We start from the raw sequence: 54759 nt of genomic DNA, 5'->3' as shown, positions 1-54759 counted from the left end.
CCGTCAGGTTCCGGCGTTCCGGCGCGGCCTCGGGTGCGGTGTCCGGTGCGCTCGCCGTCACGCGGCCGCCCGCGCGAACGGCGACACGGCCACCCCCGCGGCATCCAGCCGCGCCTTCACCTCGCGCGCCATCGCCTCCGCGCCCGGGCTGTCGCCGTGCACGCAGATCGAGTCGGCCTCGAGGCGGATGACGCTGCCGTCGATCGCGGTGAGCTCGCCCGTCTCGACGAGGCGCAGCATCCGCTCCGCCACCTCCCCCGCGTCGTGGAGCACGCTGCCGGGCTCGCGCCGCGAGACCAGCCGCCCCTCGGGCGTGTAGGCGCGGTCGGCGAAGGCCTCGCGCGCGGTCGGGAGGCCGGCCCGCTCCGCGAGGCGGAGCACGGTGCTGTCGGGGAGGCCGAGCAGCACGAGCGAGGGATCGACCTCCTTCACGGCCCGCACGACATCCGCCGCCTGGCGCTCGTCGTGGGCGATCCGGTTGTAGAGGGCGCCGTGCGGCTTGACGTAGCCCACCCGCCCGCCGACGCTCGCGGCGAGCGCCTGGAGTGCGCCGATCTGGTAGATCACCTCGGGCACCAGGTCCTCGCTCGCGACGTCCATGTCCCGCCGGCCGAAGCCCGCGAGGTCGCGGTAGGCGACGTGCGCGCCGATCGCGACGCCGTTCGCAGCCGCCGTCGAGGCGGTCGCGAGGATCGCGCGCGGGTCGCCCGCGTGGAAGCCGCAGGCGATGTTCGCGCTCGAGACGAGGCCGAGCATGGCCTCGTCGTCGCCGAGGCTCCAGCGCCCGAAGCCCTCGCCGATGTCGCTGTTGAGGTCGATCGTCGTCATGTCCGCTCCATCCTGTCGCACGGCCGCCGTCAGGCGACCCGGTAGTCCTCGTCGCGCGCGTCCGTCACGAGCATGTAGCCGGGCGCGTGCGTGATCGCGAAGGCGGGGCGCGAGGCCATGACGGCCGCCTGCGGCGTCACCCCGCACGCCCAGAACACGGGCACGTCGCCCGGCTCGAGCACGGGGGCGTCGCCGTGCTCGGGCGCGTGGAGGTCGCGGATCCCGATCGCGGCCGGGTCGCCCACGTGCACGGGCGCCCCGTGCACGGCCGGGTACCGCCCGCTCACCTCGATCGCCGCCTCCACCTGGTCCTCGGGGATGCCGCGCATCGAGACGACGAGCCGCCCCGAGAACCGGCCGGCCGGCTCGCAGTCGATGCCCGTGACGTACATCGGCACATTGCGCCCGGCGGCCATGTGGCGGATGGGGATGCCGGCGTCGAGCAGCGGGAACTCGAAGGTGAAGCTGCAGCCGATGAGGAACGCGACCAGGTCGTCGTGCTCGGCCCAGGCCTCCACCGCATCCGCTCGCTCCTCCACCAGCTCGCCGTGCCGCCAGACGCGGTAGCGCGGGATGTCGGTGCGGAGGTCGCCACCGGCCGTGAGGCGGCTCGTGACCGCACCCGGCGAGGTCTCGTCGAGGATCGGGCAGGGCTTCGGGTTGAGCTCCGCGAAGCGCCGGAAGTCGGCCGCGTCCTCCGCGGGCAGGGCGATGAGGTTCGCCTGCGCGTGGCCGGAGGCGACGCCCGTCGTCGGGGCGAGGAGCCCCGAGCGGTAGGCGGCGCGCGCCTCGGCCGGCGTCGAGGCCGCGGTGGGGAGGGATGCGGCGGCGGTCACGATCCGGACACCAGCGCGAAGATCGGGCCGATCGAGACGGCCGCCATGTAGAAGCTCAGCAGCGTCGCGAGCGTGCCCGCGATGAGGAGCCACATCGGGTACGTGTAGCCGCCCAGGAGATCCTTCCGGAACCAGCCGATGATCATGAAGATCGAGAGGCCGATCGGGAGGATCAGGCCGTTGAAGCCGCCGACGAAGACGAGGATGTTCGCCGGCGCGGCGCCCCAGAGCAGGAACAGGCAGAGCGAGACGACGATGAAGCCGATCGTGATGAGGTTGCGCGCCCGGAGGCTGAGGTCCTGCTTGAACGCGACGAAGAAGGAGCTCGAGGTGTAGGCGGCGCCGATGACGCTCGAGATCGCGGCCGCCCAGAACACCACGCCGAAGACCTTGAAGCCGATCTCGCCGGCCGCCGCCTGGAAGGCCTGCGCGCCGGGGTTGGCCGCGACATCCAGCACGACGCCGCTCGCGACGACGCCGAGCACCGCGAGGAAGAGCACGTAGCGCATGATCCCGGTGACGAGGATGCCGTTCACCGCCGCGCGGTTGACCTCCCTGATGTTCTCGACGGTCGCGGTGCCGGAGTCGAGGAGCTTGTGGGCGCCCGAGTAGGTGATGTACCCGCCGACGGTGCCGCCGACGATCGTCGTGATGGCGGCGAAGTTGAGCTCGTCGGGGACGATCGTCTGGCGCAGCGCGTCGCCGACGGGCGGTCCGGAGACGATCGCGACGTAGAGCGTCAGCGCGATCATGACGAGGCCGAGGACGATGAGCAGCCGGTCGACGATGAGGCCGGCCTTCCGCGAGAGGAAGATCGCGATCGCGATGGCCGCGCTGATGGCGCCGCCGATCTTCGGGTCGAGGCCGAACAGCACCTGCAGGCCGAGGCCGGCGCCCGCGATGTTGCCGATGTTGAAGGCGAGCCCGCCGATGATGATGAGGACCGCGAGCACGTAGCCGGCGCCCGGGATCGCGAGGTTCGCGAGCGTCGGCGCGTACTTGCCGGTCACCGTGATCATGCGCCAGACGTTGAGCTGGATCGCGAAGTCGATGAGGACCGAGAGCAGGATGCCGAAGGCGAAGGCGGCGCCGAGCTGCTGCGTGAAGGTCGCGGTCTGGGTGATGAAGCCGGGGCCGATGGCGCTCGTGGCCATCATGAAGATCGCGCCGATGAGGGAGGTGCGGCGCTTGCGCGCGTAGTCCTTCGTCTGCTCGGCGAGGCTCGCGCCGTTCGTGGTGCCGTCTGGTGCGTCGGATCGGGGGGTGTCTCGCTCGGCCACGGTCGGCTCCTTCTGCATCGTCGCGCCCGCGGCCACTCTGCCGGCGGGTTGCCGGACAGCCTACGGGTCGTTCAACGATTCACGCTAGATCGTTCATGTATCCGGCATGTTTCGTCCACTCGACGATCCCGGGTCGTCTGTCGATCCGGGCCCCGCCGACCTAGGATGAGGCCATGCCCGCCGCCTCGAGCGCGGACCTGGTCGAGCGCACCGCCGCGACCCTCCGCAGCCAGCTCATCGAGGGGCGGCTCCTGCCCGGGCAGCAGCTCATCGAGCCGGCGCTCACCGCCGAGCTCGCCGTCTCGCGCAACACCCTCCGCGAGTCCTTCCGCATCCTCATGCACGAGGGGCTGCTCGTCCGGCACCCCAATCGCGGCGTCTTCGTCCTCGAGCCGGGCGTCGCCGACATCCTCGACATCTACCGGGTGCGCCGCGTCATCGAGGGGCAGGCCGTCCGGCTGGCGGTGCCCCGGCATCCCGCCATCCGCAGCGCCGCCGAGGCGGTGGATGCCGCCGAGCGCGCGCGGGACGAGGACGACTGGCAGCTCGTCGGCACCATGAACATGGCCTTCCACGCGGCCCTCGTCGAGCTCGCCGACAGCGAGCGGCTCACCGAGACCTTCGCGCGGCTCCAGGCCGAGCTGCGGCTCGCCTTCACGACGCTCGCGAGCCCCGAGTTCCTCCACGCGCCCTTCATCGACGAGAACCGGGTCGTCGTCCGGCACCTCCAGGCGGGCGACATGGCGGCGGCCGCCGATGCGCTCGACGCCTACTTCACCCGCAGCGAGCGGACGGTGCTCGCCGCGATCGGCCGCCGAGCCTGACCCGCCGCCCCGGCTCAGGCGGGGGCGGGAATTCGGCAGCGGGAACGCGGCAGCTCAGGGATGCGGCAGCGGCGGCTCGAGCGGCAGCGCCGAGACCGGCGCGAGGCGGGTCAGCGTCGCGAAGCCGCGCGCGAGGAGGTCGGCGTCGCTGTCCGCGACGGAGCGGCCGGTCGCCGAGGCGAGGGCGAGGCGCACCGAGTCCTCGTCGTCGTCCTCGGTCGTCGTCGTGTGGACGATGCCGGCCGGGTCGAGCGGCGCCTCCACGAGCTCGGCCGGCTCGGCGCGGTTCGGCACGTTGAGGTTGAGCACCGCGCCGGCCGGCTGGGCCGCCGCGAGCTCGAGGAGGCCGGCCGCCGTCCGCGCCGCGGCATTCCAGTGATATCCGGTGGGCACGAGGCCGACGTCGAGCGAGACGGCGAGACCGCGGATGCCGTTCGCGCCCGCGGTGAGCGCCGCCCCGACCGTGCCGGAGTGGAGCACGACCCGGCCCGCGTTCGCCCCGTGGTTCGGGCCGGAGACGACGAGCTCGGGCCGCGCGCCGAAGCGGCCGTGGATCGCGAGCAGCACGCACATCGCCGGCGCGGCGCCGACCGCCCGCGCCTCGAGTCCGTCGATGCCGAGATCGTGTGGGCGCACCTCGACCTGCGGCGAGTCGTTGTCGATGAGGATCGAGGCGCTCGCGCCCGAGAGCTGCCGGGCGGGCGCCGCGACGACGAGATCGTGGCCCAGCTCGAGGATCGCGACCGCGAGCTCGCGGAATCCCGGCGCCTCGATGCCGTCGTCGTTGGTGAGGAGGATGCGCATCGTGGTGTCTCCCTTAGTTCCGCTCGATCTGCTCGACCGCGACCAGCTCCTCGAGGGCGCGGATCGCCTCCGCATCCGCGGACCCGAGGCCGTGACGCGTGACGTTCGCCGCCCCCGCCGCGGCACCCCGCCGGAGCGCGGCCTCGAAGGTGCCGCCCGTGATGAGCGTCGCCGTCACCGCCGCCGTCAGCGAGTCGCCCGAGCCTCGGGTGTCGACCACCTGCAGCTCGGGGCCGCGGACGCGCCAGGCGGCCTCCGCATCCACGGCGATCGCGCCGAGCTGATGGGTGATGATGACCCGCTCGGCGCCCGCGCGCTGGAGCTCGAGCGCCGCCGCGAGCAGCGAGTCGTCGTCGTCCCCGTCGGCCCGGCCGTCCTGCTCGAGCTCCTCGTCGCTCACCTTGAGCACGCCGACGCCGCCCTCGAGCACGTGGTCGAGGCGGGCGCCCGCGAGATCCGCGATGACGAGCCGGCCCGCGTGCCCGAGGTCGGCCGCGAGCCGCGCGTAGATGTCGTCGGGGACGACGCCGTCGCCGGCCGGACCGCTGAGGATGACCGCGTCCGCGTCGAGCCCGGCGCGCAGCGTCAGGCCGTAGAGGTCGTCGAGCTCGTGCCGCCCGAGCGCGTCGCCCGCCGTGTCCATGACCTCGACCCGCTCGCCGCCGCGACGATCGTGGACGTAGGCGGCGGCGCGGCCGTCGCGCTCGATCGCCATGAGGTCGATGCCCTCGACGTCGCGCAGCAGGTGCCCGAGCAGCGCGCCCGATTCGCCGAGCAGCGCCGCGCAGAGCGTCGCCTCGACGCCGAGCGACTCGAGCAGCCGGGCCTGCCAGAGCCCCTGCCCGCCGGCGTGGACGTGGAGGTCGGGTCCGCCGCCGTGATCCTCGATCGTGACGGTGAGCACGGGCGAGGGCGCGAAGATCGCGACGCGGGGCGACATGCCTCCGACGGTATGCGCCCGCGGGCGCCGCTGCCGAAGGGTTCCAGCGGACGTCCAGGGCTTCCCCGGCGGAGGCCCACCCGCCCGCCCGGGACGGCGGCCTCGGCCCGTGGCACGATGGAGGCGAGGAGGCGGCATGCCGCAGACGCGCGACCCGGCACGGCCTCATCCGGTGCGCGCCGCTGATCGCGACGACACCGCTCCTCGCCGCGTTGCGAGCCGCACCCGACGAGTTCTCGAGCTCCTCCGCATCGGCCGCCGACACGGCGTGCTCCCCTGGAGCCGCCTCGACTTCTCGACCGATCCGGCGCGCGCCGGGCTCCGACTCCGGCAGGCGGCGGGGATGCGGCGGGCGCTCGAGGAGGCGGGCGGCGGCTTCGTGAAGGCCGGCCAGATGCTCTCGACCCGGACCGACATCCTGCCCGAGGAGTGGGCGCTCGAGCTCTCGCACCTGCAGCGCGACGTGACCCCGGCGCCGTGGGGTGAGGTCGAGGCGATGCTCGTGCGGGAGCTCGGCGGCCCGCTCGACTCGGTGTTCCGCGAGTTCGACCGCGAGCCCATGGCGGCGGCCTCCATCGCCCAGGTGCACCGCGCTGTGCTGCGCTCGGGGCGGGAGGTCGCGGTGAAGATCCAGCGGCCCGGGATCGCGCCGCGCATAAAGCGCGACATCTCGATCGTGCTCCGGACCGTGCGAGCCGTCGAGCGGACCTCGCCGCGGGCGCGCGAGCTGCGGATCGCCGAGGCCGCCGAGCAGTACATGGCGGACCTAGGGCGCCAGCTCGACTTCCGGCTCGAGGCCTCCAACCTCCAGGCGCTGCGGACGATGCACGAGCGCGGGCCGCGCACCGGCGAGCTGCGGCTGCCCGAGCTGCTCGGCGAGCTCTCCGGCGACCGCGTCGTCGTGATGGAGCTGCTGGAGGGGCGGACGCTCAGCGAGGTGGTGGCCGCGCGACGCGCGGGCGCCGTCGACGGTGGCGGCGAGGGCGACGGCGCGGCCGACGATGTCGACCTCGACGACCTCCTCCGCCGGGTGCTGCGCGCCTTCGTCCGCCAGGTCGTCATCGACGGCGTCTACCACTCCGACCTGCACCCCGGGAACATCCTCGTGCTCCCCGACGGCCGCCCCGCGCTCGTCGACTTCGGCTCGGTCGGCCGCCTCGACCTCCAGCTGCGCGAGGCTGCGCAGGACCTGCTCATCGCCTACCTGCAGTCTGACTCGCAGCGGCTCGCCGACGGCGTGCTCGAGCTCTCGCCGCTCCGCGAGGGGTCGGATGAGGCGGCGTTCCGCCGCGAGCTCGCGAGCTTCGTCAGCTACCGGCTCGGCCCCGGGTCGCACGTGGACGTCGTGACCGTCGACGAGCTCGTCGCGATCTTCCTCAGGTACGGGATGGCGGTGCCGGCCGACATCGTCGCCGCCGTCCGCGGCGCCGCGATCCTCGAGGGCACGCTCCGGACGGTGCTGCCCGCCTTCGACCTCATCGCGGAGGCCCGCGGCATCGCCCGCGAGCAGATCGGCGACCAGCTGCGGCCCTCGGCGATCCGCGAGCTCCTCACGAGCGAGGTGCTGGGCGCCCTGCCGAGCGTCCGGCGGCTCCCCCGCCGCATCGACCGCATCGGCGCCGCACTCGAGCAGGGACGGCTGTCGGTGAACGTGCGCCTGCTCGCCGATGCGCGCGACCGGCGTTTCATCGCCCGGCTCGTGCGGCGCACCGCGCTCGGCATCGGCGCGGGGAGCGCGGCGGCCATGTCGATCGTGCTGCTCACCGTGCCGCCGCCCGCCGAGGGCGGGGTGCTCAGCACGACGGCGGCCGGGGTCATCTCGGGGGTCTCGGCGCTCGGGCTCGCGGTCGCGGCGGCGGTGCGGGGGCGCTGAGCGCGCGCCCCCGCTCCGCCGGCCGGCGAGTTTCGCCCATCCGCCGCCCCGTGCGCTGCGCGATGTCGGAGATCTCGGCACCTTGCCGCCGTACTCGTGCAAGAACGGCCAGATCTCCGACGCGGCATCGCGCGCTCGCGGAGTCGGCAACCCGGCTGCGCCTCTCGAGATTGCCGTCCTGCGTGACGGCGGCGCCACGCTCTTCCGCTCAGTGCTGAAGGCTGTCTCGATCGAGGTCACTCAGCGGGTCCGCTTGCCAACCCGCCACCCAGCCATGCTCTGAGTTCGATGATCTCGTCATCGTCGAACTCCATCCGAGCCCCGCGGCACAGCGACTCGGCCTGACTCACCCACCGGGCCGCGAGCTCCCGGACACCGATCTCTGCGGTCATCGCACCGCCCCCGTATCGAACGCCGTGCGTGACGAAACTGATCGCACTCCGGGCGATCGGCTCGCCGGCTTCGTTGCAGGCGTCCCGCACGCGCTTCGTCGTCGGGCTCATCTCGAATGGGTGCCGGCCGAGGTCCGCTGCCAAGAGCGTGATGACGAGCGCGAACTGCGCCTTCGTGAGTCGCGGGATGTTCGTCACCCGCCGCACCCGATCGTGAAGCGGGACGGAGTCAAGTTCTGCGTCGGCGCTGACCTCGCGCTGGTGATCCGACGCTGGCAGTGCTGCCGCGGCGTCCAGGGCGGGCTTCGCCGTCGTGAGGCCGCGCAGCTCCTCGGCGTCGACCACACGATCGGCCATCGCCGTGTACGCGCGTGCGACGGCGCCGGCGACGATCACGGTCGTCTGACGGTCGGCGGCCCGGATGCGCTGCACGAGCGAGGTGAAGTCGGCGTCGGCGGAGGCGATGAAGAACTCATCCATCCGGACCTCGCCCGCGAGCACGTCGACGGCGTCGAGCACGAGGTTGATATCGGTGCTGCTCTTCCCCTGCTGCGTGAGCGACGGGCAGTCGACGACGCGGAAGCCGGCGCGGGTCCAATAGGCGCGGTATCGCGAGAAGGTCGAGGGATTGAGGTAGCAGTTGCGGATCAGGAAGCGGCGCGAGCCGCCGCGGCCGTCCCCGTCGGCGATCGCCGCGATCCAGGTCGCCGGGTCGGTCGCGAATGCCTCGGCAGCGGCCGGATCGACCGATTGGAGCCCGAGGTAGACGTTGTCGAAGTCGACGAAGAGGGCGGCGCGGGACGCCGTGGGCGCGGTCATGGGGTCATCGAGCTCTCGATGATCGCCGGGATGGCGACGTTCGTGAACCACCACAGGCCGCCCATGACGACCCCGATCTCGACGAGGCCGATGATCAGTTTCTCGAGGCGGGTCTGCTTGGGCCTTCTGGTCCGTCCTCTGCTGGATCGGGTCGTCGCTCGCGTGGCGCGCGGCAGGCGCGGAGCGCGCTCGGGACGAGCCTGCGGGAAGGCGGCCGCCGCGGGAGCGGGCGCCCGGGTCGATGCCGTCGGCGGCGCCACGGTCCCCAGCTCGCGTTGCAGCCGCTCGAACCGCTGCATCACGCGCGACGTGTCGGCCGCGTGCGGGTCGATGTGCCAGGTGGTCGGCTGTTCGGCCGCGAGCCGGATGAGGCCCAGTGACGCCTGATCGACGACCCGTGGCTGCGAGCGCAGCCAGCCGACGAGGCCCGAGGTCGGGACGATGTGGACGTCGCCCGGCAGGATGGTGTTGCCGGTGAGCTTTCGAGCGTCGTGGATCGCGACCACCGAGTTCACGCGGACCGGCACCCCGGCCTCCGCCGCGAGCCGCCGGGTCACATCGACCGCATCCCGCCGAGCGGACTCGAGGTGTCGGCGATTCTCGCCGTTCACGAGGATCGCGCGATCGCCGACCCAGACGTCCGCTCCCCGGTGATGCTTCGTGTTGATGACGAAGACGCCGCCGGGGCCGATGACCAGGTGGTCGATGTCCTTTGTGCCGGCGCCGATGGGCACCGCGTGCCGGACGAACCATTCCGGGCCCAGCTGCGCCAGCATCCCGCCGACCGCGATCTCGCCGAGGGCGCCCTGGTACCAGGACCACGCGTCGGGGTGGAGGCGGAGCCGGCCCGCGACGCGGAGGGTCGGGTCGGCACGCTCGGCCTCGGCCTGCACCTCGAGGCATTTCTGCGCCACCGAGTAGCCGGGGCTCCGCGAGAGCAGCGCGGCGATCCCGGCGAAGGTCGCGCGTGCCTCGCCGGCGCCGCCCGCGCCCTGTGCCAGGGGTCGGTCGAGGTCGTCGGCGATGCTCACCCTCCGACGCTAGAGCGGAGTCGTGCTCGCGTTCTCGCCCCAGTGCTGGGGGCTCAGTCGAACTCCACCGCCGTGTCGCGCGGCGACACGCCGCCGGCGAGCGTCACGAGCTGCGCATGTGCGTACTCGCAGACGAGCGCGTGCCGGTAGACCATGCGCGGCACGTCGACGTTGGAGTCCATCCAGAGGCTGAGGCCGCCGATCTTCCAGTGACGGAAGGTGTCGTCGCGGGTGATGAGGGTGAGGATCTCGAGGAAGGAGTCGTCGAAGCGGATCGAGTGGACGGCGCGGCGGTACTCCTCGACGGTGAGCGCCATCGAGAAGGGGATGTTCATGAAGCAGAGCGCCGTCTGGATGTCGAGGCGCAGCAGCCGCCGCCGGCCGCGCTCGGCGTCGAGCGGCGGGATGTCGAGCTGCTGCCAGTCGAGGGGGCCGGCGGGCGGCTGGAGCGGGGTGCCGTCGAGGGCGATGAGCACGTCGTAGACGTTGACGTCGTGCTCGACGACCGCGTGATCCCCGAGCCCGCTCAGCGCGGTCGGGCGCAGCGTGACCGGCTCGATGGGGGCGTTCGTGTTGCGGATGATGAAGTTCACCAGGTTCGTCTCGACGACGAAGTGCCGGATCAGCAGCTCGACCGCGTCGGGCGAGACGAAGCGCCGGAGGAACCAGACGCACAGGACGTCCATCATCGTCAGCGGCATCCACCGGAACGGCAGCACCCGCTTCACGACCGAGATGATGCCGACGAGGATGCGCGACACGACCCGCGCGATCGGGTACAGCCAGCGGCGCGAGAGACGGCGCTGATCGTCGATGATCTGCCGCACGACCGCGCGATCGAGCGGCACCGACGGGTCGGCGTACACCGCCTCCCACATGCTCGGGTCGGAGCGGACGAACTCCGACATCCTCAGACGTCCAGCTCTTCCAGCTGCAGCGCGTAGAGGCGGGCGACGACCTGCGCGCAGCGGACGATCTCGTCCGCGCTGTCGGCGTCGATGATGCCGGAGGTCAGGATCGCCTCCATGTCGCCGGTGTGCTGGCCGTCCGCCTCCTGGTGGTAGCGCATGAAGTGCACCTGGTTGTCGGCGAGGCCGAGCACCTCCTGGAAGCGCCCCGCCCACTCGGCGGCCCGGCGCGCGCCGAGGCCCTCGATGATGAACATGGCACCGAGGAGGCCGGCCGGGTTCGGGCGGTCGGCGTAGTGGAAGAGGTAGCCCGAGAGCCCCTCCGAGCCGACGTTCTTGCGCCCGGCGCGCAGCTCGGCGAGGTCGCCGCCGACGGCGACGTAGTCGCGCTCGAGCATGAGGTGGTCGCGGTGCTCCTCCTCCGCGTGGCGGATCGCGGCGGAGCGCAGCTCGAAGTGCTCGACATCGAAGTTGGAGGCGGCGCGCGCGATCCAGGGCGAGCCGTCGATGACCTGCTGGCGGAGGTTGAAGAGCAGCCGCTGGTAGTCGTGGATGGTGACGGTGCCGTCGGCGAGGCGCTGCAGGATCGGGACGCGCTCAAGCCGGGCCTCGAGCTCCGTCCAGACTTCCGCCAGGCGGTCGAAGAGCTCGGTGCTGTCGGCGGCCGCGTCGTCGGCGCCCGTCGTGCTCGTGGTCTCGGTGGCGGTCATGCGGCGGCTCCTTGCGTTGCGGGTGCGGCGGGTGCTCCGGGTGGGGCGACGACGGTGAGGTGGGCGAAGGCGAACGAGAAGCGGCCGGATTCCGGCACGGCGAGCAGAATGGTCTCCCCCACCTGAAAGCGCCCGGTGCGCCAGGCCTCCTCGAGGGCGATGAAGATGCTCGCCGAGCCGGTGTTGCCGCGCGTCTCGAGGTTCGAGAACCAGCGATCGGTGTCGAGCGTGGGGATGCGGCGGCGCAGCGCCTCGAAGGCGACGTCGCGGAAGACGTTGGTGCTGTAGTGGCAGACGACGTGGTCGAGGTGCTTGACGTCGACGAGCCCGGTGTCGACGAGCTCCTCGAACTGCCGGATGCCGCACTGCGCGAGCTCGTCGAGCATGCCGACGTCCTGCCGCAGCAGGAACATGCCGGCGGCGTCGGCCTCCGCGATGCCGAGATCCTGCCAGGTGCCGCCGACCTCGGCGGCCGGCCCCGTCATCCCGGCGCGCATGCAGACCTCGTGCTCGTGCGCGAGCGACACGTGCCGCACCCAGTCGACGCGGAGCGAGGGCCGGTCGGGATGCGGCTGGAACTCGACGACAACGGCGCCCGCCCCGTCGGAGAGCATCCAGCGCAGGAAGTGCGCGTCCATGCCGGCGCGGATGCCCTCGTAGCGCCGCTGCCGGAGGCTGCGGCTCGGAAGCTCCGAGCCGACGACCGCCGCCCGCGGGTGGTCGCCGAGCCGGATCTTGCTGACCGCCGCGTCGAGCGCCTGAAGACTCGAGGCGCACACGCCGGATGCCGTGAGCAGCTGCATGGGACCGCCCCCGAGCCGCCCGTGGACCATGGAGGCGAAGCCCGGCACGAGCACGTCGCCCATGGTCGTCGCGCAGGCGAGCATGCGCAGATCCTTCGCCGCGATCCCCCGGTCGTCGAGCGCGTTCGTCAGGGCCTTGACCGCGAGCTCCTCGTTGAGCTCGGTCGGCTCGCCCCGCTCGTCGAGCGCGTAGTGCCGCTGCCGGATGCCGTTCTGCTCGAGGATGCGACGCCGGATCCGCTCCGTCACCGCATCCTCGCCGCCCAGCCGCGCCGCGATCCCGTCGTTGTCGAACGGCTCGCCCGGCAGGTAGCTGCCGAAGCCGGTGAGGTACGCGGAGGCGGTGCCGGTCATGGGGTCGAGGCTAGGCGAGATCGGGTGAGGGCGCGAGGATTGTTCACAGGGTCGCGATGACTACGGTGGTACGGACGAGGCCCGTGGCATCCGCTCGCGCAGGTACTCGCGCAGCCCAGGATCGCAGGCGTAGACGAAGGTGCCTCGGATGCCTCGCGTCAGCAGCACCGCGTAGATGTTGGTGATGTAGCGGAGCAGGTCGTCGTCGCTGTAGGTCCGTCCGAGGACCGGGTTGTTCTCCTTGCCCTTCTTGTCGAAGTAGGAGTCGCGATCGATGAACAGCCGTCCCGCGACCCGGTCGTATCGCAGATCGCGGCCGATGATGACCCCCGCGTAGTTGAGGTCATAGCCCTGGACCGTGTGGATCGAGCCGACCTCGTCGAGTGAGCCCTTCGAGGCGATCCAGTCCGTCTGCGTGCTGTTCCAGCGCAGGCTGACCCCGTCGACCTCGATGTCGAAGGCGCTCTTGTCGAGCTTCGTGAGCCATGGCCACGCATAGCCGGCGACGAGGCGAGCGAGCCCGAATCGCGCGTCTCGTTCGCGGATCGCATCCTGCATCTCGCCGAGGTCGTCGAAGAGCGCGAACTCGTAGTCGCTCAAGTCGGGAGCCTCCCGCCGCTCGGCGGAGACGGGGTCGCCGAGCAGAGCACGCACGAAGCCGATGTATCCGGGACCGGCGTTGACCCGCAGCTGCGATACGAGGGGGTAGTGACGGTGCTCACTTCGCGCCCGATCCACGATGGCCTGGATCTGCTCGAGCGGGAGATCAGCGGGTCGCACGCTCTGCGCGGCATCGAGCATGAGGATCTGGTGTCGGCTCTTCGCCACGATCCAGTCGAGCTGGGTCTTCGACGTGTCATCCTCGCCGAAGAGCGCGACGTTGATGTCCCGGAACTTCCGATTCTGGACGCCGGACGCCTGATTGGCGCGCTGGTTCAGCCGGTGCGCCTCGTCGACGATCAGGAGGTCGAACTCTTCCGGCGATTCCCCGACCTGGAACGGCGTGAGCACCATCGTCGCCGACAGCCCCGGGGTCCGGCGGAAGACCTTCTTGATCGAGTCGCGAAGGGACTGCTGGGGCACGACGATTCCGACTCGGGCGCCCGCGAGCAGGTCTCGGTTCTCGCTGACGAAGAACTCCGAGAACAGGGAGTCCGCGTCGGGCTCATCGCCCTCTCGCATCGCGGCGATGTCTGCGAGCATCTTGAGCAGGTAGATGGCGATCACCGTCTTGCCGGTGCCCGGCTCGCCCTGCACGACCATCGTGGTCGAGCCGCCATCCCGGAGGTCGTCGATCACCCCCTCGACGATGTCCTCGACCGCGATCGCCTGGTCCTGTGTCAGCGCCTTGAACGGCGACAGCTTGAAGAGATCGCTGTTCTCGATCTCCGGAACGGAGCGGGTGAAGATCCCGTCGTGCCTCAACTCCTCGAACACGTCGAGGAACGTCTGACGGTAGGTCTCCCGATCGTAGTAGTCGGAGTCGGTGATCCCGTCGTTCCGGTTGAGGACCCGGAACGCACCGTCTCCCGACAGCATCCGGATCAGGAAGGACTCGAGGTCCAGGCAGACGGACTTGTTGAAGCGGTCATCCAGGATCACGCGCATCGTGGTGAGGGTCTGCTTCGACGGGGAATCGAGATGCTGACGCATGCGGCCGGCGGCATTGAGCGACTCTCCGACGTAGATGTCCGTCAGCTCCCCGGCCCGAGCCGGGCGCTCGCCGTCGAGCACGTAGACCACCGGCCAGTTGACTCGGCGACGATCCCCGGCCGCCCACACCTTGACTGCGTCGGCTTCAAACGGAAGCCGCTGCACCTCAAAGCCGGTCATACTTCGCGCTGCTTCCGCGCGCCTTCTCGACGGGGTACTTCGCCCGCGTGGCCTCGAGCTTCTCGAGCACGATGCGATCCGGATCGACGCCGAGCCGGTCGGCGAGGAGGAGACAGTACGTCAGCACGTCGGCGAGCTCGTCTCGGACCGCGCTGTCGTCCGGCGCGGCACCCCACTGGAAGCACTCGAGCAACTCTGCAGCCTCGATCGAGATGCTCTTGGCGAGGTTCTCCGGAGTGTGGAACTGGGCCCAGTCACGCTCGGCGACGAACTCCGCGAGCGCGTCCCGGACCGACTCGTCTGCCATGTCGTCAAGCTATCAGCCGACCGGGCGGCGGTGCCCCTGGAGGGACTCGAACCCCCAACCCTTTCCTTAGGACGGAACTGCTCTTCCATTGAGCTACAGAGGCTGACTGCCTGAGTCTATCGAGGCACGGCCATCGAGGAGGCGTCGACACAAGGGCCGCCGGAGACGCCGCGAGGGGTCCCGATCGACCGAGATCCATCACCTGGACCGGTCATTCGGGACCCCTCGCGAAGCGAAAGAGCGAGCAGCCAGCGCCTAGCCCGGTGGCGCGTACAGGTACAGCGGCACCTCGCTCGGCGAGACCACGCGCTGGTGGTACGCGTGCGACTGCTGCCAGTTGTACTCCTCGAGCATGACCTGGCCGTCGCCGGTGATGCCGGAGACGTAGGCGACGTGGTTGTAGTTGAACCAGGCGACGGCGCCGACGCGGGGCTCCTTGCCGGTGGGCCAGCCCTTCGACTGCCAGGCGGAGGCCCAGGCGCTCGCGTTGCCGCCGCCGGGGGTGAGCGTCGACCAGTCCCACTTCCAGGGAGCCTTGGTCACGCCGGCGTCGCGGTTGAGGCGCCAGGCGACGAAGTCGACGCACTCGCGGTAGTAGTAGCGCAGCGGCGAGAGCCCGCCGCCCTGGCCGCTCGTGAGCTCGCCCGGCCAGGGGTAGTCGTCGCCCATCGCGCGGGCGCCGGAGGCCGCGTAGGCGGCGAGGTTCTGGTCGCGGGCGGCCGTCGAGTAGACCTGGCGCATGTCGGCGGCCGACTTGGTCTTGTAGCCGTCGCGGGTGATCTTCGCGGTCGCGACCTCGGCATCCACCTCGAGGCCCTGCACGGCGGCCGTGCCGACGCGCTGGGCGGTCTCGGCGTCGGCGTCGCGCTCCGCGTAGGCGGGGAGGGCGAGCGAGGCGAAGAGGCCCCCGACGAGCAGCATGACGCCGCCCGCGGTGAGGCGCTGGCGGATGCCGCCGCGCGAGCGGACACGAGCGGACGGCGCGGCGGCTCCGGCGACGGCGCTGCGGCGCTCGCGCTTGGCACGGCTCTGACGCTTCGCGCGACCTCGGCCGCCAGCGGCGAGCTCCTCCTCGATCTCGTGCGCGGTCACACCGGCCACATGGAGGGCGGCGCTCGGCGCGACGGGGACGGCGGGAGCCAGCGGCGCGGCGGAGGCGGCGGTCGGCTCGGCGGCGCTCGGCGCCGACGCGGCGGAGGCGCGCATGGACCGGCGCGACGGGAGCGCCGGCTCGGTGGTCGCGGGCGCGGCGTCAGGGGTCGACGATGCGGCGCGGTGCTCGTGTCCGGCGTTCTGGGCGGTGCTGTCGGCAGCTCCGCGACCGGAGAGAAGCCCCTGAAAATCAGGCGTCTCTGGTTGCGTCAAGATGAAAGCCTCCGGGTTGGCGACCTTTCGAGGGTACGCGAGGACTCCCGGATTGTCACGCTCGGGTAACGGACCCGGCCGGGCACTACGCCGCCGGCGCCAGATACGTGTCCCACTCCGGCGTCGGCCGCTCCACCCCGCGCACCAGCCACATCGTCCCGCGCGGCGGACGCGGCGGCACCCGCAGCGTCCACCCCATCTCCTGCGGCGTGCGGTCGCCCTTCACGTTGTTGCAGCGCAGGCAGCAGGCGACGAGGTTCTCCCAGGTGTCCTGTCCGCCCCGCGAGCGCGGCTGGATGTGGTCGATCGTCGACGCCGCCGAGCCGCAGTACCCGCAGCGCTGCGCATCCCGCCGCAGCACCCCGCGACGTGAGACGGGCACGGCGCGCCCCCTCGGCAATCGCACGTAGCGGGTCAGCAGGATCACGCTCGGGCGATCCCACGCGGCGTGGGCGGCGAGCACGGGATGCTCGTCGTCCCGCTCCAGGATCGTCGCCTTGCCGGTCATGACGAGCACGAGGGCTCGCTTGAAGCTGATGACCGCGAGCGGCTCGTAGCCGGCGTTCAGTACCAGGGTGCGCATGTCGTCCTCTCGGGCCGGCCTGCTGGCTTGCAGGCGCTCGAACTGCTGTCCCGGAGTCGGAGCTGGGCGAGCGGGGGCCGGAAGACGAGAAAAGGCGCCGTCGTGAACGACAGCGCCTTACAACGTCACCCGAGCGAGACAGTGCACGCTGGGCCGACCGCAGTGCCGTATGCGGAACACGGCACGGGCATCCACGGTTTGGATGCGGTGCGTCCCCGGCATTCGGCTCTCCCTCTCGTCCTGATTCGGCTTCGAGGAGGCCAGGATACGGCGGATGCCGGAAAAGCGCCCGCAGTGGCGCGCCGCGTCATGCGGCGTTCACCTGGGCGAGGGCGCGCTACGCGGAGACGTAGATGTGCTGCGCGACCTCGGCCGGCAGCTCGAGGCCCTCGCCGTCGACGCGGACCACGACGTACGAGCCCTCCGAGCCGAGCTCGACGGTCGCGCCGGGCACGACGCCCGCGGCCTGCAGCTGCTGCAGCAGCTCCGGCTCGAACTGCACGGGCTCGCCCAGGCGGCGCACGGTGCCGGAGACGACCCCGGCCTCCCCCCTGACGCGGTCGACGATGCTGACGACGCCGTCCATGAAGCGGCCGGCCGGCGCATCCCCCAGCTCGTCCAGCGCGGGGATGGGGTTGCCGTAGGGCGACTCCGTGGGGTGGTCGAGGATCTCGAGGAGGCGGCGCTCGACCTGCTCGCTCATGACGTGCTCCCAGCGGCACGCCTCGTCGTGGACGTACGCCCAGTCGAGGCCGATGACGTCGGCGAGGAGGCGCTCCGCGAGGCGGTGCTTGCGCATGACGTGGAGGGCGCGCGAGCGGCCCTCGGGGGTGAGCTCGAGGTGGCGGTCGCCCTCGACGGTGACGAGGCCGTCGCGCTCCATGCGGCCGATCGTCTGCGAGACGGTGGGGCCGGAGTGGCCGAGGCGCTCCGAGATGCGGGCGCGGAGCGGCACGATGTGCTCTTCCTCGAGGTCGAGGATCGTGCGGAGATACATCTCCGTCGTGTCGACGAGATCGGACATCGTGTTCCTCCCAGGGGCGCCAGAGCGGCCTGCTCAGCCTAGTCTGCGCACAGGCTCCGCCGCCGAGCGGGTCGCGCCGCCGCGCGCCCCTAGACTGCTCGCATGCCGATCGAGATCCCCGGTGACCTCCTGCCCGCCGACGGCCGCTTCGGCTGCGGACCGTCCAAGGTCCGCCCCGAGCAGCTCGACCATCTCGTCGCGAACGCGGCGATCCTCGGCACCTCGCACCGCCAGGCGCCCGTGAAGGACCTCGTCGGCCGCGTGCGCGCCGGCGTCGCCGAGCTCTTCCGGGCTCCGGACGGCTACGAGGTGCTCCTCGGCAACGGCGGCTCGACCGCCTTCTGGGATGCCGCGGCCTTCTCGCTCATCGAGCGCCGCAGCGCGCACCTCTCCTTCGGCGAGTTCGGCTCCAAGTTCGTGAAGTCGGCCTCCGCGCCCTTCCTCGAGACCCCCTGGGTCGCGGAGGCGCCGGGCGGGCAGCGCAGCGTCTTCGAGTCGGACATCGACGCCGACGTCTTCGCCTACCCGCACAACGAGACCTCGACGGGCGTCATGGCGCCGGTGGTCCGCGGCGCGGGCGCCGTCGAGGGCGCGCTCACGGTCGTGGATGCGACGAGCGCGGCCGGCGGGATCGCCGTCGACCTCGCGGAGACGGACGTCTACTACTTCGCCCCCCAGAAGAACCTCGCGAGCGACGGCGGGCTCTGGTTCGCGGTCGTCTCGCCCACGGCGATCGAGCGGATCGAGCGGATCGCCGCATCCGGCCGCTGGATCCCGGAGTTCCTGAGCCTGAAGAACGCGGTCGACAACTCGCGCCTCAACCAGACGCTCAACACCCCGGCGCTCGCCTCCCTCCTCCTCATGGAGGGCCAGCTCGACTGGCTGAACGAGCACGGCGGCCTCGCCTTCGCCGACGCCCGCACGCGCGAGTCCTCCGGCCTCCTCTACGACTGGGCCGAGCGCACCGCCTCCACGAGCCCCTTCGTGGCGGATCCGGCCGACCGCTCGCAGGTCGTCGCGACGATCGACTTCGACGACACGGTGGATGCGGCGGCGCTCGCGAAGGAGCTCCGCGCGAACGGCGTGGTCGACACCGAGCCGTACCGCAAGCTCGGCCGCAACCAGCTCCGCGTCGCGACCTTCGCGGCGATCGAGCCCGACGACGTGCGCCGCCTGATCGCCTCGATCGAGCACGTCCTCGAGGCGAGCGCCTAGGCTTCCCGCATGCGCCTGTGGGTCAAGGAGTCCGAGCGCCGGCCGAGCCCGGCGCCCGTGAAGACGGACGACCGCAAGGTGCTGCTCGTCGGCATCGCGCTGTGGATCGCGGCGCTCGCGGTCATGCTCGTGCTGCTCACCCCGATCCTGGAGGCCGGGCAGATCTGGATGCTGTGGACCTGCGTCGCGGGCCTCGCACTCGGCGTGGTCGGCCTGCTCTCGCTGCTGCTCCGGACCTCGAAGGACTGAAGGCCCGAGCCCTCAGCGGGCGGACTCGTCGTCCGCCTCCGCCGCGGCGTCGTCCGCGTCCTCGTCGGCGTGCTCGATGTCGATGCCGTCGTAGACGTCGTCGCCGTGATCGTGGAGCTCGCCGTCTTCGTCGTCCGAGTCGTCGTCATCCGAGTCCGTATCGTCCGCGTCGTCGTCCTCGTCCGGGGCCTCGTCGTCCGATTCGCCGTCGTCGTCCGCATCCTCATCGCCCTCCGCCGCCGCGGCCTGCGCCGCACGGTACTCCTCGAGGCGCTCCGACCACGGCACCCAGTCGGGCGCGAGCAGCGCGCCGTCGCCGGGGACGAGCTCGGCCTCGAGCACGGTGGGCGCCTCGCCCGAGAGCTCCGCGACGCTGACCGTCCAGCGCCAGCCCGGGTAGCCGAGCATGGTCGACGCGAAGCGCAGGGTGAGCACGCGCTCGTCCTCGCGCTCCTCGCCGAGGAAGTCGCCGATGGTCGACGCGGGCGTGATCTCGAGCAGCGCCGCGCGGGCGACGTCCTCCCGCGATCCGGCGTCGGACACGGGCTCAGGCATCGAGGTCGTCGGCGACGCGCCGCAGCACGGCCGCGATCTTCGCGCCGTGCGCGCGGTCGGGGTAGCGTCCGCGGCGGAGGCCGGAGCCGATCCCGTCGAGGAGCTTCACGAGGTCCTCGATGACGACGGCCATGTCGTCGGCGCTGCGGCGGTTGATCTTCGAGAGCGGGGTCGGGGCGTCGAGCACGCGCACGGAGAGCGCCTGCGCGCCGCGCTTGCCGTCGGCGATGCCGAACTCGAGGCGGCTGCCGCTGCGCACGGTGGCGCCGGCGGGGAGCGCCGAGGCGTGGAGGAAGACCTCCGAGCCGTCGTCGGAGGCGATGAAGCCGAAGCCCTTCTCCTCGTCGTAGAACTTGACCTTGCCGGTCGGCATGGGCGGAACCTCTCCTCGTCGGGCCTGTCGGCCGCGACATCCTCGCCCCCCGAAGGGGCCGTATCCTTGACGGGTGGCAGATGACACCCCGGTGAGCGCCAATCGTATCGAACGAGTGCTGGCGTACATGATCGTGTCGGTCGTGGCGATCTCGCTGGCCTGCTTCGTCGCGACCATGGTCGGCACCTTCACGGATGCGGAGTTCGGCGAGGGCATCTGGCCCGCCGTCTTCATCCTCCCCGGCATCGGCCTGCCGATCGCCTTCGTCCTCATCATCGTCCTGCTCGTCGTCAGCATCGTGCGGCGCCGCCGGGAAGCCGGGGATGCCGAGCGGTAGCAGCTCGGCGCTCGCGCTCGCGGCCCGGCTGCGCGCGCTCGACGACGACGCCCTCCGCGCGCTCATCGAGTCGCGGCGGCTGCGCTCGGCCGGCATCCGCGACTGGTTCGACCTCGCGGAGGCGCTGCTCGAGCGCGCGGGCGTGCAGTCGGCGCTCGAGCGCCTCGATCGCCGCACGCTCGCGGTGCTCGGGGCCGCGGCCGAGCACTCCTCGGGCCGCGGCGGCGCGGCGACCGCCCGCGAGCTCGCCGAGCGCGTCGGCAGCGACGACCTCGCCGCGGTGCGCGCGGCGGCGCGGGTCGCGGTGGATGCCGCCCTCCTCGGCGAGGAGTCGGGCCGCTTCGCCCCGTGGGATGCGGTGATCGAGCAGCTCGCCGCCTGGCCCTCCTTCGGCCTCCCCGCCCTCGACGAGCTGCTCTGGCGCCCGCCGCCGGCGATGCTCGACGCGGTCGCGGAGCCCGACGAGCGCGCCGAGCGCGGTGCCGGCGAGCGGGCCTTCCACACGGCGAGCGCCGCGACGGATCTCGTGCTCGAGCTGCGCCGTGAGCCCGGCCGCCGCCTCGCGAAGGGCGGGCTCGCCCTCCCGGATGCCCGCCGCATCGCCGCGGCCGCCGCGATCGAGGCGGACGACGTGCCGGTCCTGCTCGAGCTCGCGGCGCGTGCGGGTATCGCGAGCGGCGCCCCCGAGGCCTGGGTCGCGGGCGCCGAGGCGGACGCCTGGCTCGACGGGGACGCCGTGGCCCGCTGGGCGAGGCTGGCCGAGGCCTGGCTCGAGCGCCTCCCCGACGACGTGCGCGAGCTCCTCTCCGCGCGCCGCCACAGCCGCTGGGGCGACACGCTCCGCGAGTGGATCGACTGGTCCTACCCGGCGGGCGGCGCGTGGATGCAGGAGCGCGTCGAGACGGCGACGCGCGAGGCCGAGCTGCTGGGCCTCGTCGCCGAGGGGCTGCCCTCCGGGGTGGCGCGCGTGCTGCTCGAGGAGGGCGCGGCGGCGGCCGGCGAGGCGATCCGCCCGCGCTTCCCCGCCGAGGTCGACCGGGTCTACCTCCAGCACGACCTCACCGTGATCTCCCCCGGCCCCCTCCAGGCGCGGCTGGATGCGCGGCTCCGCCAGATCGCGGACGCCGAGGGGCGGGGCCTCGCCTCGAGCTACCGCGTCACCGCCGCGAGCCTCTCGCGCGCGCTCGCCGAGGGCTGGACGGCAGAGGGCATCCGCGCCTTCATGGAGGAGCTCTCGCTCACGGGCGTCCCGCAGCCGCTCGACTACCTGCTGCGCGACACCGCCGGGCGCTTCGGCAGCCTCCGGGTCAGCGCGCTCCCCCTCGACTCGGCCGAGCGGGAGGGCGGGATGCGGACGGCCGTCCGCGCCGAGGAGCCGGCGCTCATCGACCAGCTCGCGGTCGACCAGGCGCTCGGGCCGATCGGGCTGCGCCGGACGGGACCGCACCGGCTGCTGAGCCGCGTCGATCCCGCCGTCGTGTTCTGGAGCCTCGTGGATGCGCGCTACCCGGCGATCGCGGAGGACGAGGAGGGCCGCATCGTGCAGCTGCGCCGCGACCGCCGCCGCGCGGAGGAGCCGGCGCCGGCGCCCTCGGCCGCGGAGGTCCTCGTCGCGCGGCTGCGCGAGTCGACGGGCGCCGAGTCGGGCGATCAGACGAGCGGCGAGGCCTGGATCGCGCGGCAGCTGGAGCTCGCGGCGAAGAGCCGCACGATCGTCGCGGTGACGGTGCGGATGCCGGACGGCGGCGAGGTGGAGCTGCGGCTCGAGCCGTCGAGCGTCGCGGGCGGGCGCCTGCGCGGCCGGGATGCGCGCGCGGACCTCGAGCGGACCCTGCCGCTCTCCTCGATCACCGCGGTCGCCACGCTCGACTGACGGCCTCCCGTCCAGCGGTCTCGCCTCCAGCGCCCCCACCGTGCCCGAACAGCCGCGAGTGCGCGCGAACTTCTGACCGCGCTCGCGGCTGTTCGGGCACCTTCGGCGTCGGGACGAGACCGGCGAGACGCGCCCCCAGCGCCCGCACACCCGCCCCGCCTAGGCTTGTGCGGTTCCCCACCCGGAAGGACACCCGTGAACGGACCGCTGATCGTCCAGAGCGACCGCACCGTGCTGCTCGAGGTCGCGCACCCGCAGGCGGAGGAGGCGCGACACGAGCTCGCCGTCTTCGCCGAGCTCGAGCGGGCGCCCGAGCACGTGCACACCTACCGGATCACGCGCCTGGGGCTCTGGAACGCCCGCGCGGCCGGCCACACGGCCGAGCAGATGCTCCGCACGCTCGACGACTACGCGAAGTTCCCGGTCCCGCAGACGGTCTCGGTCGACATCGAGGAGACGGTGGCCCGCTACGGTCGCCTCGTCATCAGCCGCGAGGCGGGCGAGGGCGACGAGCCCGGCGAGCTGCTCATCAGCTCGACCGACCCGGCGGTGCTCGCCGAGATCACCCGCAGCTCGAAGCTGGGGCCGCTCCTCGGCATCCGCCGCTCCTCGACCGAGTGGACGCTGCAGCCGTGGGCGCGCGGCCAGGTCAAGCAGGAGCTCCTGAAGCTCGGCTGGCCCGCGGAGGACACGGCCGGCTACACGCCCGGCACCGCCCACCCGATCGACCTCGAGGAGGAGGGCTGGTCGCTGCGGCCGTACCAGCAGGCCGCGGTCGAGAACTTCTTCGCGCACGGCTCGGGCGTCGTCGTGCTCCCCTGCGGCGCGGGCAAGACGATCGTCGGCGCGGGCGCCATGGCCGAGGCCTCGACGAACACCCTCATCCTCGTGACGAACGCGGTGAGCGCGCGCCAGTGGCGGGCCGAGCTCCTCAAGCGCACGACGCTCACCGAGGATGAGATCGGCGAGTACTCGGGTCAGGTGAAGGAGATCAGGCCGGTCACGATCGCGACCTACCAGATCCTCACCTCGCGCCGGAAGGGCGAGTACACGCACCTCGCGCTGCTCGACGCCCTCGACTGGGGCCTCATCGTCTACGACGAGGTCCATCTGCTGCCGGCGCCCGTCTTCAAGCTGACGGCCGACCTCCAGGCCCGCCGCCGGCTCGGCCTCACGGCGACGCTCGTGCGCGAGGACGGCCGCGAGTCGGACGTCTTCTCCCTGATCGGCCCGAAGCGCTTCGATGCGCCGTGGAAGGAGATCGAGGCGCAGGGCTACATCTCGCCCGCCGCCTGCTACGAGGTGCGGATCGACCTGCCCGCGAGCGAGCGGCTCGAGTACGCGGCGAGCGCCGACGACGAGCGCTACCGCCTCGCCGCGACCGCGCCCGCGAAGCTCGGCGTCGTGCGGGATCTCGTCTCCAGGCACGAGGGCGAGCGCATCCTCGTGATCGGCCAGTACCTCGACCAGATCGAGGAGCTGGCCGAGGCCCTGGATGCGCCCCAGCTGACCGGCGCGACGCCGGTCGACGAGCGCGAGCGGCTGTACCAGTCGTTCCGCGAGGGCGAGACGAAGGTGCTCGTCGTCTCCAAGGTGGCGAACTTCTCGGTCGACCTGCCGGAGGCGACGGTCGCCATCCAGGTCTCGGGCTCCTTCGGCTCCCGGCAGGAGGAGGCGCAGCGTCTCGGGCGCCTGCTCCGCCCGAAGGAGTCGGGGCTCCCGGCGAGCTTCTACACGCTCGTGGCGCGCGACACCGTCGACCAGGACTTCGCGCAGAACCGTCAGCGCTTCCTCGCCGAGCAGGGCTACGCCTACACGATCCTCGACGCGCACGACCTCGCCGCCTGAGCGGCATCCTCGACGCGCGGGCCCGACGGGGCTAGCGTGACCCGCATGTCCCCGGTGTACGCGACGATGTCCCTCTCGCTCGACGGCTACGGCGCGGGGCCCGGGCAGACCGAGGAGTCGCCCATGGGCGACATCCCGGGCATGGCCCTCCACCGCTGGATGTTCGAGACACCCGAGGAGAACACCGAGGAGCAGGCGCGCATCCTCGCGGGCGGCGCCTACATCATGGGCTGGAACATGTTCGGGCCGGTGCGCGGCGCGTGGTCGGGCGACTGGCAGGGCTGGTGGGGCCCCGAGCCGCCGTACCACGCGCCCGTGTTCGTCCTCACGCATCACGAGCGCGAGCCGCTCGCGCTCGGCGACACGACCTTCCACTTCGTCACGGACGGCATCCACGCGGCGCTCGAGCGGGCGCGGGATGCGGCGGGCGAGCGCCCGGTGCACATCGCCGGCGGCCCCGCGACGACGAACCAGTATCTGCGCGCGGGGCTCGTCGACGAGCTGCACCTGCAGATCGCGCCGTACCTGCTCGGCTCGGGCGAGCGGCTCTTCGAGGGCGTCGAGCCGCAGCAGCTCGAGCTGATCGACATCCGCCCGGTCTCGCTGACGACGCACGTCCGCTACCGGGTCGTGCGCTGAGGGCTGTCCGACCGCCGCCCCACCGCCGTCCCACGGCATCCGCACGGCTCCCAGGAAAGCTCCAGCGAACCTGCAGATACTGGGTCCATGACCGACGGACCCAAGATCCTCATCGTCGACGACGAGCCCAACATCCGCGACCTGCTCACCACGAGCCTCCGCTTCGCCGGCTTCGCCGTCCGCGCGGTCTCGAACGGCGCCCAGGCCATCTCGGCGGTCCTCGAGGAGGAGCCGGACCTCATCATCCTCGACGTCATGCTCCCCGACATGAACGGCTTCGGCGTCACGAAGCGCCTCCGCGCCTCCGGCTACACCGCGCCCATCCTCTTCCTCACCGCGAAGGACGACACCGAGGACAAGATCACGGGCCTCACCGTCGGCGGCGACGACTACGTCACGAAGCCCTTCTCGCTCGACGAGATCGTCGCGCGCATCAAGGCGATCCTCCGCCGCACCATGCACGACGAGGAGGACGCGGTCATCCGGGTCGGCGAGCTCACCATGGATCAGGACACGCACGAGGTCACCGTCGGCGACATCGCCGTCGAGCTCTCCCCCACCGAGTTCAAGCTGCTGCGCTACCTCATGCTCAACCCGAACCGCGTGCTCTCGAAGGCCCAGATCCTCGACCACGTCTGGGAGTACGACTTCAACGGCGACGCCGGCATCGTCGAGTCCTACATCTCGTATCTGCGACGCAAGCTCGACACCCACTCGGCCGAGCCCATGATCCAGACCAAGCGCGGTTTCGGCTACATGCTCAAGGCGGCCAAGGCGTAGCTCTTGGCCACCATGCACTCGTCGTTCGACCGCTGGTGGAACGGCATCTCCCTCCGCACCAAGATCACCGGGGTCACGGTCCTCCTCCTGACCTTCGGGCTCACGGTGGCGGGCGTCGGCACGATGAACGTGCTGCGGGCCTATCTGCTGAGCCAGAAGGACGAGGAGATCAAGAGCACCTATCAGGAGCTCGCGGAGCGCTACGGCGACGGCCAGCAGCTCGATCTCGGCGGCACGAACACCTTCGGCGACGAGGAGCGATCCTCGAGCCTCAACCCGTACTACCTCGCCGCGATCGGCAGCGACGGGGTCCGCGAGAACGACAACCTCCCGCGCGGGCAGGAGAGCCTCGCGCCCGACATCCGCCGACTCGACGTGGAGGGCGTCCTCGGCCGCCCGGGCGGCTTCACGCTGCTCTCGGAGGACCGCTCGATCGAGTGGCGGCTCATGGCCTACCCGCTCAAGATCACCGACTCGACGACGGGATCGGCCGAGGTCGGCGTCCTGCTGGTCGGGGCGTCGCTGCGGGGCACCGAGAACACGATCGGCAACTTCGCGATCATCTTCTTCGGCTTCGCGCTCGCGGTCGTGGTGCTCGGCGCGGCCATGACGCAGCTGCTCGTGACGAGCACCTTCTCGCCCCTGCGCGATGTCGAGCGCACGGCGGCGCGCTTCGCGGCGGGCGACTACAGCCAGCGCCTCGGCGGCGCGACGCCCAACACCGAGGTCGGACGGCTCAACCGCTCGCTCAACACCATGCTCGCGCGCATCGACCGCGCCTTCGCGGATCGCGCGCGCTCGATCGACCAGATGCGCCGCTTCATCGGCGACGCGAGCCACGAGCTCCGCACCCCCCTCGTGTCGCTCCGCGGCTACGCCGAGCTGTACCGGATGGGCGCCATCCAGAAGCCCGAGGACGTCGCGCAGGCGATGGACCGCATCGAGCGCGAGGCGATCCGCATGGGCGGGCTCGTCGAGGACCTGCTCGAGCTCGCCCGGCTCGACGAGGCGAAGGAGCCGGATCTCGCGCCCGTCGACCTCCTCCCGATCGCACAGGACGCGGCACTGGATGCGAGCGCCTCGAACAAGGACCGCGTCATCACGGTGGTGGTCCCCCGCGACGAGCTGCGGCTCGAGTCGGAGGTCATCACGATCTCGGACGGCGAGCCCAACCCGATCGATCTGCCGCTGCCGGAGAACGCGACCGCGGCGACCGGCGCGACCGCGGCCACGGGAGCCGCAGGGGCGACCGGCGCCGCGCGCGCCTTCGCCGGGGCGACCTGGGCCCGTCTGCGCGGCCGTCGCCGTCCGCGCGCCTCCTCGGCCTCGGGCGGCGAGATGCTGCCGAGCTCGCCGCGGACGCGCCTGCCCGACGCCGGGCCGGTCGTCCTCGCCGACGAGAACAAGATCCGCCAGGTCGTGACGAACCTCATCACGAACGCCACCCGGTACACGGCACCCGGGACGCCCATCGAGCTGGAGGTCGACGTCGACACCGAGGCGGGCTTCGGCGCGATCTCGATCGTCGACCACGGCGAGGGGATCCCGCCCCAGCTGCGCGAGAAGATCTTCCAGCGCTTCTGGCGGGCCGACACCTCGCGCACCCGCGACACGGGCGGCTCGGGTCTCGGGCTCGCGATCGTGGCGGGCATCGTGCAGAACCACCACGGTCACGTCGAGGTGCTCGAGACGCCGGGCGGCGGTGCCACCTTCCGGGTCAGCCTGCCTCTCGTCCCCAGCGCCGATCCGCCGGATCCCTCCACGGATGCGGACGACTCGGCCCCCGAGGAGGCCCCGCGTCCCTAGCGTGTCCGGCATGACCAGATACCAGGTGGACAGTGAGGCGGTCGTCCAGGCGACCGCGACGGCCCAGGCCACGATCGGCCGCATCCAGCAGGAGGTGGGCGGCCTGCACGGCCAGCTCAGCGATCTCCAGTCGTCATGGACGGGGGATGCCTCCGCGGCGTTCCAGGCGATCCTCGCCGACTGGACGGCGACGCAGCGGCGCGTGGAGGAGTCGCTCTCGGGGATCGCGACCGCGCTCGGCAGCGCCGGGCGTCAGTACGCGGAGGTCGAGCAGCACAACGCTCGGCTCTTCCTCGCCTGACCGCGGCGCGGCGCGGGCGCCTGGAGAGGGGCGCCCGCGCCGTCCGTCGCCCCTACTCGGCCGGGATCGGGTCCTTCGGCATCCAGTACAGCCCGTCGAGCTGCTCCTGCACGAGCCCGAACTCGATCTCCGTGAACATCTCGTTGCCGGCCAGGATCCAGTTCGGCCCGACGAGGAACGGCCGCCCCCCGGCACCCGACTTCGCCTCCTCGAGCACGCTGTTGCGCTCGGCCGCGCTCTCGTAGAGCGAGAGGCCCCAGATGTCGCCGCTGCACCAGCCGCTCGCGCTCGCGGCCGGGATCTCGTCGACCTGCTCGAACACGCCGCAGTCGACCCCGGTCGCCGCCGCGACATCCTTCTTGAAGGCGTCGATCGAGGTGTAGCGCGTGCCGGAGACCTTCTCGCCGGGCTCGCTCGTGGCGCTCACGGTCGGCTCGGGCGCCGGCGACGCCGAATCGGAGGGCGTCGCGGTCGGCGCCGGCATGGGCTCGGGCGCCTCCGGCGTGCAGCCGGCGAGCGCGAGGCCCGCGGCGCCGAGCAGCGCCGCGAGCGCGAGCGCCGGGCGCGGCATCCCCGTGCCGCGCGCGGCGCGCATGGTGGCGTTCCTCATGATGGCGTCCCCCTCCTGTGCCGGTTCTCGAGCCTTGCAAAGCCGCCCCGGCAAGCGCAAGGGGCCCCATCCGCATTCGGATGGGGCCCCAGGCTTCAGCAGACCGAGACGGCCGCCGACGGGTGGATCAGAAGTCCATGCCGCCGGTGGGGTCGCCGGCCGGGGCCGGGTTCTTCTCGGGCTTGTCGGCGACGACGGCCTCGGTGGTGAGGAAGAGGCCGGCGATCGAGGCCGCGTTGAGCAGCGCCGAGCGGGTCACCTTCACCGGGTCGTTGATGCCCGCGGCGAGCATGTCGACGTACTCCCCGGTCGCGGCGTTGAGGCCCTGGCCGACGGGGAGGTTGCGGACCTTGTCGACGACGACACCCGGCTCGAGACCGGCGTTGAGCGCGATCTGCTTGAGCGGCGCGTCGATCGCGACCTTGACGATGTTCGCGCCCGTCGCCTCGTCGCCCGAGAGCTCGATGGAGTCGAAGGCCTTGGCACCGGCCTGGATGAGGGCCACGCCGCCACCGGCGACGATGCCCTCCTCGACGGCCGCCTTCGCGTTGCGGACGGCGTCCTCGATGCGGTGCTTGCGCTCCTTGAGCTCGACCTCGGTCGCGGCGCCCGCCTTGATGACGGCGACGCCGCCCGCGAGCTTCGCGAGGCGCTCCTGGAGCTTCTCGCGGTCGTAGTCCGAGTCGGTGTTGTCGATCTCGGCGCGGATCTGCTTGACGCGGCCGGCGATCGCGTCCGCCGAGCCGGCGCCCTCGACGATCGTGGTCTCGTCCTTCGTGACGATGACCTTGCGCGCCTTGCCGAGCAGGTCGAGGGTCGCGTTCTCGAGCTTGAGGCCGACCTCCTCGGAGATGACCTGGCCGCCGGTGAGGATCGCGATGTCCGCGAGCTGCGCCTTGCGGCGGTCGCCGAAGCCGGGGGCCTTGACGGCGACCGACTTGAAGATGCCGCGGATCTTGTTCACGACGAGCGTCGCGAGCGCCTCGCCGTCGACGTCCTCCGCGATGATGAGGAGCTGCTTGCCGTCCTGGATGACCTTGTCGACGACGGGGAGCAGGTCCTTGATCGCCGAGATCTTCGAGTTGACGATGAGGATGTACGGGTCCTCGAAGACCGCCTCCTGGCGCTCCGGGTCCGTGACGAAGTACTGCGACAGGTAGCCCTTGTCGAAGCGCATGCCCTCGGTGAGCTCGAGCGTCGTGCCGAAGGTGTTCGACTCCTCGACGGTGACGACGCCCTCCTTGCCGACCTTGTCGATCGCCTCGGCGATGAGCTCGCCGATCTCCGGGTCCGCCGCCGAGATGGAGGCGGTCGCCGCGATCTCGTCCTTGGTCTCGATCTCCTTGGCCTGCCCGACGAGCTCGGTCTCGACGGCCTTGACGGCCTTCTCGATGCCGCGCTTGAGGCTGACGGGGTCGGCGCCGGCGGCGACGTTGCGGAGGCCCTCGCGCACGAGCGCCTGAGCGAGCACGACGGAGGTGGTGGTGCCGTCGCCCGCGACGTCGTCGGTCTTCTTGGCGACCTCCTTGACGAGCTCGGCGCCGATCTTCTCGTACGGGTCGTCGAGCTCGATCTCCTTGGCGATGGAGACGCCGTCGTTCGTGATGGTGGGGGCGCCCCACTTCTTCTCGAGCACGACGTTGCGGCCGCGCGGGCCGAGGGTCACCTTGACGGCGTCGGCGAGCGTGTTGAGGCCGCGCTCGAGGCCGCGACGGGCCTCCTCGTTGAAAGCAATGATCTTGGCCATTGGTTGTTCTCGTCCCTCCCGGACGTCCAGAGCATCGATTGGCACTCCGCATCCGGGAGTGCCAGGAGCCATTCTGGCACTCGCCCAGAGCGAGTGCAAGCCGCCCGGGGGCGGCCCGCCGGACGCACGACGACGCCGCCCGATCACTCGGACGGCGTCGTGATCGACGTGCCGCGACCAGCCCGCGAAGGCCGCCGCGGACCGGCTCAGGCCGGGCGGACGGCCTCCGCCTGCGGGCCCTTCGAGCCCGTGCCGACCTCGAAGACGACCGCCTGGCCCTCCTCGAGGACCTTGTAGCCCGTCATGTCGATCGCGGAGTAGTGGACGAAGACATCCTGCCCGTCGCCGTCGACGGTGATGAATCCGTAGCCCTTCTCCGCGTTGAACCACTTCACGGTCCCGTTCGCCATGTGCAACTCCCTGTGCTGTGCTCGCCGGACCGAGGGTGAGGCCCGCCGCGGGCCCTGGGTGCGGGCCCGTCATTGCGCTGATCGTAGCCCGACCACGTGCCGCGAAACGTCACAGATCGGGCAAGATCCGGCGGGATGCCGAGAAATCAACACGAATGAAACATGCCCGAAACACGGGCCGGGCTCGACGCCCGCTCGCGGGGTGCCCGCTCAGCCGGCCGGCGCGTAGTCGGCGCCCACGACGATCGTCACGGGGGCACCCGGGAAGGCGTCGGAGAGCTGCGTGCGGCCGACGCCGAGCTGCTCGACGAGCCCCTTCGCCACGCCCTCGTAGTCCGCGGAGCGGTAGTAGACGATCGTCTCCGCCTGGTCGGTGCTCGAGGAGTTCGCGGTCGAGCCGATCGGCCACTTCTCGGCGCGGAGGGCGTCGGCGGCCTCGTCCTGGAGGCCGCCGGTGGCCGTCCCGTTGAGCACGAGGATCGAGAGGTCGAGCTCGTCGGGCACCTCGGCCGGGTCCGTGATCGCCGGGACCTCCGGCGCCTGGGAGACGCTGGGCTCGGGCGCCGCCGGCTCGCCCTGGCCGAAGCCGGGGAGCTCGAGCGCGAAGTTCTCGTCGAAGCGCGAGAGGCCGTAGAGGCCGCCCACCACGAGGACGCCCGTCGCGAGCGCGGCCCAGGCGAAGCCGATCCATCCGCGGCCGGGGGGCTTGGGCGCCCGATGGGCGCCGACGCGCGCGTGCTCGGGGCTCGGCTCGTCGAACTGGTCTCGCGGGAAGCTCGGCATGCTCAGTGGGTGTCGTCCTGGTCGGTGGATCGGCCGCCGCCGAAGCGGCGCACCGCCCGCGCCTGCGTCCGCGCCTCGCGGATCCGCTGGAGGCGCCGCACGAGCATCGGGTCATGGGCGAGCGCTGCCGGGGTGTCGATCAGCGCGTACAGGAGCTGATAGTACCTGGGCGCGGTGAGGCCCAGCTCCGCGCGGACGGCGGCCTCCTTCGCGCCGCGGCGCTCGACCCAGCGGCGCTCGAAGTCGAGGAGGGCGATGGCGCGCTCGTCGAGCCCCTCGGCCTGGGCGGCCGCGGGCGCGGTCTCGGGCGCAGCGCTCACGTGAGTCCTCCGGTCTGCCGCGATCCTAGGCCCGTCGACGCGGGCCGGGCGGGCGCGCGGCGGCGCGTCGCGCGGGACGCCCGACCCCGGCTCAGCTCAGCCAGGAGATCCGGTCGCCGTGCGGGCTCGCGCAGGCCAGCGGGATGCCGTCGAGCGCGAGCAGGTAGCCGCTCGGCTCCGGGCAGTCGAGCGCCGCGGCGCGCGTCGCGACCTCCGGCAGCACCCCGCGGCCCTCGAGCGTCACGAGCCGCGCTCCGCGCTCGCGCGCGATCCGCACCACCGCCTCCCGATCCGCCGGCGGGAGGTAGACGAGCGTCCCGAGCGAGACCACGACCGGCACGGCGCCCGCGGGCGCCTCGTCGAGGAGCGCCGGCAGCGCGGCGAGGGCGTCTCCCTCCCGGAGGGCGACCGCGACCTCGCCGCTCGTGCGCGCATCCCGCGCCGTCCCGATGGCGGCGCGGAGCCGGCCGAGCCGATCGGCGCGGTCGGGCGGCAGCAGCGCCTCGAGCCAGCGCCGGTCATCCTGGTCGGCGACGTCGAGCGGGTGAAGGTCGACGCCGGCGCGATGCACGATGCGGGGCGAAGCGAGCGGCGCCCGCCCGACCCCCGTCGTCGTGCAGTCGAGGCGCGGCTCGCCCGGCCCGAGCGGGGCCGCGCCGTCGAAGCGGATGCCGTAGCGGTCGGGCAGCAGGCACAGCCCCGCCGAGGCGCCGATCTCGAGGAGCGCGAGATCCCCCGGGATGCGGTCGAGCGCGGCGAGGAGCGGTGCGCAGCGCATGACCTCGTTCGTCTGGGTCGTGCGCCCCGGCGCCGCCGCCTCGAGCCGCGGCCACGCCTCGAGCAGCCAGTCGCGGAACGCCGGGTAGTCGGCGCCGCCGGGCGCCCCCAGCCAGCCCGCGAGCGAGAAGAGGAGGGAGGGCTGCCGCTGCGGCAGCGGGAGCCGCTCGATCCGCTCGAGCACCTCGGCATCCCCCGCGACGCCCGCCGCCCAGGCGACGTGCACGGCGCTGTGCCCGAGGAGATCGCGGGTGGCGGCGCGCTCGTACCAGGCGGCGGTGCGGGGATCCGGCATGCCGTCATCCTCTCCCGCCCGGCGTCGCACGACGTCACGCGCCGCCGCCCGCTCGGAACAATGCGGGCGGCGCGGTGTTGAATAGATCGGGACTTCCGTCCGAGATCCGAGGAGGACGACATGGGCTACGACGTCGAGAAGAGCGACGAGCAGTGGCGTGAGGAGCTCACGCCCGAGCAGTACAAGGTGCTCCGCGAGGCCGGCACCGAGCGCGCCTGGACGGGCGAGCTCCTCGACGAGGCGCGCGCCGGGCTCTACACCTGTGCGGCGTGCGACGCGGAGCTCTTCAAGAGCGGCACGAAGTTCGACTCCGGCTGCGGCTGGCCGAGCTTCTACGACTCCGTCGACCCGGAGGCGGTCCAGCTCATCGAGGACCGCTCCCTCGGCATGGTGCGCACCGAGGTCCGCTGCGCGCGGTGCGGCTCCCACCTCGGCCACGTCTTCGACGACGGCTTCGGCACGCCCACCGGCCTCCGCTACTGCATGAACTCGCTCTCCCTCGGCTTCCAGGCCGAATGAGCCGCGAGCCCCGCCCCGCGGCGGCGGCCATGCTGCGGCGCCGCTCGCAGTCCTCGGTGACCGAGGAGGCCCCCGGCCGCAAGGAGCTCCTCCGCCTCATCGAGGCGGCGGGCTCCGTCGCCGACCACTCGGCGCTGCACCCATGGCGCATCATCGAGCTGCGCGGCAAGGCGCGCCGCCGGCTCGGCGAGGCGCTCGCGGAGGCCGAGGGCGGCGCCGGGAATGCCGTGGAGAAGCAGGTGCGCAAGGCCCGCCGCGCGCCCCTCGTCCTCGCGATCGTCTTCTCCCCCAAGCCGAGCCGCAAGGTGCCCGACTGGGAGCAGGAGGCCGTCGCCTCCGGCGTCGCGCACGCGCTGAGCCTCGTCCTCGACGAGGCCGGCTGGGGCGTGTTCTGGCGCACCGGCCTCCAGACCCGCAGCCGTCCCGTGCACCGCGCGCACCGGCTCGAGCCGCAGGAGGAGCTCCTCGGCTGGCTCTACGTCGGCGGCCGGGGCGAGCGCCAGGCGAGAGCGCGCAAGCCGATCCGCGCGGCGCGCTTCCTCAGCCGCCTGACGGGCTGACGCCGCGCCCCAGCCGTCGGCTCGGGATCGCGGCGATCGCGACCGCGACGAGGGTGAGCGCCGTGCCGAGGATCGTCGAGCCCGCGACCTCGTGCCCCGGCGAGGGCGCCAGAAGGTCGAGGCCGACCGAGGCGACGAGCTGCCCCGCGACGGTCGCGAGCCCCATGAGGAGCACCCCGGTGATCCGCACGATGATCGTCGCGCCGCCGATGAAGACGATGCCGATCGGACCGCCGAGGTAGAGCCAGAACTCGGCCGGCGGCGTCAGCTCGGGCCGCACGACGAGCGCGTGCCCGAGCGCGAGGACGGCGAGCACGCCCGAGCCGACGAGGAAGTTGATGAAGGTCGCCGTCAGCGCGCTCGACGCGACCACCCGGACCTGCCCGTTGACCGCCTGCTGGTACCCGATCCCGAGGCCGGCGACGAAGGGCATGACGAGCGCCCAGAGCGGCGCGTCGCCGTCGATGCGGGCCGAGACCGCCCAGCCGACGGCGGCGAGCGCGAGCACGCTGCCGGCGAGGCGCGTGACGGTGATCGGCTTCGGGTGCATCGTGCCGAGACCCCGCGCATCGATGACCGCCGCGCTGATCGTCTGGCCGACGACCGTCGCGACCGTGAACAGCGCGACGCCGAGCAGCGCCGCCGTCAGCCCCTGCGAGAGCACGAGGAAGGCGCCGGCTGCGCCGCCGAGCACCAGCCACCAGGGGATGCGGCGCTCGGCGAGCGCGGACCGCACCTCGCGGAAGCCCCGCCTCCCCGCCGGCCGCAGCAGCATCCCGATCGTCAGCAGCAGGAAGCCGCCGCCGAAGGAGATGAGCGCCGCGAGGAAGCCGTCGCCGAGCCGGAGTCCGAGCTCGCCGTTGAGCCGGGACTGCAGCGCCACGAGGGTGCCCGCCGCGAACGCCGCGGCCGTGGCGAGGGCGACGACGGGGCGCGGGTGGACGGCGTTCATGAGCGCAGACCACGCTAGTCGCCCGCGGGGAGTGCCGCCGACCGCCAGTAGACTCGGCCCGCGCCTCCTTAGCTCAGCTGGTAGAGCAACGCTCTTGTAAAGCGTAGGTCGCCGGTTCGAACCCGGCAGGAGGCTCTTCCCCCTCGCGCGAGAGACATGTCTCGCGCGCCCCGGACGGCGGCATTCGGCTGTCCCTCGGGCACTCCGGGTGTCCGCGGGCCGGCGGCGCGCCGCGCGGCTCAGCCGCCGGAGGACGGCGACGGGGACGGCGAGGGGAGCTGGCTCTCGATGAAGGTGTCGCCCGCGGTCCGCACGATGAACTGCGTGAACTCGGCCGGATCCTCGTCGGCGACGTAGGGGTACGGCGTCCCGTTCACGAGCACGACCGGCGTCTCCGTGATCCCCTCGACCGCGGAGCCGGGGATGGGGCCGTCCTGCGCGCGCTTCGTCGCGGCCTGCACCCAGCCGCGGAACCGCATCGACTCGATGCAGGTGCTCACGAGGCTCGTCGAGGCGCCCGCCTGCTGGGCGCGGCTGATGAGCTCCTCGTCGCCGAAGCCCGGCTGCCCCTCGACCGGCTGCTCGGCGAGCATGATCCGGTTGAAGGCGAAGAAGCTGTCGGGCGAGAACTCCGCGACGCACGCCGCGGCGTTCGCGGCGCGCGAGGAGTACTGCGTGCCCGCCGAGCGGCCCGAGAGCAGCGCGAGCGGGTGGATCTCGACGGTCGCGGCGCCCGAGGACACGAGCGACTCGATCTGGTCGCCGTTGACGGACTCGAAGGTGCCGGAGCCCGCGCTGAGGTAGTCGACGTAGAGGCGGATGTGCGCGACCTCGGGCGCGGCCGTCTCGATCGGCTGGGGCGCCTCGCCGGGCCCGATGCCGGGGGTCTTCACCGCCGCGAGCTCCGGCCCGATGAGGATGCCGTCGCTCTGCATGTTCTGCGGCCCGCGAGCGGCGGGCTGCGCCCAGGTGAGGAGCACGAAGGCGATGCCGCCCAGGACGACGAGGATGCCGCCGATGACGCCGCCGCGGAGCAGCCAGCGGTTGCGACGGTCCTTCTTCTGCTGCAGCGCCCGCAGCTCGCTCGCCCGCGCCCGGGCGGCGTGGCGGGTCGTCGTCGACTCGACGGGCCCGGGCCCGGTCGCATCCGCAGGCTCCAGCGCCCCCTCGGACGGCTCCGGGCGCGCGTCGCTCGCGTCGGTCATGATGGGCCAGCCTACCGGCTCGACTCCGCCTCCCTGGACGCGCGTCCGGGGGACAGTGGCATAATGACCGCAAGGCGGTCGACGACGCTCGCCCCGGGCGCTCACCGCGTCCATCCATTCACAACGGATCGTCCGGCACGTACCTGCCGGTGAAGGAGAAGCACGATCATGGCATCTGTCACGTTCGACCAGGCGACGCGCCTGTACCCGGGCTCCACCAAGCCCGCGGTCGACAAGATCTCGATCGAGGTCGCCGACGGCGAGTTCCTCGTCCTCGTCGGCCCCTCGGGCTGCGGGAAGTCGACCACCCTCCGCATGCTGGCCGGCCTCGAGGAGGTCAACGACGGCCGCATCCTCATCGGCGATCGCGACGTCACCGACGTCCCGCCGAAGGACCGCGACATCGCGATGGTGTTCCAGAACTACGCGCTCTACCCGCACATGACCGTCGCCGAGAACATGGGCTTCGCGCTCAAGATCGCGGGCGTCGGCAAGGAGGAGCGTGCGCAGCGCGTCCTCGAGGCGGCGAAGCTCCTCGACCTCGAGCCCTACCTCGGTCGCAAGCCGAAGGCGCTCTCCGGCGGCCAGCGCCAGCGCGTCGCCATGGGCCGCGCGATCGTGCGCCAGCCGCAGGTCTTCCTCATGGACGAGCCGCTGTCGAACCTCGACGCGAAGCTCCGCGTCCAGACGCGCACGCAGATCGCCTCGCTCCAGCGCCGCCTCGGCGTCACGACCGTCTACGTCACGCACGACCAGACCGAGGCGCTCACCATGGGCGACCGCATCGCGGTCCTCAAGGACGGCCTCCTCCAGCAGGTCGGCACCCCGCGCGACCTCTACGAGCAGCCGAAGAACGTCTTCGTCGCCGGCTTCATCGGCAGCCCCGCCATGAACCTCTTCCAGGCGGACATCGTCGAGGGCGGCATCCAGTTCGGCACCGCGGTCGCGAAGGTCGAGCGGGATGCGCTCGCGAGCGCGACCGGCACGCAGGTCACGGTGGGCGTGCGCCCCGAGGACCTCACGGTCTCGACCTCGGGCGAGGGCCTCCAGGTGACGGTCGACCTCGTGGAGGAGCTCGGCGCCGACGGCTACCTCTACGGCCACACGGAGCTCGACGGCAAGCGCGTCGACGTCGTGACCCGCGTCGACGGCCGCTCGCACCCGAACGCGGGCGACAAGGTCGTCCTCGCCCCGGTGCCGCAGCACATCCACGCCTTCGACGTGGAGACCGGCGAGCGCCTCAACTCGGGCGCCATCGCGGCCAGCACCACGGTCGACGGCGCGACGACCGCCGCCCCGACCGCCTGAGCCGCGCCGCGACTCAGCACCCCGACGCTGCCGCGGTCCCCTCGGGGGCCGCGGCAGCGCCGTTCTCCCCGACCCCAGGAGCACGATGACCTCCCTCGCCATCACGGCCGCCGTCCCGGACGCCGCCCTCCTCGACCTCCCCTGGGATCTGCCGCTGGAGCTCTGGCCGGACGAGGCGATCGTCGCCCTCCCGAAGGGCATCTCCCGCCACCTCGTGCGCTTCGCGCACCTCGCCGGCTACGTCATCGCCGTGAAGGAGACCTCGGCGGAGCTCGCGCGCCGTGAATACGAGATGCTCCGCACCCTCCAGCGCATGGACATCCCCTGCGTCGACCCCGTCGCGGTCATCACGAACCGGCGCTCCGCCGAGGGCGAGGAGCTCTCGCCCGTGCTCGTCACGCGGCACCTCCGCTTCTCGCTGCCCTACCGGGCCCTCTACTCGCAGACCCTGCGTCCCGACACCGCGACCCGCCTCGTCGACGCCCTCGCCGTGCTGCTCGCCCGCCTCCACCTCATCGGCTTCTTCTGGGGCGACGTCTCGCTCTCGAACACCCTCTTCCGCCGCGACGCCGGCGCCTTCGCCGCCTACCTCGTGGACGCCGAGACCGGCAAGCTCTACGACGGCGGGCTCTCGAACGGGCAGCGCGAGAACGACCTCGAGATCGCGCGCGTCAACATCGCGGGCGAGCTGCTCGACCTCCAGGCGGGCGGCCGCCTCGACGAGGACCTCGACCCGGTGGATGTCGCCGACGGCATCGTCGCCGCCTACCGCGGCCTCTGGGCGGAGCTCACCGGCTCGCAGGTGTTCCCGCAGTCGGAGCGCTGGCGCATCAACGAGCGCGTCGAGCGCCTCAACGAGCTCGGCTACGACATCGAGGAGCTCTCCATCCGCACCGTCGCGGACGGCTCCGAGGTCCGCATCCAGCCCAAGGTCGTGGATGCCGGCCACCATTCGCGTCGGCTCCTCCGGCTCTCGGGCCTCGACGCGGGCGAGAACCAGGCGCGCCGCCTCCTCAACGACCTCGACGCCTACCGCGCGACCGGCGGTCGCGAGGAGATGGACGAGGAGATGGTCGCCCACGAGTGGCTCATGCGGGTCTTCGAGCCGGTCGTGCAGGCGATCCCGCGCGAGCTCCGCGGCAAGCTCGAGTCGGCGGAGGTCTTCCACCAGCTGCTCGAGCACCGCTGGTTCCTGTCGCAGCAGTCCGGCCGCAGCATCCCCCTCGCGGAGGCGCTCACCGACTACATCGACAACGTGCTCCGCCACCGCCGCGACGAGATGACGGTCGTCGCGCCGCAGACGGAGGCCATCCAGATCCCCGGGGGCGCGGTCGACGGGATCGACGACGGCGAGGACGACGCCGACTGGATGTCGAAGGTCTGACGCCGCCGGGACGCGTGCGCTACTCCCCGCGCAGCTTCGCGATCTCGTAGAGGGCGACGCTCGCCGCGATCCCCGCGTTGAGCGACTCGGTCGAGGCGGAGATCGGGATGCTCACGATCGCGTCGCAGGTCTCCGTGACGAGACGCGAGAGGCCCTTGCCCTCGCTGCCGACGACGAGCACGACGGGACGATCCGCGAACTCGAGCCCCGGCAGCTGCACGTCGCCGCCGCCGTCGAGGCCGAGCACGAACACGCCGCGGTCCTTCAGCGCCTTGAGGCTCTGCGTCAGGTTCGAGGCCATCGCGACGGGGATGCGGCTCGCCGCACCCGCCGAGGTGCGCCACGCGGAGGCGGTCAGCCCGACCGAGCGGCGCTGCGGCACGATGACGCCGTGGCCGCCGAAGGCCGCCGTCGAGCGGATGATCGCGCCGAGGTTGCGCGGGTCGGTGACGCCGTCGAGGGCGACGAGCAGCGGGGTCTGCCCGCGCTCCTCGACCTGGTCGAGCAGATCCTCGGGGTGCGCGTACTGGTAGGCGGGCACCTGGATCGCGAGCCCCTGGTGCACGCCGTCGGGCCCGGCCATGCGGTCGAGCTCGGTGCGCATCACCTCGAGGATGGGGATGCCGCGCTTCTGCGCGAGCGACAGCGCCTCCTTGACGCGGTCGTCCATCTCGATGCGGGTCGCGAGGTAGAGCGTCTTCGCCGGGATGCGGGCGCGCAGCGCCTCGAGGACGGCGTTGCGGCCGGTGACGAGCTCGCCGTCCTCCGCCTTCCGCGCGCGGCCGCGGCCGCTTCCGGCGCCCCCGCCGGCCCCCTGCTGGCGCCCCTTGCCGTGCCGGGCCTGGACGGCCTCCAGCCGGTCCTTCGCGGCCTTCCGCTTGCCGGCGACGTGCCAGCTGCGGTCCTCCGCCTTCGGCGTCGGCCCCTTTCCTTCGAGGGCGCGTCGGCCGTTGCCGCCGGTGCCCGCCGAGGGGCCCTTCTTCGTCTTGCGTGCGCCGGGGCGCCCGGGCTTGGTCATGCCAGCCTCCACTTCGCGCCCGCGGGCGTGTCGTCGATCACGATGCCGGCGGCCGAGAGCTCCTCGCGGATGCGGTCGGCGGCGGCGTAGTCCTTGGCGGCGCGCGCGGCGTCGCGGTCCTCGAGGAGGCGGCGCACGAGCGCGTCGAGCGCGGTCGCCTGCGCGGCGTCACCGGCGGCGCTCCCCCACTCGGGCGCAGCCGGGTCGAGGCCGAGCACGCGCAGCATCGCGCGGACCTCGGCGGCCGCCCGGGTCGCGGCGGCCGCATCCCCGGCGTCCAGCGCGCTGTTGCCGGCGCGCACCGTCTCGTGGAGCACGGCGAGGGCCTGCGGCGTCGAGAGGTCGTCGTCCATCGCGAGCGCGAAGGCCTCCGGCACCGGCGGCGCACCCGCCTCCGAGCCCTCGCCGAGCTGGGATGCGGTGCGGTCGAGGAAGGCCTCGATCCGCTCGAAGGCGGCCGTCGCCTCGGCGAGCGAGCCCGTCTGATAGTCGATCGTCGAGCGGTAGTGCGCGCTCGCGAGGTAGTAGCGGAGCACGATCGGCCGCGCGGCGCCGAGGAGCTCGGCTGCGAAGACCGAGTTGCCGAGCGACTTCGACATCTTCTGGCCCTCGACGTTGACGAGGCCGTTGTGGAGCCAGTGCGTCGCGAAGGGGTCGCCCGCGGCGCTCGACTGCGCGAGCTCGTTCTCGTGGTGCGGGAAGCGCAGGTCGAGCCCGCCGCCGTGGATGTCGAAGGCCTCGCCGAGGTAGCGCCGCGACATCGCGGAGCACTCGATGTGCCAGCCCGGTCGCCCCGCGCCCCACGGCGAGGGCCAGGAGGCGGAGGCCGGCTCTCCCGGCTTCGTCCCCTTCCAGAGGGCGAAGTCGCGCGGGTCGCGCTTGCCGCGCGTCGCGGCGTCGGGCGAGTCCGCCATGTCCTCGAGGCGCTGGCGCGTGAGGGCGCCGTACTCGGACCAGGTGCGGACATCGAAGTAGACGTCGCCCGAGCCGTCCTCGGCCGGGTACGCGTGCCCGCGGCCGATGAGCTGCTCGACGAGCTCCAGCATCTGGCCGATGCTCGCCGTCGCCCGCGGCTCGTAGCTGGGCGGCAGGATGCCGAGCGCGGCATATGCGGCCGTGAACTCGAGCTCCATGCGGTAGGCGAGCGCCCACCACTCCTCGCCGTCGCGGGCGTTGTCGAGCACCTTGTCGTCGATGTCGGTCACGTTCCGGACGAGCGTCACCTCGAGGCCGCGCGCCGACATCCACCGGCGCCACAGGTCGTAGACGAGGGCGCTGCGGAGGTGGCCGATGTGCGGCGCGGACTGGACCGTCGGCCCGCAGACGTAGAGCCCGACACGGCCGTCGACGAGGGGCACCAGGTCGCGGAGGGCCTGGGCGCGCGTGTCGTAGAGCCGGATCGTCACCGTGGAAGTCTAACGAGCCGCTTCGCGCGGCTACGCTCGCACCATGCCCGAGCTCGCCTTCCGCGTCGACGACCTCGAGGGCGAGGCGACCCGGGCGCTCGTCGCCCTCCACCTCGCCGGCATGGCCGACTCGACGCCGCCCGAGAGCATCTTCGCGCTCGATGTCGAGGAGCTGCGCGGCGCGGACGTGACGTTCTGGTCGGCCTGGTCGGGCGAGGAGCTCGTCGGCATCGGCGCGCTCAAGCGGCTCGACGAGGAGGCCGGCGAGCTCAAGTCGATGCGCGTCGCGGACGCCTTCCGCGGCACGGGCGCCGGCCGCGCCATCCTGCGGCACATCGTCGAGGTCGCGCGGGAGCGCGGGATGCGGACGCTCTGGCTCGAGACGGGCAGCCCCGAGGACTTCCTCCCCGCGCGCCGCCTCTACGCGAGCGAGGGCTTCGCGGAGTGCGGCCCCTTCGGCGAGTACGCGGAGAACCCGTTCTCGGTGTTCATGACGCGCGCGCTCTGAGCGACCCGCGCCGCGGCGCGCCTGCCCTCAGGCGGAGGCCGTGATGAGCGCCGTCGCGATCGCCATGAGGCCCTCGCCGCGCCCGCTGAGGCCGAGCCCGTCGGCCGTCGTCGCGGAGACGCTGACGGGCGCCCCGAGGAGCTGCGTCAGCCGCGTCTCGATCTCGACCCTGCGGCCCGTGAGCCGCGGGCGGTTCGCGACGACCTGCACCGCGACGTTGCCGACCGCGTAGCCCGCGCCGTCGACGAGGGCGAGCGTCTCGCGCAGGAAGACCTCGCTGCGCGCGTCGGCGTACTCCGTCGCGCTCGAGCCGAAGCGCGTCCCGAGGTCGCCGAGCCCGGCCGCCGAGAGCAGCGCGTCGCAGATCGCGTGGATGAGCGCATCCCCGTCGCTGTGGCCCGCCAGCCCGGGCTCGTCGGGCCAGTACAGGCCGCCGAGCCACATCGGCGAGCCCTCGTCGTAGGCGTGCACGTCGATGCCGACGCCCGTGCGGATGCCGGTCGAGACACCGAGCACGTTCTCCGCCCGGCGCAGATCCCACGGGGTCGTGATCTTGAAGGCGCGCGCCTCGCCCTCGACGGTGATGACGCGGCCGCCCGCGGCCGAGAAGAGCGCCGCGTCGTCGGTGTGCTCGGCCGCCGCGGCTGCGTAGGCGGCATCCAGCTCGGCGCGCGGGAAGCCCTGCGGCGTCTGCACGTGCACGAGCTCGCTGCGGTCGACCGTCTCGAGCACCGTCTCGCCGTCGACGCGCTTGATGGTGTCGCTCACGGGGAGCGCGGGGATGACGCCCGTGCCGCTCGAGCGGACGGCGCGGACGACGCGGTCGATGAGCGCCGGGGGCGTGAGCGCCCGCGCGGCGTCGTGGACGAGCACCGTGTCGACCTCGGCGCCGAGTGCCGCGAGGCCCGCCGCGACGGAGGTCTGCCGGCTCGCGCCGCCCGCGACGACCGAGAGCGCATCACTGGCCGGCCCCGCGACGCGCTGTGCGATCCGGGTCGCCGTCGCGAGATGCGAGGCGGGCGCCACCACGACGATCTGCGCGGGCTCGATCGAGTCGAGCACGCCGTGCAGGCAGCGTTCGAGGATCGTCTGCCCGCGCACCTCGACGAAGGCCTTGGGCTCCTCGCGCCCGAGGCGCGTGCCGCTGCCCGCGGCCACGACGATGATCGCGAGTCGGGGGGCGGTCACGATCGGGATGCCGGGAGCGGGCGCTCGGCCGGAGTCAGGAGGCGAGGACCTCGTCGAGCACGGTGGAGGCCTTCTCCTCGTCCGTCTTCTCGGCGAGGGCGAGCTCCGACACGAGGATCTGGCGCGCCTTCGCGAGCATGCGCTTCTCGCCCGCCGAGAGGCCGCGGTCCTGGTCGCGGCGCCACAGGTCGCGGACGACCTCGGAGACCTTGATGACATCGCCCGAGGCGAGCTTCTCGAGGTTGGCCTTGTACCGGCGGCTCCAGTTGGTGGGCTCCTCGGTGAAGGGGGCGCGCAGCACCTCGAACACGCGGTCCAGGCCGTCCTGGCCGATGACGTCGCGGACGCCGACGAGGTCGACGTTCTCGGCAGGGACCTCGATCGTGAGGTCTCCCTGCGTGACGTTGAGCTTCAGGTAGAGCTTCTCCTCGCCCTTGATGATTCGCTTCTTGACCTCGGTGATCGTTGCAGCACCGTGGTGGGGGTAAACGACCGTCTCGCCGACCTCGAAGATCATGGAGTTGTATCCTTCCGCAGACCTGCGATTCTATCACAGCGATCTTTGAGTTAGGCGGGCCTAAGTCGGCCGGCCGCCCGCGGCGCACTATGCTGGAGAGCGCTGTCGACCGACGTTTCTGGAGGGTCCCCCGTGAGAGCACGCGCCGCGGCATCCATCGCACTCGCCGCGCTTCTCGCGACCGGCATGGCCGGATGCAACTTCGTCACCACGCAGGCGACGACCTTCCGATACGACCCCAGCGACGGGCGCTCGGCGGACGTCGGCGACCTGCAGCTGCGCAACATCCTCGCGGTCACCGAGGACGGCGCCGACGCGAACCTCGTCCTCATCGGCGTCAACCGCTCGAGCGATCCCATCGACCTCATCGCGCAGGTCGGCGAGGGCGCGGACCGCACCGCCGTCTCCGTCACGCTCGAGCCCGGGTCCAACCGGATCGGCTACGGCGAGCTCGGGCAGCTGCTCTTCAGCGACATCGATGCGCCCGCCGGCTCGCTGCTCGACGTCTACTTCCAGTACGGCGACGAGGCAGGCCGCCAGGTCCCGGTCCCCGTCGTCGACGGCGAGCTGCCCGAGTACGAGGACCTGCTCCCCATGCCGATCCCGACGCCGAGCGGCACCCCGAGCGACGAGCCCGAGGCCTAGGCCCGCGACTCGTCCCGAGACGCGAGCGACTGCGTCGCGCGCTCCTCGACGAGCGGCGGCCTACCCGAGGAACCCGCGCAGCAGCAGCGCCGAGCCCGCGAGGTGCTCGCGCATCGCGGCCGCCGCGCGGTCGGGCCGGCCCGCGAGGATCGCGACGACGATCGCCTCGTGCTGCGCGTCCGAATGGTCGATCGCGCGCGGGAGCAGCGGGAAGGCATCCAGCAGCTCCGCGTTCCGCGCCCGGCTGTCGGCGATGAGCGGCACGAGCGAGGGGATGCCGGCGAGCTCCGCGATCGAGAGATGCAGCCGGCTGTCGAGGCGGCGGTACTCCTGGGGCGCCGCATCCCGGGTCTCCTCGTAGCGGGTCCAGAGCGCCTCGCGCTCGTCGGCGCCGAGCGCGCGCCCCGCGGCCGCGCGCGCGGCGCCCGTCTCGAGGGTCTCGCGCAGCCCCAGCACGTCCTCGAGCTCGCCGCGCGCGAGGCGCGGCGCAGCCGCCGCATCCGGCACGGGCAGCTCGTCGACCACGAAGGTGCCGCCGTAGCGGCCGCGGCGCGAGACGAGGTAGCCCGCGTCGGCGAGCTCCCGGATCGCCTCGCGCACCGTGTCCCGGCTCACGGTGAAGCGCGCCGCGAGCTCCCGCTCGGGCGGCAGCGCGCCGCCCGGCGCGACGGCCCCGAGGCGGATCGTCTGCATGAGCCGGGCGACCGTGTCCTCGAGCGCGTTCCCCGCGCGCAGCGGGCGGAACACGACATCGCCGACCGGGTCGGAGGCGACCCGGCCGGGCGTCGACGGCTCCCCCGGCATCCCGACCCCTACAGCGGCGTCACATAGGCGGAGCTGATGCCGCCGTCGACGAGGAAGGTGGAGGCGGTGATGAAGGAGGCGTCGTCGCTCGCGAGGAACGCCACCGCGGCGGCGAGCTCCTCGGGCTCCGCGAAGCGCCCGACGGGCACGTGGATGAGGCGGCGGGCGGCGCGCTCGGGGTCCTTCGCGAAGAGCTCCTTGAGGAGCGGCGTGTTCACCGGGCCCGGGCAGAGCGCGTTGACGCGGACGCCCTGGCGCGCGAACTGCACGCCGAGCTCGCGGGTCATCGCGAGCACGCCGCCCTTGGAGGCCGTGTACGAGATCTGCGAGGTCGCGGAGCCGAGGACCGCCACGAAGGAGGCCGTGTTGATGATGGAGCCCCGGCCCGCTCTCGTCATGTGCCGGAGTGCGGCGCGCGAGCAGAGGTAGACGGAGGTGAGGTTGACCTGCTGCACGCGATCCCAGGCCTCGATCTCGGTCGTCTCGATCGAGTCGTCGTCGGGCGGCGAGATGCCGGCGTTGTTGAAGGCGATGTCGACGGAGCCGAAGAGCTCCGCCGCACGGTCGAAGAGGTGGTCGACCTCCTCCTTGCTCGTGACGTCGACCTTCACGAAGACGCCGCCGACGGACTCCGCGGCCGCCTCGCCCGAGGCCGGGTCGATGTCGCCGATCACGACCTTCGCGCCCTCCGCGGCGAAGCGCGTCGCGGTGGCGAGGCCGATCCCGCTCGCGCCGCCCGTGATGACGGCGGTGCGGCCGGCGAGTCGCTGGGTGAGGTCCATCTGGCTCCTTTATCCGTTGCTGAGGAAGACGTTCTTGGTCTCGGTGAACGCCACGGCCGCATCCGGTCCGAGCTCTCGGCCGATGCCGGACTGCTTCATCCCGCCGAAGGGCGTGGAGTAGCGCACCGAGGAATGCGAGTTGACGCTGAGGTTCCCGGCCTCGACGGCGCGCGAGACGCGGATCGCGCGGCCGAGATCCCGCGTCCAGATGGAGCCCGCGAGGCCGTAGACGGTGTCGTTGGCGAGGGCGATCGCGTCGGCCTCGTCGTCGAAGGGGAGGACGCTGACGACCGGTCCGAAGATCTCCTCCGTGACGACGCGGTCGGCGCGGGATCCGGGCAGCAGCACGGTCGGCGGCACCCAGAAGCCGGGGCCCTCGGGCGCGGTGCCCTGGAAGGCGACGGGCGTGCCGAGCTCGAGGTAGCCGCGCACCTTGTCGCGGTGGGCGACCGAGACGAGCGGGCCCATCTCGGTCGACTCCTCCCCGGGGCGCCCGACGCTGACGGCCTTGACGGCCGGCTCGAGCAGCTCGAGGAATCGGTCGAGGGCGCGACGCTCCACGAGGATGCGGCTGCGCGCGCAGCAGTCCTGGCCCGCGTTGTCGAAGACGGCGCCGGGGGCGCTCGCGGCGGCGGCCTCGAGGTCGGCATCGGCGAAGACGACGTTGGCGCTCTTGCCGCCGAGCTCGAGGGTGACCTGCTTGACGTGCCGCGCGCAGCCCGCCATGACCTTCCGGCCGGTCTCGGTCGAGCCGGTGAACACGATCTTGCGGACGTCCGGATGCGCGACGAGGCGCTCGCCGACGACGGCGCCCGGCCCGGGCAGCACCTGGAGCAGCCCCTCCGGGAGCCCGGAGGCGAGGGCGAGCTCGGCGAGCCGGAGCGCCGTGAGCGGCGTCCACTCGGCGGGCTTGAGGATGACGGCGTTGCCGGCGGCGAGCGCCGGCCCGAAGCCCCACGCGGCGATCGTCATCGGGAAGTTCCACGGCACGATGATCCCGACGACGCCGATCGGCTCGTGGAAGGTCACATCCAGTCCGCCCGCGACCGGGATCTGGCGGCCGTTGAGGCGCTCGGGGAACCCGGCGCTGTACTCGAGCACGTCGCGGACGTGGCCCGCCTCCCAGCGCGCCGAGCCGATCGGGTGGCCGGAGTTGCGGACCTCGAGCCGCGCGAGCTCCTCGACGGCGCCGTCGACGGCGTCCGCGAAGCGGCGGAGCGCCTGCGCCCGGTCGGCGGGGGCGAGCGCCGCCCAGCCGCGCTGGGCGCGGACCGCGCGGGCGACCGCCGCATCCACCTCCTCGACGGGGGTGTCGGGGACCTCGCGGATGACGGACTCGTCGCTCGGGTCGATGAGCACGGCGGCGCTCATGCCGACACCGCCTCGGGGACCGGCCAGCCGGCCTCCGCCCATTCGCGCGCCGCGTCGACGAGCCCGCTGAAGAGCCGGATGTCCTCGGGCGCCTCCTCGGGGTGCCACTGCACGGCGACGCCGTAGCGGGCCCCGTCGAGCTCGATCGCCTGGATCGTGCCGTCGTCGGAGCGGGCGGTCACGAGCAGCCCATCGCCCACCTGGTCGACCGCCTGGTGGTGGTAGCTCTGCACGCCGAGCACCGGGGTCGCCGCGAGGGTGTCGCCGATGACGGTGTCCTGGTCGATCGTGACCGAGTTCGTCGTGAAGACGCCGCCGCCCGCGTTGTAGCGCATCGAGCCGACGAGGTCGGGCAGGTGCTGGTGGAGCGTCCCGCCGCGGTGCACGTTGAGCACCTGGAGGCCGCGGCAGATGCCGAGGAAGGGGGTGCCGCGCTCGATGGCGGCGGCGAGGAGCGCATCCTCCCAGTCGTCGCGGTCGCGCCGTGGCGCATCCGTCTCGGGATGCGGCGCCTGGCCGTAGCGGGCCGGGTCCACATCCTTGCCGCCCGTCACGATGAGCCCGTCGAGGCGGTCGACGACCGCGGCGGCCGTGTGCTCGCCGAGCGGCTGCGGGGGCAGGAGCACGGGGATCGCGCCCGCCTTCACGACCGCATCGAAGTACACCTTCGGCAGGAAGGCGGCGGGGACATCCCACACGCCCGTCTTCGCCTGCTCGAGGTAGGTCGTCAGGCCGATGACGAGCGGACGGCCGGTCTCAGAACCGCTCGAAGCCACGTACGCGCTCCCAATCCGTGACCGCGGCGTCGAAGGCGGTGAGCTCGACGCGCGCGTTGTTGACGTAGTGCTCGACGACCTCGGCGCCGAAGACCTCGCGGGCGATCTCGCTGCGCTCGAAGAGCTCGGCCGCCTCCCGCAGGGTCGTCGGGACGCGCGGCGCGTCGGAGCCGTAGGCGCTGCCCGCGAGCGGCGCCGGCAGCTCGAGCTCGTGCTCGATGCCGTACAGCCCGCCCGCGATGATGGCGGCGGTCGCGAGGTAGGGGTTCACGTCTCCCCCCGGCACCCGGTTCTCGACCCGGAGGCTCTGCCCCCGGCCGACGACGCGGAGCGCGCAGGTGCGGTTGTCGTTGCCCCAGGCGACCGCGGTGGGCGCGAAGCTGCCCTCCGCGAAGCGCTTGTAGGAGTTGATGTTCGGGGCGAAGAGGAGGCTGAACTCGCGCATCGTGTGGACGAGCCCCGCGATCCAGTGCTCCATGAGCCTCGAGAAGCCGTGCTCGCCCTCGCCCGCCATGACGGCCTCCCCGTCGGCGCCGCGCACCGAGAGGTGGATGTGGCAGCTGTTGCCCTCGCGCTCGTTGAACTTGGCCATGAAGGTGAGCGCCTTGCCGTGCTGGTCCGCGATCTCCTTCGCGCCGTTCTTGTAGATGACATGGTTGTCGCAGGTCGCGAGCGCCTCGGCGTAGCGGAAGGCGATCTCCTGCTGGCCCAGGTTGCACTCGCCCTTGACGCCCTCGCAGTACATGCCGGCGCCCTCCATGCCGAGGCGGATCTCGCGCAGCAGCGGCTCCATGCGGGTGGAGGCCATGAGAGCGTAGTCGATGTTGTAGTCGGAGGCGGGGGTGAGCCCCTCGTACTTCTTCGCCCAGGCGCCGCGGTAGCTCTCGTCGAACACGATGAACTCGAGCTCGGTGCCGACGAAGGGGGTGAGGCCGCGCTCGGCGAGGCGGCCGATCTGGCGCTTCAGGATCTCGCGCGGCGAGGGCGCGACGGGCCGCTCGTCCATCGTGAGGAGGTCGGCCATGACGAGCGCGGAGCCCGGCAGCCAGGGCACGAGCCGGAGCGTGTCGAAGTCGGGCTTGAGGATCATGTCGCCGTAGCCGGTCTCCCAGCTCGAGATCGCGTAGCCGTCGACGGTGTTCATCTCGACGTCGACCGCGAGCAGGTAGTTGCAGGCCTCCGCGCCGTGCGCCGCCACCTCCTCCGCGAACAGGCGGCCCGCGACGCGCTTGCCGACGAGGCGGCCCTGCATGTCGGCGAAGGCGAGGATGACGGTGTCGATCTCGCGCCGCGAGATGAGCTGCTCGAGCTCCTCCAGCGCGAGGTTCCCGGAGCGGACGCTCATGTCTGATCTCCCGTCTTGACGCATCCAATGCGCGCGATGCCGACCATTGAACCACAGCGCCGTCGGGCCGAGAGGCCGATGATTTCACATGTTCGTCACATCCAAAGGTAGACACCGGGTACCAATAGGGCCATGCTCGGTGGGCAAGCGCATCCCCCCTGTGCGCCTGCCCGCCTGGCGGGTCAGCGACCCCGAACGGAAGGCGGAACATGGCCGAGAACAGGAAGGTCCGCGGCGTCACGTACACGTCGGCGGGCGAGGACTACTTCGCGAAGCGGAAGCTCCGGCGATCGGCCGGCGTCTGGGGCCTCTGGGGCCTCGCCGTCGCGGCCGTCATCTCGGGCGACTTCTCCGGGTGGAACTTCGGCATCGACTTCGCCGGCTTCGGCGGGATGCTCATCGCCTTCGTCGTCCTCGTCGTCATGTACTACGGCCTCACCTTCTCGATCGGCGAGATGGCGGCCGCGATGCCGCACACGGGCGGGGCGTACTCCTTCGCACGCAGCGCGATGGGCCCGTGGGGCGGCCTCGCGACGGGCCTCGCGGAGACCATCGAGTACGTCGCCACGACGGCCGTCGTCGTGTACTTCTCGGCGAGCTACGCCGACGGCATCACGAGCGAGCTCCTCGGCGTGAGCCTGCCCGGCCCGGTCTGGTGGGCGATCCTCTACGCGATCTTCATCGCGCTGAACGCCGCCGGCGCGAACGTCTCGTTCCGCTTCGCGATCGTCGTCTCGATCATCTCGATCGGCATCCTCGTCGCCTTCGGCGTCATGGCGCTCGTCTCGGGCGCCTTCGACTGGTCCTCGCTCTGGAACATCGCGCCCGACCCGGCCGCGCTCGGCTCCTCCGAGTTCCTGCCGCACGGGGTGCTCGCGATCCTCTTCGCCCTCCCCTTCGCCATGTGGTTCTTCCTCGGCATCGAGGAGCTGCCGCTCGCGGCGGAGGAGTCGCACGAGCCCGCCCGCGACATCCCGCGCGCCGGACTCTGGGCGCGCGGCACGCTCATCGTCACCGGCCTCATCGTGCTGTTCCTCAACACGGGGGTGCTCGGGGCGGAGGCGACCGGCACCTCGCTCGAGCCGCTCCTCCAGGGCTTCGCCGTGATCGTCGGCGATCAGGCCGCCGCCGTGCTGTCGCTGCTCGCGCTCGTCGGCCTCTTCGCCTCCCTGATGGGCATCATGTTCGCCTACGGGCGGAACATGTACTCGCTCTCGCGGGCCGGCTACTACCCGAAGGCCTTCTCGCTCACGGGCAAGCGCGAGACGCCGTGGGTGGCGCTCGTGGTGGGCGCCGTCATCGGGTATCTCGCCCTCGTCGTCGTCCAGCTCGCGGGCGGGGATGCGAGCCCGGCCGGCGCGATCGTGCTCAACATCGCGGTCTGGGGCGCGGTCGTCGCGTACTTCATGCAGATGGTGTCGTTCATCGTGCTGCGGAAGAAGTTCCCGAAGGCGGCGCGGCCCTATGTCAGCCCCTGGGGGCTGTTCGGCGCGTGGTCGGCGGCGATCATCGCGGCCTTCGTGTTCTTCGGCTTCCTGCTCAACCCGACGTTCCTGCCGGCGATCGTCGCGATCATCGTCATCTACGTGCTCATCTTCATCGGCTTCGCCGTCTACGGCCGCCACCGCCTCGTGCTCTCGCCCGAGGAGGAATACGCGCTCTCGGGCGGGCTCCACGGCGACCCGCAGAAGGAGGGCTACGACACAATGGAGGCCGAGGTGCTCGGCGGCGAGCCGCTCGCCGAGGACCCGGACCACCCGTCGAGGTGACTTTCTCCGCATTCGCCGCGCGGATCCGCGCGGCGAATGCGGAGAAACTCACATGGCGGAGGGCGCGGGCTACGGGCGCAGGACGCGGCCCGCGACGGCCGCCGTGCGCGCGCCGTCCGCGATGGCGGGCTCGCCGTTCACGAGGACCCACGACATCCCCTCCGCGGGCTGTCGCGGGTCCTCGTAGCTCGCGCGGTCGGCGACGCGCGCCGGGTCGAAGGCGACGACATCCGCGGCCGCGCCCTCCCGCAGCACGCCGCGGTCGGCGAGGCCCAGGCGCCGCGCGGGCGTGCCGGCGAGGTGCCGCACGGCCTCCTCGAGCCCGAGCACGCCGAGCTCGCGCGTGTAGTGCGCGAGCACCCGCGCGAAGGCGCCCCAGCCGCGCGGGTGCGGCCGGGCGCCGACGAGGATGCCGTCGCTCCCGACCGAGTGGGCGGGATGCCGCATGATCGCGCGCACGTTGTCCTCGTCGCCGACGTGCATGAGGATCCCGGTCGCGAGCCGGTCGTCGCGCATGAGGTCGAGGGCGACGCCCGTCGCGTCGTCGGGGCGCCCCGCGCGCACGGCGAGCTCGGCCACGGTCGCGCCGACCGCATCCCCGAGCGCCGGATCGCCGACGCCCGAGATCTGCATGGCCGTCCAGTCGACCGTCTCGCCGTGGGCGCCGTCGGATCCGGTCACGTCGAGCGCCTCGCGGATCCGCGCCCGCTCGGCGCCGTCATCGAGCCGGGCGAGCGCGGCATCCGGGCCGCCCTCGTGCGCCCAGCTCGGGAGCAGCGCCGCGAGCGTCGTCGCGCCCGCGAGATAGGGGTAGGTGTCGAGCGTCACGTCGACGCCCTCGGCGAGCGCCCCGTCGACGAGCTCGAGGAGCGCATCGGCACGGCCCCGGTTCGCCGCGAAGTTCATGGTCGCGTGCGTGAGGTGGAGGGCGCAGCCGGCACGACGGGCGATCCGCACCGCCTCCGCATAGGCCTCGAGCGCACCCCGGCCGTAGCCGCGGGTGTGCGGCGCCCAGTAGCCGCCCCGCCGCCCGACCACCTCGCAGAGCGCCGTGAGCTCGGCCTCGTCGGCGTACATGCCGGGCGTGTAGGTGAGCCCGCTCGACATGCCGACCGCGCCCGCCGCGAGCGACTCGTCGAGCATGCCGCGCATGGCATCCACCTCGGCGGCGGTCGCGGCACGAGCGGACGACCCGATCGCGAGGAGACGCAGGTTGCCCTGCGGCACGAGCACGGCGGCGTTCGTCGGGATGCCGTGGTCGAGCTCCGCGAGGTAGCCGGCCATGCCCCGCCAGCGGAAGGCCTCGGCGGGCAGGTCGCCGTTCCACGACGAGATCTGGCGCCGCACCAGCGCGAGCGCCGCGTCGTCGACGGGGGCGTAGCCGATGCCGTCCTGCCCGAGCACCTGGGTGGTGACGCCCTGCGCGAGCTTCGCGAGGTGCTCGCGGTCGCGCAGCAGCTCGAGGTCGGAATGCGCGTGCATGTCGATGAAGCCGGGTGCGATGACGAGGCCGCGCGCGTCGATCTCGCGGTCCCCGTCCCGCGCGGGCAGCTCGCCGAGCGCGGCGATCCGGCCGCCCTCGACCGCGAGATCGCCGCGTCGGCGGGGCGCGCCGGTGCCGTCGACGAGCTCGCCGCCCCGGACGACGAGGCGGGCCATCAGAACCAGGTCTCCAGCATCCCGACGAGCCGCGGCGAGGCCGCGCGGGCGTCGTCGAGCTCGGGCAGGACCCGCCAGCGGTCGATCGCGGTGCAGGGATGCGAGATGCCGAGCTCGACGACGTCGCCGGGACGCAGCGCGGCGTCCGCGGGCAGCTCGAGGTAGGCGTGCTGGTCGTTGAGGCCGGTCACGCGCCACCCGTCGATGCGGCGGCCGTCGCGGTGCAGCGGGATGGGGAGGTCGAGGTCGTAGGAGAGGTCGCGTCGCCCGGCGTCGAGGATCGCGAGGCCGGGCTCGGGGCGGGAGAGGACCCGCGCGTATGCCCGCAGGGCCGGGACGAGATGGGGCGCGCCGCCGTCCGCGGATCCCGCGAAGGGCGAGATGCCCGCGTAGAACCCGTCGTCGTGGACCTGGAAGGCGCCCGAGCGGAGCACCGCCCGAGCCCCGCCCGCGCCCGTCGCGCGCGCGGCGAGCGGCGCGAGCGCCTCCGCGACGAGATCCGGCCAGGCACTGCCGCCGGCCGTGATGACCGGCCGCGACGCCTCGAGCAGCTCCTCCGCGCGCAGCCGCTCCAGCAGCTCGACCAGCCGCGCGAGGTAGCCGCGCACGCTCGCGGCCGCCTCCTCGGTGCGCGCGCCGCCGAAGCTGCCCTCGTAGCCGGCGACGCCGACGAGCCGCACGCCCGCAGCGGCGCGGGCCAGGCGCGCGATCGCCACGGCATCCTCGAGCTCACGGACCCCCGCGCGGCCGCCGGGGCCGCCGAGCTCCACGAGGACGTCGATCGGGCTGGCGCCCGCGACCCGGTCGAGCAGCGCGACCCCCTCGGGCGAGTCCACCCAGCAGGCGAAGCGGAAGTCCGGGTCGCGGTCGAGCTCGCCGGCGATCCACGCGGCCCCCGAGGGGTCGAGCAGCTCGTTCGCGAGGATCACGCGCCGGACCCCGGCCGAGCGCGCCGCCTGGACCTGCCAGGGGGTCGCGAGCGTGATCGCCGTGGCGCCCGCGTCGAGGAGCCGCCGCCAGAGCACGGGCGACATGGTCGTCTTGCCGTGCGGGGCGAGCTCGAGGCCGCGCGCGGCCGCCCAGTCGGCGACGAGGCGGGTGTTCGCGTCGCCCGCCGCACGGTCGAACGCGAGGAGCGGCGTGGGGAGGTCGGCGAGGCCGAGGCCCGCGTCCCCCGCCTCCGCGACCCGCATCCCCCACAGTGCGGGCGGCGCGCCCTTCGTCCGAGCGTCGATGACCGTCTCGCCGTGCGGCTCGCGCATAGCCCCTCCAGGTGTCGCCTCGATGGACTCCACGTTAATGCGCCCCGTTCTGGGACGTTCCCGATCCGAGCGACGGCCGTAGCTTTGCTCCCATGAGGCGTATCGGGATCGCAGTGCTCGCCGTCGGCATGCTCGCGCTGGCGGGGTGCTCGGCATCCGCGCCGGAGGCCGGCAGCTCGTCCTCCCCCTCGCCGGAGGTCGTGCCGCTCGCCGACCAGGAGATCGGCACCGAGGACCTCAGCGCGGACGGCCACATCCTCAAGGAGAAGGGCGACCTCGCCCGGCTCGTCGACGACTCGGGCACGGGCATCGCCTCGTACACGGTGTCGTCGATCAAGATCGACCCCAAGTGCACCTCCAGCTCCGCGGCGAAGCCCGTCAACGGCCACTTCCTGCTCCTCGACCTCGAGATCGAGACCGCGGCCGACGCGCCCGCGCTCGACTTCGGCGCCGCATCCTGGTCGTCGACGAGCACCTCCGGCGGCCTCCTCGAGGACATCGTCGGGAACGCCGACACCTGCATGGGCCCCGCCTCGAAGCTCCCGAGCGAGATCGGCCCCGGCGAGAAGCGCGGCGGCACCGTCGTGCTCGACGTCGCCGCGGTCGCGGGCGTCGTGACCCTCGACCTCGGCGGCCCCTCGCCGTGGGACTGGCGCTACTGACCCGAGGCGGCTGACCCCCCGGACTGGGGCGCGTCGATCCACCCGGCCTCCACCGGATCGTCGTCGAGCGTTCACGCGCGGCTCGTAGCGTCCGCGACATGAGATCCGCCCGAGCCCTGCTGCCCGCCGCCGCCGTCCTCCTCGCGCTCGCGGGGTGCTCGGCGCCCGCCGCCGAGGCCGACCCCGCGGAGCCGGCGGATGCCGAGGCGCCCGCCGAGACGAGCGCGCCGAGCGCCTCCGCGGCCGGCCCCGCGAGCCACTGGCCGAGCGGCGCCGTCGCGAAGCGCACGGGCGACATCGCCTCCCTCTCGCTCGACGGCACGACGGTCGCGACCTTCTCGGTCGAGGAGATCTCGGTCGACCCCTCGTGCACCCGCGCCGACCAGGCGCCCTCGGTGAACGGCCACTTCATCCAGCTCGACCTCCGCGTGAAGACGACGGCGGCGCTCGAGGGGACCCTCGACATCACCGCGCCGGCGTGGTCGTATGTCGGCGACGACGGAACCGTGATCGGGGATGTCGTGGGCGCCTCCGCCACCTGCCTCGGCCTCTCGAAGGCGATGCCGACGACGGTCGCCGCGGGCGAGACCCGCAACGGCGCGATCGTCCTCGACGTGCCGGACGCCGCGGGCGCGCTCATCCTCGACCTCGGCGGCGAGCAGAGCTGGGGCTACCGCTTCTGAGGGG

57 protein-coding genes and 2 tRNA genes (1 of these 59 cut by a window edge) are annotated in these 54759 nt (G+C 72.6%); 21 read left to right on the top strand and 38 right to left on the bottom strand.

Going from position 1 to position 54759, the window contains the following annotated elements; translation table 11 throughout:
• The 4 genes in view from OF852_RS13350 to OF852_RS13335 are tightly spaced (at most 29 nt apart) and all read right to left on the bottom strand, a layout consistent with a single transcriptional unit that may run on beyond the window.
• Positions 1–61 carry the 5' portion of a carboxyltransferase domain-containing protein gene (locus tag OF852_RS13350; protein ID WP_271119647.1) on the bottom strand. 1598 nt of this gene lie to the left of the window's left edge, so the window shows 61 of its 1659 coding nt (coding positions 1–61); it begins with the start codon at positions 59–61; its stop codon lies beyond the left edge, outside the window.
• Positions 58–828 (bottom strand): LamB/YcsF family protein, encoded by a 771-nt coding sequence (locus tag OF852_RS13345; protein ID WP_271119646.1) that lies wholly within the window; start codon positions 826–828, stop codon positions 58–60. Before OF852_RS13345 ends, OF852_RS13350 begins: the two co-directional genes overlap by 4 nt.
• 29 nt (positions 829–857) lie before the next feature.
• Positions 858–1664 carry a putative hydro-lyase gene (locus OF852_RS13340; RefSeq protein ID WP_271119645.1) on the bottom strand — a complete coding sequence of 269 codons (807 nt, stop codon included), beginning with the start codon at positions 1662–1664 and terminating at the stop codon, positions 858–860.
• On the bottom strand, positions 1661–2944 hold the full coding sequence (locus OF852_RS13335) for an NRAMP family divalent metal transporter (RefSeq protein WP_442908632.1): 1284 nt from the start codon (positions 2942–2944) through the stop codon (positions 1661–1663). The genes OF852_RS13340 and OF852_RS13335 overlap by 4 nt, the downstream gene beginning before the upstream one ends.
• A 173-nt stretch (positions 2945–3117) precedes the next feature.
• Here OF852_RS13335 and OF852_RS13330 point away from each other — a divergent pair, with 173 nt between their 5' ends.
• Positions 3118–3768, top strand: coding sequence for a GntR family transcriptional regulator (locus OF852_RS13330; protein ID WP_271119644.1), 651 nt, complete (start codon positions 3118–3120; stop codon positions 3766–3768).
• A 54-nt stretch (positions 3769–3822) separates the two neighbouring features.
• Here OF852_RS13330 and surE read toward each other — a convergent pair whose 3' ends face one another.
• Together surE and OF852_RS13320 are read right to left on the bottom strand one after the other, a co-directional pair.
• Entirely contained in the window at positions 3823–4572 is a 750-nt protein-coding gene (gene surE / locus OF852_RS13325) for a 5'/3'-nucleotidase SurE (protein WP_271119643.1), read from the bottom strand.
• 13 nt (positions 4573–4585) lie between these two features.
• Positions 4586–5512 (bottom strand): PfkB family carbohydrate kinase, encoded by a 927-nt coding sequence (locus OF852_RS13320; RefSeq protein ID WP_271119642.1) that lies wholly within the window; start codon positions 5510–5512, stop codon positions 4586–4588.
• Between the two features lie 268 nt (positions 5513–5780).
• Here OF852_RS13320 and OF852_RS13315 point away from each other — a divergent pair, with 268 nt between their 5' ends.
• Positions 5781–7385, top strand: a complete 1605-nt coding sequence (locus OF852_RS13315; RefSeq protein WP_271119641.1) for an ABC1 kinase family protein — start codon at positions 5781–5783, stop codon at positions 7383–7385.
• A 236-nt stretch (positions 7386–7621) separates the two neighbouring features.
• Here OF852_RS13315 and OF852_RS13310 read toward each other — a convergent pair whose 3' ends face one another.
• From OF852_RS13310 to OF852_RS13260, 11 genes are all read right to left on the bottom strand, one after another.
• Positions 7622–8596: an NYN domain-containing protein gene (locus OF852_RS13310; protein ID WP_271119640.1), complete on the bottom strand. Its 975-nt coding sequence runs from the start codon at positions 8594–8596 to the stop codon at positions 7622–7624.
• Positions 8593–9627, bottom strand: a complete 1035-nt coding sequence (locus tag OF852_RS13305) for a nuclease-related domain-containing protein (protein ID WP_271119639.1) — start codon at positions 9625–9627, stop codon at positions 8593–8595. The genes OF852_RS13310 and OF852_RS13305 overlap by 4 nt, the downstream gene beginning before the upstream one ends.
• A gap of 53 nt (positions 9628–9680) precedes the next feature.
• A complete protein-coding gene (locus OF852_RS13300) occupies positions 9681–10535 on the bottom strand; it encodes a DUF6999 family protein (RefSeq protein ID WP_271119638.1) in 855 nt (284 codons plus the stop codon).
• A 2-nt stretch (positions 10536–10537) separates the two neighbouring features.
• A complete protein-coding gene (locus OF852_RS13295) occupies positions 10538–11245 on the bottom strand; it encodes an iron-containing redox enzyme family protein (RefSeq protein WP_271119637.1) in 708 nt (235 codons plus the stop codon).
• Positions 11242–12402: a 3-oxoacyl-[acyl-carrier-protein] synthase III C-terminal domain-containing protein gene (locus OF852_RS13290; protein WP_271119636.1), complete on the bottom strand. Its 1161-nt coding sequence runs from the start codon at positions 12400–12402 to the stop codon at positions 11242–11244. The genes OF852_RS13295 and OF852_RS13290 overlap by 4 nt, the downstream gene beginning before the upstream one ends.
• Before the next feature lie 60 nt (positions 12403–12462).
• Positions 12463–14235 (bottom strand): DNA/RNA helicase domain-containing protein, encoded by a 1773-nt coding sequence (locus OF852_RS13285; RefSeq protein ID WP_271119635.1) that lies wholly within the window; start codon positions 14233–14235, stop codon positions 12463–12465.
• Positions 14222–14542 carry a nucleotide pyrophosphohydrolase gene (locus OF852_RS13280; RefSeq protein ID WP_271119634.1) on the bottom strand — a complete coding sequence of 107 codons (321 nt, stop codon included), beginning with the start codon at positions 14540–14542 and terminating at the stop codon, positions 14222–14224. The genes OF852_RS13285 and OF852_RS13280 overlap by 14 nt, the downstream gene beginning before the upstream one ends.
• 31 nt (positions 14543–14573) lie before the next feature.
• A tRNA-Arg gene (locus tag OF852_RS13275) sits at positions 14574–14645 on the bottom strand.
• Positions 14646–14797: 152 nt separating this feature from the next.
• Positions 14798–15748, bottom strand: coding sequence for a CHAP domain-containing protein (locus tag OF852_RS13270; protein ID WP_271119633.1), 951 nt, complete (start codon positions 15746–15748; stop codon positions 14798–14800).
• A gap of 244 nt (positions 15749–15992) precedes the next feature.
• Complete coding sequence (locus OF852_RS13265) at positions 15993–16490, bottom strand: HNH endonuclease (RefSeq protein ID WP_271119632.1); 498 nt, start codon at positions 16488–16490, stop codon at positions 15993–15995.
• A 337-nt stretch (positions 16491–16827) separates the two neighbouring features.
• On the bottom strand, positions 16828–17514 hold the full coding sequence (locus OF852_RS13260; RefSeq protein WP_271119631.1) for a metal-dependent transcriptional regulator: 687 nt from the start codon (positions 17512–17514) through the stop codon (positions 16828–16830).
• Between the two features lie 102 nt (positions 17515–17616).
• Here OF852_RS13260 and serC point away from each other — a divergent pair, with 102 nt between their 5' ends.
• Together serC and OF852_RS13250 are read left to right on the top strand one after the other, a co-directional pair.
• Positions 17617–18729: a phosphoserine transaminase gene (gene serC, locus OF852_RS13255; protein WP_271119630.1), complete on the top strand. Its 1113-nt coding sequence runs from the start codon at positions 17617–17619 to the stop codon at positions 18727–18729.
• Between the two features lie 9 nt (positions 18730–18738).
• Positions 18739–18978, top strand: a complete 240-nt coding sequence (locus OF852_RS13250) for a DUF2530 domain-containing protein (RefSeq protein WP_271119629.1) — start codon at positions 18739–18741, stop codon at positions 18976–18978.
• Between the two features lie 12 nt (positions 18979–18990).
• Here the strand turns inward: OF852_RS13250 and OF852_RS13245 are convergent, their stop codons facing one another.
• Together OF852_RS13245 and OF852_RS13240 are read right to left on the bottom strand one after the other, a co-directional pair.
• Positions 18991–19533 (bottom strand): DUF3027 domain-containing protein, encoded by a 543-nt coding sequence (locus OF852_RS13245; RefSeq protein WP_271119628.1) that lies wholly within the window; start codon positions 19531–19533, stop codon positions 18991–18993.
• The gene (locus tag OF852_RS13240; protein ID WP_271119627.1) at positions 19526–19906 is read right to left on the bottom strand and encodes a cold-shock protein; all 381 of its coding nucleotides are present in this window, start codon (positions 19904–19906) and stop codon (positions 19526–19528) included. The genes OF852_RS13245 and OF852_RS13240 overlap by 8 nt, the downstream gene beginning before the upstream one ends.
• Positions 19907–19979: 73 nt before the next feature.
• On the opposite strand from OF852_RS13240, the gene OF852_RS13235 reads away from it, so the two are divergent.
• From OF852_RS13235 to OF852_RS13205, 7 genes are all read left to right on the top strand, one after another.
• Positions 19980–20243: a hypothetical protein gene (locus OF852_RS13235; RefSeq protein ID WP_271119626.1), complete on the top strand. Its 264-nt coding sequence runs from the start codon at positions 19980–19982 to the stop codon at positions 20241–20243.
• Positions 20230–22116 (top strand): helicase-associated domain-containing protein, encoded by a 1887-nt coding sequence (locus OF852_RS13230; protein WP_271119625.1) that lies wholly within the window; start codon positions 20230–20232, stop codon positions 22114–22116. Before OF852_RS13235 ends, OF852_RS13230 begins: the two co-directional genes overlap by 14 nt.
• 195 nt (positions 22117–22311) lie before the next feature.
• Positions 22312–23964, top strand: coding sequence for a DNA repair helicase XPB (locus tag OF852_RS13225; protein WP_271119624.1), 1653 nt, complete (start codon positions 22312–22314; stop codon positions 23962–23964).
• Positions 23965–24009: 45 nt separating this feature from the next.
• Positions 24010–24603, top strand: a complete 594-nt coding sequence (locus OF852_RS13220; protein WP_271119623.1) for a dihydrofolate reductase family protein — start codon at positions 24010–24012, stop codon at positions 24601–24603.
• 87 nt (positions 24604–24690) lie between these two features.
• A complete protein-coding gene (locus OF852_RS13215) occupies positions 24691–25383 on the top strand; it encodes a response regulator transcription factor (protein ID WP_271119622.1) in 693 nt (230 codons plus the stop codon).
• A gap of 12 nt (positions 25384–25395) precedes the next feature.
• On the top strand, positions 25396–27189 hold the full coding sequence (locus tag OF852_RS13210; protein WP_271121179.1) for a sensor histidine kinase: 1794 nt from the start codon (positions 25396–25398) through the stop codon (positions 27187–27189).
• A gap of 10 nt (positions 27190–27199) precedes the next feature.
• Entirely contained in the window at positions 27200–27490 is a 291-nt protein-coding gene (locus OF852_RS13205) for a WXG100 family type VII secretion target (RefSeq protein ID WP_271119621.1), read from the top strand.
• 52 nt (positions 27491–27542) lie between these two features.
• Here OF852_RS13205 and OF852_RS13200 read toward each other — a convergent pair whose 3' ends face one another.
• The 6 genes from OF852_RS13200 to OF852_RS13175 form a co-directional block, all read right to left on the bottom strand.
• Entirely contained in the window at positions 27543–28100 is a 558-nt protein-coding gene (locus tag OF852_RS13200; RefSeq protein ID WP_271119620.1) for a hypothetical protein, read from the bottom strand.
• A 127-nt stretch (positions 28101–28227) separates the two neighbouring features.
• Positions 28228–29847 (bottom strand): chaperonin GroEL, encoded by a 1620-nt coding sequence (groL, locus tag OF852_RS13195; protein WP_271119619.1) that lies wholly within the window; start codon positions 29845–29847, stop codon positions 28228–28230.
• A gap of 206 nt (positions 29848–30053) precedes the next feature.
• Positions 30054–30257 carry a cold-shock protein gene (locus OF852_RS13190; RefSeq protein WP_271119618.1) on the bottom strand — a complete coding sequence of 68 codons (204 nt, stop codon included), beginning with the start codon at positions 30255–30257 and terminating at the stop codon, positions 30054–30056.
• Positions 30258–30467: 210 nt separating this feature from the next.
• Positions 30468–31040: a LytR C-terminal domain-containing protein gene (locus OF852_RS13185; RefSeq protein WP_271119617.1), complete on the bottom strand. Its 573-nt coding sequence runs from the start codon at positions 31038–31040 to the stop codon at positions 30468–30470.
• Between the two features lie 2 nt (positions 31041–31042).
• The gene (locus tag OF852_RS13180; protein WP_271119616.1) at positions 31043–31360 is read right to left on the bottom strand and encodes a DUF3263 domain-containing protein; all 318 of its coding nucleotides are present in this window, start codon (positions 31358–31360) and stop codon (positions 31043–31045) included.
• A 91-nt stretch (positions 31361–31451) separates the two neighbouring features.
• Entirely contained in the window at positions 31452–32432 is a 981-nt protein-coding gene (locus OF852_RS13175; protein ID WP_271119615.1) for a DUF2332 domain-containing protein, read from the bottom strand.
• Between the two features lie 120 nt (positions 32433–32552).
• Between OF852_RS13175 and msrB the strand changes: the two genes are divergently transcribed.
• Together msrB and OF852_RS13165 are read left to right on the top strand one after the other, a co-directional pair.
• Entirely contained in the window at positions 32553–32951 is a 399-nt protein-coding gene (msrB, locus tag OF852_RS13170) for a peptide-methionine (R)-S-oxide reductase MsrB (protein WP_271119614.1), read from the top strand.
• Positions 32948–33511, top strand: a complete 564-nt coding sequence (locus OF852_RS13165; protein WP_271119613.1) for a nitroreductase family protein — start codon at positions 32948–32950, stop codon at positions 33509–33511. The genes msrB and OF852_RS13165 overlap by 4 nt, the downstream gene beginning before the upstream one ends.
• On the opposite strand, the gene OF852_RS13160 is transcribed toward OF852_RS13165, so the two are convergent.
• Complete coding sequence (locus OF852_RS13160; protein WP_271119612.1) at positions 33492–34463, bottom strand: DMT family transporter; 972 nt, start codon at positions 34461–34463, stop codon at positions 33492–33494. The genes OF852_RS13165 and OF852_RS13160 overlap by 20 nt on opposite strands.
• A gap of 62 nt (positions 34464–34525) precedes the next feature.
• Between OF852_RS13160 and OF852_RS13155 the strand changes: the two genes are divergently transcribed.
• Positions 34526–34598: transfer RNA gene (locus OF852_RS13155), tRNA-Thr, on the top strand.
• Positions 34599–34702: 104 nt separating this feature from the next.
• On the opposite strand, the gene OF852_RS13150 is transcribed toward OF852_RS13155, so the two are convergent.
• Positions 34703–35668, bottom strand: a complete 966-nt coding sequence (locus OF852_RS13150; RefSeq protein WP_271119611.1) for a DsbA family protein — start codon at positions 35666–35668, stop codon at positions 34703–34705.
• Positions 35669–35836: 168 nt separating this feature from the next.
• Between OF852_RS13150 and OF852_RS13145 the strand changes: the two genes are divergently transcribed.
• Together OF852_RS13145 and OF852_RS13140 are read left to right on the top strand one after the other, a co-directional pair.
• Positions 35837–36976: an ABC transporter ATP-binding protein gene (locus OF852_RS13145; RefSeq protein ID WP_271119610.1), complete on the top strand. Its 1140-nt coding sequence runs from the start codon at positions 35837–35839 to the stop codon at positions 36974–36976.
• Between the two features lie 85 nt (positions 36977–37061).
• Positions 37062–38360: a DUF4032 domain-containing protein gene (locus OF852_RS13140; protein WP_271119609.1), complete on the top strand. Its 1299-nt coding sequence runs from the start codon at positions 37062–37064 to the stop codon at positions 38358–38360.
• A gap of 19 nt (positions 38361–38379) precedes the next feature.
• Here the strand turns inward: OF852_RS13140 and rlmB are convergent, their stop codons facing one another.
• Together rlmB and cysS are read right to left on the bottom strand one after the other, a co-directional pair.
• Positions 38380–39378: a 23S rRNA (guanosine(2251)-2'-O)-methyltransferase RlmB gene (gene rlmB / locus OF852_RS13135; RefSeq protein WP_271119608.1), complete on the bottom strand. Its 999-nt coding sequence runs from the start codon at positions 39376–39378 to the stop codon at positions 38380–38382.
• Entirely contained in the window at positions 39375–40784 is a 1410-nt protein-coding gene (gene cysS / locus OF852_RS13130) for a cysteine--tRNA ligase (RefSeq protein WP_271119607.1), read from the bottom strand. The genes rlmB and cysS overlap by 4 nt, the downstream gene beginning before the upstream one ends.
• A 43-nt stretch (positions 40785–40827) precedes the next feature.
• Between cysS and OF852_RS13125 the strand changes: the two genes are divergently transcribed.
• Positions 40828–41292, top strand: a complete 465-nt coding sequence (locus tag OF852_RS13125) for a GNAT family N-acetyltransferase (protein WP_271119606.1) — start codon at positions 40828–40830, stop codon at positions 41290–41292.
• 27 nt (positions 41293–41319) lie between these two features.
• Here the strand turns inward: OF852_RS13125 and ispD are convergent, their stop codons facing one another.
• Together ispD and OF852_RS13115 are read right to left on the bottom strand one after the other, a co-directional pair.
• Complete coding sequence (ispD, locus tag OF852_RS13120) at positions 41320–42489, bottom strand: 2-C-methyl-D-erythritol 4-phosphate cytidylyltransferase (protein ID WP_271121178.1); 1170 nt, start codon at positions 42487–42489, stop codon at positions 41320–41322.
• A gap of 25 nt (positions 42490–42514) precedes the next feature.
• The gene (locus OF852_RS13115) at positions 42515–42997 is read right to left on the bottom strand and encodes a CarD family transcriptional regulator (protein WP_271119605.1); all 483 of its coding nucleotides are present in this window, start codon (positions 42995–42997) and stop codon (positions 42515–42517) included.
• Positions 42998–43129: 132 nt separating this feature from the next.
• Between OF852_RS13115 and OF852_RS13110 the strand changes: the two genes are divergently transcribed.
• Positions 43130–43642, top strand: a complete 513-nt coding sequence (locus OF852_RS13110) for a hypothetical protein (protein WP_271119604.1) — start codon at positions 43130–43132, stop codon at positions 43640–43642.
• Between the two features lie 60 nt (positions 43643–43702).
• Here the strand turns inward: OF852_RS13110 and OF852_RS13105 are convergent, their stop codons facing one another.
• From OF852_RS13105 to OF852_RS13085, 5 genes are read right to left on the bottom strand one after another with little or no spacing between them, the layout of a single operon-like run.
• Positions 43703–44446: a FadR/GntR family transcriptional regulator gene (locus tag OF852_RS13105; RefSeq protein WP_271119603.1), complete on the bottom strand. Its 744-nt coding sequence runs from the start codon at positions 44444–44446 to the stop codon at positions 43703–43705.
• 8 nt (positions 44447–44454) lie between these two features.
• Positions 44455–45228: a 3-oxoacyl-ACP reductase gene (locus OF852_RS13100; RefSeq protein WP_271119602.1), complete on the bottom strand. Its 774-nt coding sequence runs from the start codon at positions 45226–45228 to the stop codon at positions 44455–44457.
• 9 nt (positions 45229–45237) lie between these two features.
• Positions 45238–46599, bottom strand: a complete 1362-nt coding sequence (locus OF852_RS13095; RefSeq protein WP_271119601.1) for an aldehyde dehydrogenase family protein — start codon at positions 46597–46599, stop codon at positions 45238–45240.
• Positions 46596–47375: a gamma-glutamyl-gamma-aminobutyrate hydrolase family protein gene (locus tag OF852_RS13090; protein ID WP_271119600.1), complete on the bottom strand. Its 780-nt coding sequence runs from the start codon at positions 47373–47375 to the stop codon at positions 46596–46598. Before OF852_RS13090 ends, OF852_RS13095 begins: the two co-directional genes overlap by 4 nt.
• The gene (locus OF852_RS13085; protein ID WP_271119599.1) at positions 47356–48720 is read right to left on the bottom strand and encodes a glutamine synthetase family protein; all 1365 of its coding nucleotides are present in this window, start codon (positions 48718–48720) and stop codon (positions 47356–47358) included. The genes OF852_RS13090 and OF852_RS13085 overlap by 20 nt, the downstream gene beginning before the upstream one ends.
• A 209-nt stretch (positions 48721–48929) precedes the next feature.
• On the opposite strand from OF852_RS13085, the gene OF852_RS13080 reads away from it, so the two are divergent.
• Entirely contained in the window at positions 48930–50489 is a 1560-nt protein-coding gene (locus OF852_RS13080) for an amino acid permease (protein WP_271119598.1), read from the top strand.
• A gap of 69 nt (positions 50490–50558) precedes the next feature.
• Here the strand turns inward: OF852_RS13080 and OF852_RS13075 are convergent, their stop codons facing one another.
• Together OF852_RS13075 and OF852_RS13070 are read right to left on the bottom strand one after the other, a co-directional pair.
• On the bottom strand, positions 50559–52148 hold the full coding sequence (locus OF852_RS13075; protein ID WP_271119597.1) for an N-acyl-D-amino-acid deacylase family protein: 1590 nt from the start codon (positions 52146–52148) through the stop codon (positions 50559–50561).
• Positions 52148–53410, bottom strand: coding sequence for an alanine racemase (locus OF852_RS13070; RefSeq protein ID WP_271119596.1), 1263 nt, complete (start codon positions 53408–53410; stop codon positions 52148–52150). Before OF852_RS13070 ends, OF852_RS13075 begins: the two co-directional genes overlap by 1 nt.
• 92 nt (positions 53411–53502) lie before the next feature.
• Here OF852_RS13070 and OF852_RS13065 point away from each other — a divergent pair, with 92 nt between their 5' ends.
• Together OF852_RS13065 and OF852_RS13060 are read left to right on the top strand one after the other, a co-directional pair.
• Positions 53503–54072 carry a hypothetical protein gene (locus tag OF852_RS13065; protein ID WP_271119595.1) on the top strand — a complete coding sequence of 190 codons (570 nt, stop codon included), beginning with the start codon at positions 53503–53505 and terminating at the stop codon, positions 54070–54072.
• A gap of 98 nt (positions 54073–54170) precedes the next feature.
• Positions 54171–54755, top strand: coding sequence for a hypothetical protein (locus tag OF852_RS13060; RefSeq protein WP_271119594.1), 585 nt, complete (start codon positions 54171–54173; stop codon positions 54753–54755).
• Positions 54756–54759: the final 4 nt, after the last annotated feature.

This window comes from Homoserinibacter sp. YIM 151385, assembly GCF_027912415.1.
Classification (GTDB): domain Bacteria; phylum Actinomycetota; class Actinomycetes; order Actinomycetales; family Microbacteriaceae; genus Schumannella.
This window is presented reverse-complemented; position numbering and strand designations above follow the sequence as displayed.

Excerpts from the sequence above, each read along its gene's own strand:
- OF852_RS13100 (WP_271119602.1), bottom strand. The coding sequence starts at position 45,228 with ATGGACCTCACCCAGCGACTCGCCGGCCGCACCGCCGTCATCACGGGC.
- OF852_RS13280 (WP_271119634.1), bottom strand. The coding sequence starts at position 14,542 with ATGGCAGACGAGTCGGTCCGGGACGCGCTCGCGGAGTTCGTCGCCGAG.
- OF852_RS13265 (WP_271119632.1), bottom strand. The coding sequence starts at position 16,490 with ATGCGCACCCTGGTACTGAACGCCGGCTACGAGCCGCTCGCGGTCATC.
- OF852_RS13215 (WP_271119622.1), top strand. The coding sequence starts at position 24,691 with ATGACCGACGGACCCAAGATCCTCATCGTCGACGACGAGCCCAACATC.
- OF852_RS13115 (WP_271119605.1), bottom strand. The coding sequence starts at position 42,997 with ATGATCTTCGAGGTCGGCGAGACGGTCGTTTACCCCCACCACGGTGCT.
- OF852_RS13330 (WP_271119644.1), top strand. The coding sequence starts at position 3,118 with ATGCCCGCCGCCTCGAGCGCGGACCTGGTCGAGCGCACCGCCGCGACC.
- OF852_RS13205 (WP_271119621.1), top strand. The coding sequence starts at position 27,200 with ATGACCAGATACCAGGTGGACAGTGAGGCGGTCGTCCAGGCGACCGCG.
- OF852_RS13295 (WP_271119637.1), bottom strand. The coding sequence starts at position 11,245 with ATGACCGCCACCGAGACCACGAGCACGACGGGCGCCGACGACGCGGCC.
- OF852_RS13175 (WP_271119615.1), bottom strand. The coding sequence starts at position 32,432 with ATGCCGGATCCCCGCACCGCCGCCTGGTACGAGCGCGCCGCCACCCGC.
- OF852_RS13105 (WP_271119603.1), bottom strand. The coding sequence starts at position 44,446 with ATGCCGGGGGAGCCGTCGACGCCCGGCCGGGTCGCCTCCGACCCGGTC.
- OF852_RS13140 (WP_271119609.1), top strand. The coding sequence starts at position 37,062 with ATGACCTCCCTCGCCATCACGGCCGCCGTCCCGGACGCCGCCCTCCTC.
- OF852_RS13345 (WP_271119646.1), bottom strand. The coding sequence starts at position 828 with ATGACGACGATCGACCTCAACAGCGACATCGGCGAGGGCTTCGGGCGC.
- OF852_RS13240 (WP_271119627.1), bottom strand. The coding sequence starts at position 19,906 with ATGCCGACCGGCAAGGTCAAGTTCTACGACGAGGAGAAGGGCTTCGGC.
- OF852_RS13250 (WP_271119629.1), top strand. The coding sequence starts at position 18,739 with ATGCGCCTGTGGGTCAAGGAGTCCGAGCGCCGGCCGAGCCCGGCGCCC.
- OF852_RS13300 (WP_271119638.1), bottom strand. The coding sequence starts at position 10,535 with ATGTCGGAGTTCGTCCGCTCCGACCCGAGCATGTGGGAGGCGGTGTAC.
- OF852_RS13200 (WP_271119620.1), bottom strand. The coding sequence starts at position 28,100 with ATGAGGAACGCCACCATGCGCGCCGCGCGCGGCACGGGGATGCCGCGC.
- OF852_RS13185 (WP_271119617.1), bottom strand. The coding sequence starts at position 31,040 with ATGCCGAGCTTCCCGCGAGACCAGTTCGACGAGCCGAGCCCCGAGCAC.
- serC (WP_271119630.1), top strand. The coding sequence starts at position 17,617 with ATGCCGATCGAGATCCCCGGTGACCTCCTGCCCGCCGACGGCCGCTTC.
- OF852_RS13245 (WP_271119628.1), bottom strand. The coding sequence starts at position 19,533 with ATGCCTGAGCCCGTGTCCGACGCCGGATCGCGGGAGGACGTCGCCCGC.
- OF852_RS13220 (WP_271119623.1), top strand. The coding sequence starts at position 24,010 with ATGTCCCCGGTGTACGCGACGATGTCCCTCTCGCTCGACGGCTACGGC.
- msrB (WP_271119614.1), top strand. The coding sequence starts at position 32,553 with ATGGGCTACGACGTCGAGAAGAGCGACGAGCAGTGGCGTGAGGAGCTC.
- OF852_RS13285 (WP_271119635.1), bottom strand. The coding sequence starts at position 14,235 with ATGACCGGCTTTGAGGTGCAGCGGCTTCCGTTTGAAGCCGACGCAGTC.
- OF852_RS13270 (WP_271119633.1), bottom strand. The coding sequence starts at position 15,748 with ATGCGCGCCTCCGCCGCGTCGGCGCCGAGCGCCGCCGAGCCGACCGCC.
- OF852_RS13145 (WP_271119610.1), top strand. The coding sequence starts at position 35,837 with ATGGCATCTGTCACGTTCGACCAGGCGACGCGCCTGTACCCGGGCTCC.
- OF852_RS13070 (WP_271119596.1), bottom strand. The coding sequence starts at position 53,410 with ATGCGCGAGCCGCACGGCGAGACGGTCATCGACGCTCGGACGAAGGGC.
- groL (WP_271119619.1), bottom strand. The coding sequence starts at position 29,847 with ATGGCCAAGATCATTGCTTTCAACGAGGAGGCCCGTCGCGGCCTCGAG.
- OF852_RS13060 (WP_271119594.1), top strand. The coding sequence starts at position 54,171 with ATGAGATCCGCCCGAGCCCTGCTGCCCGCCGCCGCCGTCCTCCTCGCG.
- OF852_RS13065 (WP_271119595.1), top strand. The coding sequence starts at position 53,503 with ATGAGGCGTATCGGGATCGCAGTGCTCGCCGTCGGCATGCTCGCGCTG.
- OF852_RS13095 (WP_271119601.1), bottom strand. The coding sequence starts at position 46,599 with ATGAGCGCCGCCGTGCTCATCGACCCGAGCGACGAGTCCGTCATCCGC.
- OF852_RS13290 (WP_271119636.1), bottom strand. The coding sequence starts at position 12,402 with ATGACCGGCACCGCCTCCGCGTACCTCACCGGCTTCGGCAGCTACCTG.
- OF852_RS13075 (WP_271119597.1), bottom strand. The coding sequence starts at position 52,148 with ATGGCCCGCCTCGTCGTCCGGGGCGGCGAGCTCGTCGACGGCACCGGC.
- OF852_RS13320 (WP_271119642.1), bottom strand. The coding sequence starts at position 5,512 with ATGTCGCCCCGCGTCGCGATCTTCGCGCCCTCGCCCGTGCTCACCGTC.
- surE (WP_271119643.1), bottom strand. The coding sequence starts at position 4,572 with ATGCGCATCCTCCTCACCAACGACGACGGCATCGAGGCGCCGGGATTC.
- OF852_RS13080 (WP_271119598.1), top strand. The coding sequence starts at position 48,930 with ATGGCCGAGAACAGGAAGGTCCGCGGCGTCACGTACACGTCGGCGGGC.
- OF852_RS13230 (WP_271119625.1), top strand. The coding sequence starts at position 20,230 with ATGCCGAGCGGTAGCAGCTCGGCGCTCGCGCTCGCGGCCCGGCTGCGC.
- OF852_RS13210 (WP_271121179.1), top strand. The coding sequence starts at position 25,396 with ATGCACTCGTCGTTCGACCGCTGGTGGAACGGCATCTCCCTCCGCACC.
- rlmB (WP_271119608.1), bottom strand. The coding sequence starts at position 39,378 with ATGACCAAGCCCGGGCGCCCCGGCGCACGCAAGACGAAGAAGGGCCCC.
- OF852_RS13125 (WP_271119606.1), top strand. The coding sequence starts at position 40,828 with ATGCCCGAGCTCGCCTTCCGCGTCGACGACCTCGAGGGCGAGGCGACC.
- OF852_RS13260 (WP_271119631.1), bottom strand. The coding sequence starts at position 17,514 with ATGTCCGATCTCGTCGACACGACGGAGATGTATCTCCGCACGATCCTC.
- OF852_RS13310 (WP_271119640.1), bottom strand. The coding sequence starts at position 8,596 with ATGACCGCGCCCACGGCGTCCCGCGCCGCCCTCTTCGTCGACTTCGAC.
- OF852_RS13085 (WP_271119599.1), bottom strand. The coding sequence starts at position 48,720 with ATGAGCGTCCGCTCCGGGAACCTCGCGCTGGAGGAGCTCGAGCAGCTC.
- OF852_RS13160 (WP_271119612.1), bottom strand. The coding sequence starts at position 34,463 with ATGAACGCCGTCCACCCGCGCCCCGTCGTCGCCCTCGCCACGGCCGCG.
- OF852_RS13190 (WP_271119618.1), bottom strand. The coding sequence starts at position 30,257 with ATGGCGAACGGGACCGTGAAGTGGTTCAACGCGGAGAAGGGCTACGGA.
- OF852_RS13150 (WP_271119611.1), bottom strand. The coding sequence starts at position 35,668 with ATGACCGACGCGAGCGACGCGCGCCCGGAGCCGTCCGAGGGGGCGCTG.
- OF852_RS13165 (WP_271119613.1), top strand. The coding sequence starts at position 32,948 with ATGAGCCGCGAGCCCCGCCCCGCGGCGGCGGCCATGCTGCGGCGCCGC.